55 protein-coding genes and 2 riboswitches (2 of these 57 cut by a window edge) are annotated in these 57,671 nt (G+C 40.6%); of the genes, 19 read left to right on the top strand and 36 right to left on the bottom strand.

Going from position 1 to position 57,671, the window contains the following annotated elements:
* The 5 genes from LZD48_RS09100 to LZD48_RS09080 all read left to right on the top strand — a co-directional run.
* On the top strand, positions 1–1,583 hold the 3' portion of the coding sequence (locus LZD48_RS09100) for a transglycosylase domain-containing protein (RefSeq protein WP_235762418.1). 1,381 nt of this gene lie to the left of the window's left edge; the window shows 1,583 of its 2,964 coding nt (coding positions 1,382–2,964); the start codon falls outside the window, past its left edge; it ends in the stop codon at positions 1,581–1,583.
* Between the two features lie 673 nt (positions 1,584–2,256).
* Entirely contained in the window at positions 2,257–2,907 is a 651-nt protein-coding gene (locus LZD48_RS09095; protein WP_235762417.1) for a GNAT family N-acetyltransferase, read from the top strand.
* Positions 2,908–2,910: 3 nt separating this feature from the next.
* Positions 2,911–3,561 carry an acetoin utilization AcuB family protein gene (locus LZD48_RS09090; RefSeq protein ID WP_235762416.1) on the top strand — a complete coding sequence of 217 codons (651 nt, stop codon included), beginning with the start codon at positions 2,911–2,913 and terminating at the stop codon, positions 3,559–3,561.
* A complete protein-coding gene (locus LZD48_RS09085; protein WP_235762415.1) occupies positions 3,558–4,730 on the top strand; it encodes an acetoin utilization protein AcuC in 1,173 nt (390 codons plus the stop codon). The genes LZD48_RS09090 and LZD48_RS09085 overlap by 4 nt, the downstream gene beginning before the upstream one ends.
* Before the next feature lie 172 nt (positions 4,731–4,902).
* On the top strand, positions 4,903–6,378 hold the full coding sequence (locus LZD48_RS09080) for a UDP-N-acetylmuramoyl-L-alanyl-D-glutamate--2,6-diaminopimelate ligase (RefSeq protein ID WP_235762414.1): 1,476 nt from the start codon (positions 4,903–4,905) through the stop codon (positions 6,376–6,378).
* 180 nt (positions 6,379–6,558) lie between these two features.
* On the opposite strand, the gene motS is transcribed toward LZD48_RS09080, so the two are convergent.
* From motS to LZD48_RS09060, 4 genes are all read right to left on the bottom strand, one after another.
* Positions 6,559–7,332: a flagellar motor protein MotS gene (gene motS, locus LZD48_RS09075; RefSeq protein ID WP_235762413.1), complete on the bottom strand. Its 774-nt coding sequence runs from the start codon at positions 7,330–7,332 to the stop codon at positions 6,559–6,561.
* Positions 7,322–8,167 carry a flagellar motor protein MotP gene (motP, locus tag LZD48_RS09070; RefSeq protein ID WP_235762412.1) on the bottom strand — a complete coding sequence of 282 codons (846 nt, stop codon included), beginning with the start codon at positions 8,165–8,167 and terminating at the stop codon, positions 7,322–7,324. The genes motS and motP overlap by 11 nt, the downstream gene beginning before the upstream one ends.
* 143 nt (positions 8,168–8,310) lie before the next feature.
* A complete protein-coding gene (ccpA, locus tag LZD48_RS09065; RefSeq protein WP_235762411.1) occupies positions 8,311–9,315 on the bottom strand; it encodes a catabolite control protein A in 1,005 nt (334 codons plus the stop codon).
* A gap of 368 nt (positions 9,316–9,683) precedes the next feature.
* Positions 9,684–10,757 (bottom strand): bifunctional 3-deoxy-7-phosphoheptulonate synthase/chorismate mutase, encoded by a 1,074-nt coding sequence (locus LZD48_RS09060; protein WP_235762410.1) that lies wholly within the window; start codon positions 10,755–10,757, stop codon positions 9,684–9,686.
* A 253-nt stretch (positions 10,758–11,010) separates the two neighbouring features.
* On the opposite strand from LZD48_RS09060, the gene pilM reads away from it, so the two are divergent.
* Positions 11,011–13,143 carry a pilus assembly protein PilM gene (pilM, locus tag LZD48_RS09055; protein ID WP_235762409.1) on the top strand — a complete coding sequence of 711 codons (2,133 nt, stop codon included), beginning with the start codon at positions 11,011–11,013 and terminating at the stop codon, positions 13,141–13,143.
* A gap of 96 nt (positions 13,144–13,239) precedes the next feature.
* On the opposite strand, the gene LZD48_RS09050 is transcribed toward pilM, so the two are convergent.
* From LZD48_RS09050 to LZD48_RS09015, 8 genes are all read right to left on the bottom strand, one after another.
* Positions 13,240–13,854, bottom strand: coding sequence for a YtxH domain-containing protein (locus tag LZD48_RS09050; RefSeq protein WP_235762408.1), 615 nt, complete (start codon positions 13,852–13,854; stop codon positions 13,240–13,242).
* Positions 13,855–13,884: 30 nt separating this feature from the next.
* Positions 13,885–14,298 carry a DUF948 domain-containing protein gene (locus tag LZD48_RS09045; RefSeq protein ID WP_235762407.1) on the bottom strand — a complete coding sequence of 138 codons (414 nt, stop codon included), beginning with the start codon at positions 14,296–14,298 and terminating at the stop codon, positions 13,885–13,887.
* Positions 14,299–14,627: 329 nt separating this feature from the next.
* The gene (murC, locus tag LZD48_RS09040) at positions 14,628–15,941 is read right to left on the bottom strand and encodes a UDP-N-acetylmuramate--L-alanine ligase (protein ID WP_235762406.1); all 1,314 of its coding nucleotides are present in this window, start codon (positions 15,939–15,941) and stop codon (positions 14,628–14,630) included.
* Between the two features lie 407 nt (positions 15,942–16,348).
* A complete protein-coding gene (locus LZD48_RS09035; protein WP_235762405.1) occupies positions 16,349–17,458 on the bottom strand; it encodes a nicotinate phosphoribosyltransferase in 1,110 nt (369 codons plus the stop codon).
* A gap of 65 nt (positions 17,459–17,523) precedes the next feature.
* Positions 17,524–19,806 (bottom strand): DNA translocase FtsK, encoded by a 2,283-nt coding sequence (locus LZD48_RS09030; protein WP_235762404.1) that lies wholly within the window; start codon positions 19,804–19,806, stop codon positions 17,524–17,526.
* Between the two features lie 736 nt (positions 19,807–20,542).
* The gene (gene ytpR, locus LZD48_RS09025; protein ID WP_235762403.1) at positions 20,543–21,145 is read right to left on the bottom strand and encodes a YtpR family tRNA-binding protein; all 603 of its coding nucleotides are present in this window, start codon (positions 21,143–21,145) and stop codon (positions 20,543–20,545) included.
* 16 nt (positions 21,146–21,161) lie between these two features.
* Entirely contained in the window at positions 21,162–21,965 is an 804-nt protein-coding gene (locus LZD48_RS09020; protein WP_235762402.1) for a DUF1444 domain-containing protein, read from the bottom strand.
* A 27-nt stretch (positions 21,966–21,992) separates the two neighbouring features.
* A complete protein-coding gene (locus LZD48_RS09015; protein ID WP_235762401.1) occupies positions 21,993–22,313 on the bottom strand; it encodes a thioredoxin family protein in 321 nt (106 codons plus the stop codon).
* Between the two features lie 285 nt (positions 22,314–22,598).
* Here LZD48_RS09015 and LZD48_RS09010 point away from each other — a divergent pair, with 285 nt between their 5' ends.
* On the top strand, positions 22,599–23,039 hold the full coding sequence (locus LZD48_RS09010) for a YtoQ family protein (protein ID WP_235762400.1): 441 nt from the start codon (positions 22,599–22,601) through the stop codon (positions 23,037–23,039).
* A gap of 36 nt (positions 23,040–23,075) precedes the next feature.
* Here LZD48_RS09010 and LZD48_RS09005 read toward each other — a convergent pair whose 3' ends face one another.
* Complete coding sequence (locus tag LZD48_RS09005; protein ID WP_235762399.1) at positions 23,076–23,582, bottom strand: DUF84 family protein; 507 nt, start codon at positions 23,580–23,582, stop codon at positions 23,076–23,078.
* 8 nt (positions 23,583–23,590) lie between these two features.
* Entirely contained in the window at positions 23,591–24,658 is a 1,068-nt protein-coding gene (locus LZD48_RS09000; RefSeq protein ID WP_235762398.1) for a M42 family metallopeptidase, read from the bottom strand.
* Positions 24,659–25,033: 375 nt separating this feature from the next.
* On the opposite strand from LZD48_RS09000, the gene LZD48_RS08995 reads away from it, so the two are divergent.
* Positions 25,034–25,348, top strand: coding sequence for a PepSY domain-containing protein (locus LZD48_RS08995; protein ID WP_235762397.1), 315 nt, complete (start codon positions 25,034–25,036; stop codon positions 25,346–25,348).
* Between the two features lie 36 nt (positions 25,349–25,384).
* On the opposite strand, the gene LZD48_RS08990 is transcribed toward LZD48_RS08995, so the two are convergent.
* Together LZD48_RS08990 and LZD48_RS08985 are read right to left on the bottom strand one after the other, a co-directional pair.
* Positions 25,385–26,230, bottom strand: a complete 846-nt coding sequence (locus tag LZD48_RS08990) for a YtnP family quorum-quenching lactonase (protein ID WP_235762396.1) — start codon at positions 26,228–26,230, stop codon at positions 25,385–25,387.
* 105 nt (positions 26,231–26,335) lie between these two features.
* Positions 26,336–27,265, bottom strand: coding sequence for a DUF4349 domain-containing protein (locus tag LZD48_RS08985; protein ID WP_235762395.1), 930 nt, complete (start codon positions 27,263–27,265; stop codon positions 26,336–26,338).
* Between the two features lie 232 nt (positions 27,266–27,497).
* On the opposite strand from LZD48_RS08985, the gene LZD48_RS08980 reads away from it, so the two are divergent.
* On the top strand, positions 27,498–27,683 hold the full coding sequence (locus LZD48_RS08980) for a hypothetical protein (RefSeq protein ID WP_235762394.1): 186 nt from the start codon (positions 27,498–27,500) through the stop codon (positions 27,681–27,683).
* Entirely contained in the window at positions 27,683–29,158 is a 1,476-nt protein-coding gene (locus LZD48_RS08975; protein ID WP_235762393.1) for a sodium:solute symporter family protein, read from the top strand. Before LZD48_RS08980 ends, LZD48_RS08975 begins: the two co-directional genes overlap by 1 nt.
* 43 nt (positions 29,159–29,201) lie before the next feature.
* On the opposite strand, the gene ybaK is transcribed toward LZD48_RS08975, so the two are convergent.
* From ybaK to LZD48_RS08955, 4 genes are all read right to left on the bottom strand, one after another.
* The gene (ybaK, locus tag LZD48_RS08970; protein WP_235762392.1) at positions 29,202–29,675 is read right to left on the bottom strand and encodes a Cys-tRNA(Pro) deacylase; all 474 of its coding nucleotides are present in this window, start codon (positions 29,673–29,675) and stop codon (positions 29,202–29,204) included.
* A 233-nt stretch (positions 29,676–29,908) separates the two neighbouring features.
* Positions 29,909–30,931, bottom strand: a complete 1,023-nt coding sequence (locus LZD48_RS08965; protein WP_235762391.1) for a proline dehydrogenase family protein — start codon at positions 30,929–30,931, stop codon at positions 29,909–29,911.
* A gap of 171 nt (positions 30,932–31,102) precedes the next feature.
* Complete coding sequence (locus LZD48_RS08960; protein WP_235762390.1) at positions 31,103–31,414, bottom strand: YuiB family protein; 312 nt, start codon at positions 31,412–31,414, stop codon at positions 31,103–31,105.
* Positions 31,415–31,775: 361 nt separating this feature from the next.
* Positions 31,776–32,996 (bottom strand): NAD(P)/FAD-dependent oxidoreductase, encoded by a 1,221-nt coding sequence (locus tag LZD48_RS08955; RefSeq protein WP_235762389.1) that lies wholly within the window; start codon positions 32,994–32,996, stop codon positions 31,776–31,778.
* 392 nt (positions 32,997–33,388) lie between these two features.
* On the opposite strand from LZD48_RS08955, the gene LZD48_RS08950 reads away from it, so the two are divergent.
* Positions 33,389–34,417 (top strand): NAD(P)/FAD-dependent oxidoreductase, encoded by a 1,029-nt coding sequence (locus LZD48_RS08950; RefSeq protein WP_438822753.1) that lies wholly within the window; start codon positions 33,389–33,391, stop codon positions 34,415–34,417.
* A 43-nt stretch (positions 34,418–34,460) separates the two neighbouring features.
* Here the strand turns inward: LZD48_RS08950 and LZD48_RS08945 are convergent, their stop codons facing one another.
* The 3 genes from LZD48_RS08945 to LZD48_RS08935 all read right to left on the bottom strand — a co-directional run bounded on the left by LZD48_RS08945 (position 34,461) and on the right by LZD48_RS08935 (position 35,940).
* The gene (locus LZD48_RS08945) at positions 34,461–35,153 is read right to left on the bottom strand and encodes a Crp/Fnr family transcriptional regulator (protein ID WP_235762387.1); all 693 of its coding nucleotides are present in this window, start codon (positions 35,151–35,153) and stop codon (positions 34,461–34,463) included.
* A 38-nt stretch (positions 35,154–35,191) separates the two neighbouring features.
* Entirely contained in the window at positions 35,192–35,548 is a 357-nt protein-coding gene (locus LZD48_RS08940; protein WP_235762386.1) for a HesB/IscA family protein, read from the bottom strand.
* 71 nt (positions 35,549–35,619) lie between these two features.
* Positions 35,620–35,940, bottom strand: coding sequence for a YuzD family protein (locus LZD48_RS08935; RefSeq protein WP_235762385.1), 321 nt, complete (start codon positions 35,938–35,940; stop codon positions 35,620–35,622).
* A 165-nt stretch (positions 35,941–36,105) separates the two neighbouring features.
* Between LZD48_RS08935 and LZD48_RS08930 the strand changes: the two genes are divergently transcribed.
* A complete protein-coding gene (locus tag LZD48_RS08930; protein WP_235762384.1) occupies positions 36,106–36,330 on the top strand; it encodes a NifU family protein in 225 nt (74 codons plus the stop codon).
* A 49-nt stretch (positions 36,331–36,379) separates the two neighbouring features.
* Here LZD48_RS08930 and LZD48_RS08925 read toward each other — a convergent pair whose 3' ends face one another.
* Entirely contained in the window at positions 36,380–37,351 is a 972-nt protein-coding gene (locus LZD48_RS08925; RefSeq protein WP_235762383.1) for a YutH/CotS family kinase-like spore coat protein, read from the bottom strand.
* 91 nt (positions 37,352–37,442) lie between these two features.
* On the opposite strand from LZD48_RS08925, the gene LZD48_RS08920 reads away from it, so the two are divergent.
* Complete coding sequence (locus LZD48_RS08920; RefSeq protein ID WP_235762382.1) at positions 37,443–37,955, top strand: phosphatidylglycerophosphatase A family protein; 513 nt, start codon at positions 37,443–37,445, stop codon at positions 37,953–37,955.
* 30 nt (positions 37,956–37,985) lie between these two features.
* On the opposite strand, the gene LZD48_RS08915 is transcribed toward LZD48_RS08920, so the two are convergent.
* Together LZD48_RS08915 and LZD48_RS08910 are read right to left on the bottom strand one after the other, a co-directional pair.
* Entirely contained in the window at positions 37,986–38,618 is a 633-nt protein-coding gene (locus LZD48_RS08915) for a helix-turn-helix transcriptional regulator (protein ID WP_235762381.1), read from the bottom strand.
* Positions 38,619–38,629: 11 nt separating this feature from the next.
* On the bottom strand, positions 38,630–39,070 hold the full coding sequence (locus LZD48_RS08910) for a DUF86 domain-containing protein (protein ID WP_235762380.1): 441 nt from the start codon (positions 39,068–39,070) through the stop codon (positions 38,630–38,632).
* Between the two features lie 716 nt (positions 39,071–39,786).
* Between LZD48_RS08910 and LZD48_RS08905 the strand changes: the two genes are divergently transcribed.
* Entirely contained in the window at positions 39,787–41,220 is a 1,434-nt protein-coding gene (locus tag LZD48_RS08905; protein ID WP_235762379.1) for an amidase, read from the top strand.
* Between the two features lie 60 nt (positions 41,221–41,280).
* Here the strand turns inward: LZD48_RS08905 and LZD48_RS08900 are convergent, their stop codons facing one another.
* Entirely contained in the window at positions 41,281–41,556 is a 276-nt protein-coding gene (locus LZD48_RS08900) for a YutD family protein (RefSeq protein WP_235762378.1), read from the bottom strand.
* A gap of 124 nt (positions 41,557–41,680) precedes the next feature.
* Here LZD48_RS08900 and LZD48_RS08895 point away from each other — a divergent pair, with 124 nt between their 5' ends.
* The gene (locus LZD48_RS08895; RefSeq protein ID WP_235762377.1) at positions 41,681–42,226 is read left to right on the top strand and encodes a YhcN/YlaJ family sporulation lipoprotein; all 546 of its coding nucleotides are present in this window, start codon (positions 41,681–41,683) and stop codon (positions 42,224–42,226) included.
* 5 nt (positions 42,227–42,231) lie between these two features.
* Positions 42,232–43,194: a M23 family metallopeptidase gene (locus LZD48_RS08890; protein ID WP_305082619.1), complete on the top strand. Its 963-nt coding sequence runs from the start codon at positions 42,232–42,234 to the stop codon at positions 43,192–43,194.
* A gap of 43 nt (positions 43,195–43,237) precedes the next feature.
* On the opposite strand, the gene LZD48_RS08885 is transcribed toward LZD48_RS08890, so the two are convergent.
* The 6 genes from LZD48_RS08885 to LZD48_RS08860 form a co-directional block, all read right to left on the bottom strand.
* A complete protein-coding gene (locus LZD48_RS08885; protein ID WP_235762376.1) occupies positions 43,238–43,345 on the bottom strand; it encodes a methionine/alanine import family NSS transporter small subunit in 108 nt (35 codons plus the stop codon).
* Positions 43,345–44,889: a sodium-dependent transporter gene (locus LZD48_RS08880; protein WP_235762375.1), complete on the bottom strand. Its 1,545-nt coding sequence runs from the start codon at positions 44,887–44,889 to the stop codon at positions 43,345–43,347. The genes LZD48_RS08885 and LZD48_RS08880 overlap by 1 nt, the downstream gene beginning before the upstream one ends.
* Before the next feature lie 219 nt (positions 44,890–45,108).
* On the bottom strand, positions 45,109–46,662 hold the full coding sequence (locus LZD48_RS08875; protein WP_235762374.1) for a Na+/H+ antiporter NhaC family protein: 1,554 nt from the start codon (positions 46,660–46,662) through the stop codon (positions 45,109–45,111).
* A gap of 134 nt (positions 46,663–46,796) precedes the next feature.
* Positions 46,797–46,972, bottom strand: a riboswitch (Lysine riboswitch).
* A gap of 42 nt (positions 46,973–47,014) precedes the next feature.
* On the bottom strand, positions 47,015–47,794 hold the full coding sequence (gene yunB / locus LZD48_RS08870) for a sporulation protein YunB (RefSeq protein WP_235762373.1): 780 nt from the start codon (positions 47,792–47,794) through the stop codon (positions 47,015–47,017).
* Positions 47,795–47,852: 58 nt separating this feature from the next.
* Positions 47,853–48,161, bottom strand: coding sequence for a YunC family protein (locus LZD48_RS08865; protein ID WP_156856698.1), 309 nt, complete (start codon positions 48,159–48,161; stop codon positions 47,853–47,855).
* Between the two features lie 69 nt (positions 48,162–48,230).
* Complete coding sequence (locus LZD48_RS08860) at positions 48,231–49,634, bottom strand: bifunctional metallophosphatase/5'-nucleotidase (RefSeq protein WP_235762372.1); 1,404 nt, start codon at positions 49,632–49,634, stop codon at positions 48,231–48,233.
* A 377-nt stretch (positions 49,635–50,011) separates the two neighbouring features.
* A riboswitch (SAM riboswitch) is annotated at positions 50,012–50,125 on the top strand.
* 75 nt (positions 50,126–50,200) lie between these two features.
* Here LZD48_RS08860 and LZD48_RS08855 point away from each other — a divergent pair.
* The 3 genes from LZD48_RS08855 to LZD48_RS08845 all read left to right on the top strand — a co-directional run bounded on the left by LZD48_RS08855 (position 50,201) and on the right by LZD48_RS08845 (position 53,192).
* Positions 50,201–51,322: a methionine biosynthesis PLP-dependent protein gene (locus tag LZD48_RS08855; protein WP_235762371.1), complete on the top strand. Its 1,122-nt coding sequence runs from the start codon at positions 50,201–50,203 to the stop codon at positions 51,320–51,322.
* 114 nt (positions 51,323–51,436) lie between these two features.
* Positions 51,437–51,931: a DUF3231 family protein gene (locus LZD48_RS08850; protein ID WP_235762370.1), complete on the top strand. Its 495-nt coding sequence runs from the start codon at positions 51,437–51,439 to the stop codon at positions 51,929–51,931.
* 46 nt (positions 51,932–51,977) lie between these two features.
* Positions 51,978–53,192, top strand: coding sequence for an MFS transporter (locus LZD48_RS08845; protein ID WP_235762487.1), 1,215 nt, complete (start codon positions 51,978–51,980; stop codon positions 53,190–53,192).
* A gap of 51 nt (positions 53,193–53,243) precedes the next feature.
* Here the strand turns inward: LZD48_RS08845 and LZD48_RS08840 are convergent, their stop codons facing one another.
* The 3 genes from LZD48_RS08840 to sufB all read right to left on the bottom strand — a co-directional run.
* Positions 53,244–53,954, bottom strand: coding sequence for a YqjF family protein (locus tag LZD48_RS08840; RefSeq protein WP_235762369.1), 711 nt, complete (start codon positions 53,952–53,954; stop codon positions 53,244–53,246).
* 88 nt (positions 53,955–54,042) lie between these two features.
* The gene (locus LZD48_RS08835) at positions 54,043–56,439 is read right to left on the bottom strand and encodes a YhgE/Pip domain-containing protein (protein WP_235762368.1); all 2,397 of its coding nucleotides are present in this window, start codon (positions 56,437–56,439) and stop codon (positions 54,043–54,045) included.
* 299 nt (positions 56,440–56,738) lie between these two features.
* Positions 56,739–57,671: the 3' portion of a Fe-S cluster assembly protein SufB gene (sufB, locus tag LZD48_RS08830; protein ID WP_235762367.1), read on the bottom strand. 465 nt of this gene lie beyond the right edge of the window; the window shows 933 of its 1,398 coding nt (coding positions 466–1,398); its start codon lies off the right edge, out of view; the stop codon is at positions 56,739–56,741.

Genomic DNA, 57,671 nt, shown 5'->3' with positions numbered 1-57,671 from the left:
ATGGTTCAGCAATGGAAGAAGGACAACTCCAACCTGGAACACCAATCGCCGATGTTTACTTGACGGTTCCCGATGGCGGGGGAAGGAAGGAAATCAAAAACATCGACCTGAGACATCATGGATTGCTCTCAGCACGGACAAACTTGGCTAAGTCGTATAATATACCGGCCGTAAAAGCTTATCTTCCATTGATTGATCTGAATCCTGTCGATAAATACTTAAGAAACATGGGTATTACAACGATTGAAGATGAAGAATATGCCAACGCCTCATTCGCACTTGGAGGCTTACAACACGGGATCTCAATTGAAGAGAACACGAACGCTTTCGCAACATTTGCCAATAACGGACAATTTGCCAACGCATATATGATTGAAAAAATAACGACAAAAGACGGCGATACGATCTATGAACATGAAGTGAAAACCAAAGAAGTATTCTCACCGCAAACGAGTTACTTATTAATTGATATGATGCGGGATGTTATTTCAGATGGTACTGCAGCCGGCTTACGTTCCAAGCTTAAATATAGTAATGTCGACTGGGCAGGGAAAACGGGAACATCCCAAAATACGGAGAACGTCCACTTTGTTGCGAGTAATCCGAACATCACTTTTGCAACATGGATGGGGTACCGAATCCCCGATGGACTGGAGCATTTAACCCACAGTGAGCGGAATCGTGATTACTGGACCGAATTCATTAATGCTGCAAGTGATGTTAATCCGGAACTTGTCGCTCCTGATCACGCTTTCCAGCAGCCTGATGGCATTGTCCAAAGAAGCTATTGTGCGATTTCAGGCTTGCTTCCAAGTGACTTATGTGAAAAAGCTGGACTCGTCAAGACAGACTTATTCAATGCAAAATTTGTCCCAACGGAAGTGGATAATAGTTTAATAACCGGGGATCAAATTATCGTGAATGGAAAGGCTGTTTCACCTGGACCAGATACACCTGGTGAATTTGCAAAAGGCGGCGGCCTCATGTTTAATCCAGAGTTTCTAAAAGAAAAAGGTTATGATAAAATCCCGGATATCACACAGCTTATTCCATTATATGAAGACCGAAGTAAATGGGAAAAAATTGGTTTTCCCAACACAAATACTTCAACGAACAGCATTAGTGATGACGGGAAAGCACCTGAACCACCGACATCAATCAAGAATTCCGGTAACCAGATTACATGGAACGCTTCACCGAGCAATGATGTTGTTGGCTACCGGATTTACCGGGCTGCAAAAGAAGGTGACAGCTTCTCACGAATTGGCAGTACGACTTCTACGAGCTTTAAATCCGGAAGCGGAGATGGGATCTACCACATTCGGGCAGTCGACTACTTCGGCCTAGAATCCAAAGCTTCGACTATCGTAACCATCGGTAAAGTCGAGGATGATAAAGAAAAGGATAAAGAGAAGGATAAAGAAAACGAAGAAACCTCAGAAGAAGAATCTAGAGAAACCGATGAAAAAGAAGAAAAAGCTAAAGACAAAGATGAAGCGGAAGAAGACAAACAAAAAGAGGATAATGAAGAGAAAGAAAAGAAAGAAGAGAATGAAGACGACAAGGAAACTAAAGACGAATAACAAGCAATATAAGCAAGACTTAAAATCAGGAGCTAGCAAACCCCTGATTTTTTCTTTTACACAAAACTATAAAATGAAATTGTTATGCATAACTAAAATTGCTAGCACTAGCCACGTCCGCTCTGCGCCCAGCAAAGCCCCAAATGAATTACATCTTGAATAAACTTCTACGAGTATGCTTCATGCGTCTGCGAGGAGTGTGTCTTCACCGAGTAATCTTGCAACACGACGAGCAACTAGCAAATTTTTTGGTGGAACGAGCAGTGCGCAGTCTCAAACTTCACACTCCTCCAATCGATAAAGAAGACTTATCCGCTCGGTCTTTGTGAGGCTTAGTTGCACTTATACCCTTGTGGTGAAAGTCAACATCGGCTCATAACTAAAGGAGGGCCGTTTAAATTCGGGCTAAAGCCCAACTCACGTCTACCCCTAAAGGGGCATGTTTCCTTTATCTCCCTTCCGGTAAAAAGGAGGTTCGATTAAGTTCACCCCTTCCTGGGGCAACATCGAACTACCTCCCATCCTGGGAGGCACAGTTTGTACGTTGCTAAACGGGCGCTTCCGCCTTTGTGCTTTCTATTTAATTCAAAATAAATATTCACAAAATACTAAAAAATAACCGAAAAGTGTTGTATACTAAATGTAAGCGCATTAATTATTAGGTGGTGAAGCCATGGAACATATAAAAACCTTTCATTCCATAACTTATGAAACGTCCAACGGGCCGATTACAATCGAGGGTCCCCTCTCATCCGACGAGTTAAAAAAGTATAATTTTCACGACAAATTAGTCGCCTTTCGACCTGCAAAAAAGCAATTTGAGGCTCTTCTTGAAATTGCTTCATTTGAAGAAGCAAGAATTATCGTCGCCCGAACAGAAGAAATGATCGTCGGTTATGTAACCTATCTTTACCCTGATCCACTTGAACGTTGGTCAACCTTTAAAATGAAAGAATTAATCGTATTAGGAGCAATCGAAATCATACCAGACTATCGCGGACAACGAGTAGCTTCTAACTTATTGAAACTATCCATGTTAGATGATTACATGGAAAATTATATTGTAATTTCTACCGAGTATTATTGGCACTGGGATCTTGAAGGTACGAAATTAAGCATCTGGGACTACCGGAAAGTAATGGAGAAAATGATGGCTTCCGGCGGGCTGACCCCTGCACCAACCGATGACCCGGAAATTATTTCCCACCCGGCCAACACTTTAATGGTCCGTGTCGGAAAAAATGTCCCGGAAACCACCGTTGAAGTGTTTGACAATTTACGTTTTCTATCAAGATACAATCAACGAATAAAAAGTGAGGGATGAATCATGTTAGTAGAAAGCATCATGAACACCGAAGTTATTACGCTCCCGCCTACTGCAACAATTGAGGAAGCACTCCGTTTATTAAAAGAAAATAAAATAAGACATATACCAATTGTTGATAAAGCTAACCAGGTAATTGGAATCGTTTCTGACCGGGATGTCCGTGACGCCATGCCTTCAAGCTTCCTTAAAGATGCCGACCGGCAAGAATTACAAAATGAAATTCAAACGATTATGACTTACCCGGTTGTGACCGTTCATCCACTGGATTTTGTGGAGGAAATCGCCCGGATTTTTTATGAAAAAGAATTTGCTTGTGTTCCTGTCGTACAAAATGACGAGCTTGTTGGAATGGTAACTGAAAAGCACATGCTGCATACCTTTATTCAACTTACTGGAACCCATGTACAAAGTTCCCAAATAGAAGTCAAAGTACCGCATCGACCAGGCATCCTTCCTGAAGTTGCGCAAATCATCGGTGACCATAATGTGAATATCGTTTCCATTCTTATTTATCCTTACGGGGATGATCCGGAATATAAAGTGCTCGTCTTCCGGGTTCAGACGATGAATCCAATGCCGATTATCCGGGGAATCAGGGAGGCTGGCTTTAAATTACTCTGGCCAAATAATATTATGGAGCCAAAAGTATGAGTGAACAAGTTAAATTCATATTTTCCGATGATCTTTTAACGTATCATTTTAATCCAGAGCATCCATTCAATCAAAAGCGAGTGTTGCTAACGAAGGAACTGCTGGACGCGGTTGAATTGATTCAAGCGGAGGATATTATTGCACCGCGTAAAGCGACCGAGGAGGAACTGGCTTTGTTTCATAGCCGTGAATATATTGATGCGGTTAAAAGAGCTGGAAAAGATAAACTCACAAAAGAACAAGGAATGGTTTTCGGACTCGGTACCGAGGATACTCCGATGTTTACCGATATGCATGACGCATCGAGTTATCTTGTTGGAGGGACACTCACGGCAGTTGACGCAGTATTGTCCGGGGAAGCTATTCACGCATTGAATCTTGGTGGAGGGCTCCATCATGGTTTTGAGCGACAAGCATCTGGATTTTGTATCTATAATGATGGTGCAGTTGCGATTAAATATATTCGGGAAAAATATAATCTGAAGGTGCTATACGTCGATACAGATGCACATCACGGGGACGGGGTCCAGTGGGCTTTTTACGACGATCCGTATGTCTGTACGTTTTCAATTCATGAAACTGGCCGTTATTTATTCCCAGGAACTGGTGACGTACGCGAACGTGGCATTAAAGCAGGACATGGGTATTCATTTAATTTGCCGATCGATGCATATACCCAGGATGAATCTTTCCTGCAGCTTTATGAAACTGCTTTCAAAGAAATAGTTGATTATTTTAAACCGGACGTCATTCTTACGCAAAATGGTGCAGACGCTCATACATTTGATCCACTCACCCATTTATGTACATCCATGGCAGTTTATGAAAAAATTCCGTTACTCGCCCATGAGCTCGCCCACGAATATTGTAGTGGCAAGTGGATTGCAACTGGTGGGGGCGGCTATGACATTTGGCGTACCGTCCCACGAGCGTGGGCACAGATTTGGAGTGTGATGAAGCGAGGCAAAGTAATGAATGGGGATCTTCCTTCAAGCTGGTTAAAGAAATGGGAAAAAGAGTCTCCTGTTCCCTTGCCAACGACATGGCATGACAGTAAAGAGGCTTTTCCTGAAATTCCGAGAAAGCTTGAAATTGAAGAAAAAAATTTAAAGCTGCTGGAAGCCATGTTGAAATACGCAACCCTTCCCAAACAAAATTTACAAGGATGAAATTAAAAATTTCTCGTGTATATGTGGTGGATTCACTGGATATACACGAGCTTTTTTAATGTCTCTCATTAGCCTTCCTGCATAGACATTCTTTTTTAGAAGAGCTATAATAAACAGGCAAACATTTTTAACAAGTGATTTACCTTGTCTTTCTAAGAAGGAGATGGACGGATTGTTACTAAAAGACATTATGGAAAATATGGATTATGAAGTCATTCAAGGAGATATAAATCAAGAAATTTCTATTCTTACATATGATTCTCGCGAAAACCAAGTTGATAGCCTTTTTATTTGTATAAAAGGCTTCACATTAGATGGCCATGATAAAGCACAAGAGGCTGTTAAGAATGGAGCGCGTGCAATTCTCGTAGAAAGGGAAATTCCTGTTTCTTCTGATGTTACCGTAATAAAAGTATCAAATACGAGAGATGGGATGGCAAAAGCCTCCGTTAATTTCTACCGGCATCCATCCGAAACATTAAACGTAATTGGAATTACCGGAACGAACGGAAAAACCTCCATCACCCATTTTCTGAAAGCGATTCTTGATAAAGCGAATAAGAAAACCGGAGTGATCGGAACGCTGGGAACGCTGATGAATGAAGAAATCATACCAACGAATAACACAACTCCTGAAGCGATTGACCTTCAGCGATTTCTAGACGATATGAAACGGACAGAACATGATTATTGTTTAATAGAAGTTTCTTCTCACTCCCTGCAACTGAAACGTTCTGCTTATACTTCCTTTACGACGGGGATTTTTACAAACCTAAGCCCAGATCATCTGGAATTACATAAAACAATGGATGACTATTTCCAAGCAAAAGCCGAACTATTTACAATGACACATGACTTTAATATCGTCAATGTCGATGATTTTTATGGACAAAAATTGGTACAACTATTAAATAATCCAGAAGTGAGAACAATTACCTATGGCATCCATGAAAAAGCTGATTTTTATGCGACAGATATTGATTATTCCTTTGAACAAACGTCTTTTACCGTGCATACGCCGAATGAGTCAGCACGTATTACGATTCATCTGCCCGGTGAAATATATGTATCCAATAGCTTAGCAGCCATTGCAGCAGCTTACTGTAACGGAATAAGCATAGAGGCGATTCAAACTGGCCTGGATACGGTGAAACATATTTCAGGCAGACTTGAGACGGTATATAAACAAGGAGATTTTCGAGTCGTTGTTGATTTTGCCCATACAGAGGATGCCTTACAGAAAGCGATCACTGTTCTTAGACCATTTGTAAAAGGGAAACTCATCCTCGTCTTCGGGGTTTATGCTGATATGAGTGAGAATGGAAGAGATAAACGTTATGGCATGGGGCGTGTCGCTGCCGAATACGCCGATTATTCCATTGTCACATTGGATAATCCGAAAAAGCATGATATCGCAACGATTATGAAGGAAACAACCGATGCACTTGACCGGAATAAAGGAAATTATATTGCAATCGAAGACCGAGCTGAAGCAATACAGCATGCGATTGAATCGAGTAATCCAGAGGACTGCGTTCTCCTTGCCGGCAAAGGACATGAAACAACACAAGTTATTGGCGATCAAGAGATTTACTTCTCGGAAAAAGAAATTGTCCAGGAAGCAATGAAAAATAAAATATTTAAATAAAGCTAATGAATTTCATAATACGTATTTAATGCTTCACCATCACCATATGTAGTTGAGTTGGTTCGTTCCCAACTACATACGGTGATGGGAAAGCCGACTTTGGTAATTATGAAATTCATTCAAGCAATAAAAAAAAGCAGAGAGAGATTTTCTTTCTGCTTTTTTGATTATGAAAATCGGTTATTCATCTTCATAGTCCGTATTTAAAATTGTAATCTCCACTCGCCGGTTCAGACTCATATTCTCTTCTGAATCATTCGGAGCAACTTGTCTTGTATCACCATAGCCAGCAATCGAAAAACGCGATTCTTCTAAATTAAATTCCTCAATCAAATACCGGACTACACTGCTTGCTCTCGCACCGGATAATTCCCAATTGGACGGATACCGGTATGTATTAATTGGTCTCGTGTCTGTATGACCTTCCACTTTAATATCATTCGGCATTTGTGAAAATAAGCTCCCAATTTCTTCAAGGAACGGTTTCCCCTCATCCAAGATAACCGCTTCTCCCATATTGAAAAAGATGCTATCTTGCAGCACGAGCAGGACACCACGTTCTGTAATTGCAGCTGTAATTTCATCATTTAACGCATGCTCATCCAAATATGCTTCAACACTTTCCACAAGTTCATTTAAAGACTCTTCTTCCTGTTGCTTGCTTATATAGGCATCCCGGCTGACGTTCACATCAATCGGGTCGTCCGATTCGTCCTTACCACTTTCCGCAATGTTATTACCTTCCTGCGGGTAACTGTTCGGGACAACGGATGGCAGGAAATCAAGCACTTCCCGGTTTTGAAATGATTCCGCCACTGCTTCAAATTTAATCTGATCAATTCGGGACATTGAAAATAATAGAATGAAAAACACAAGAATCAACGTTATCATATCCGAATAGGTAACGAGCCATTTTGCCGCACCCTTATCCGGTTTTCTTTGTCTACGCTTCATTTACCCGATCCTCCACAAACCCAGAACGCGCTGCTTCCTCTTCTTTTTCTTTCGCTTCTTGATACTTCTGCTTATCTGTATTAGAGATAAAGGCACTTAGCTTCTCTTCTAATATTCGTGGATTTTGACCAGACTGGACACCAATAATTCCTTCGATGATAATTTGTTTTAAGAAAGCTTCTTCTTCTGTTTTTGCTTCCAACTTACTTGCCATCGGGATGAACACGAGGTTGGCGAGAACTGTACCATATAAAGTCGTAATTAAGGCAATCGCCATCGCTGGACCTAATGTAGCTGGATCAGATAGCTGATTCAGCATCAATACAAGCCCGACAAGCGTTCCAATCATTCCCCAGGCCGGTGAATACTCCCCTGCTTTTTCAATGATTGTACGCCCTTTATAATGCCTTTCTTCCATTGCCGTAATTTCTGCATTCAAAATGTCAGTAATTACTTCCGGTTCAATTCCATCAACAGCAAGCATAATACCTTTTTTAATAAAAGGATCCTCTACTTCATCCAATTCATTCTCCAATGCCAGAATACCTTCTCTCCTGGCCCGCTCGGATAAACGAATGAACAGCTCGATCATTTCTGGCAAGCGATCTTCCGTTTTGACGAATGACTCTTTAATCACCCTACCAGTCAATTTAATCTGCTCTAACTTAAAACTGATTAAAAGGGATCCGACCACCCCGCCTAGTACAATGAAAATAGAAGGGACGTCTAGAAAAATTAAAATATTCCCAGTTTCCCCATTCGTACTGATTGCGAAAATAATCATCATAAATCCAACTGTAATGCCGATTGGAGTCAGTATGTCTTTTTTTGTCATCGTAATCTCTCCAAACTTCAAATATATACGTGAGTTGAAAGCAATACTGGCCCTTATACCGATGCTACTGACATTTTCAATCAGTGGATTGAATTTGAAGTCAGCAGCAACTTTGACCGATAGCTTCTCTTCTTATATCGGCATTAGTTGGATAATGTTGAATCTCTTTTTTCAAGTCGATGCGGAAGAACAACATTTTTATCCGTTACTTCTTCTTTATTCATATATTTCGTTAATAGACGCATTGCAACAGCTCCAATATCATACATTGGTTGAACAACTGTTGTTAAAGTCGGACGAACCATCTTCGCAAGTTTCGTATTATCAAATCCAAATACTTGAATGTCTTCCGGAACCTTATGTCCACGGTCTTGGAAACCATGAATGACACCGATTGCCACGTCATCACTTGTGACAAAAACACTGGAAGGCTTGCTTTCCAGTTCGAGGAGCTTCTCTGCTACAGCAAGTCCTTCATCATAGGATGCATCGATCGTGAATACAAGATCTTCATTGAATTCGATGTTTGCCTCTTTCACTGCACGAACGTAGCCTTCGTACTTCAAATCGTTGACAACCGTATCACGTAAGCTGCCCACAAACGCAGGCTGTTCGTTATTATTGTTATTGGTCAGCTCTTTCGTTGCTTCGTAAGCTGCTAATTCGTAATCGATGTTAACAGACGGGATTTCGTTGGACGAATCATACGTCGCCGCCAGTACAACAGGAGCGGAAGATGTTTTAAATTGTTGGATATGTTCGTCGGTAATATTACCGCCCATAAATAAAATTCCATCCACTTGTTTTTCAAGCATTGTATTAATGAGTAGTAATTCATTTTCTTTCTTAGAATCAGAGTTACTTAAAATAATATTATACTTGTACATCGTTGCGATATCCTCAATTCCTCTTGCAAGTTCCGAAAAGAAAATATTGGATATATCCGGAATAATCGCACCTACCGTCGTCGTTTTCTTACTTGCAAGGCCGCGGGCTACCGCATTTGGCCTATAGCCTAAGCGTTCAATTGTAGCAAGTACTTTTTTCCTTGTGGTAGGTTTAACATTCGGGTTTCCGTTTACAACACGGGAGACAGTCGCCATAGATACGTTCGCTTCTCTTGCGACATCATAAATCGTTACAGTCATCACATATACCTCCAGTATATTCGTTCTCTTTTTTCTATCATACTCTACCATGAAATATTTTTCAAAAATAACATGAAAATTTTCATGAAAACTTATATTATACCTATTTGAATGAATTTCATCATTACCAAAGTCGGCTATTCCATCACCATATGTAGTTGGGAACGAATCAACTCAACTACATATGGTGATGGTGAAGCATTAAATACGTATTATGAAATTCATTAATTTTACCCTAAAAAATAAGACATAACTATTATATCTCAAAGATAAACAGTTATGTCCTAATTAACTCATTACTTGCGAAATGATTGAGTAAAGATGTGTTCGATAGTGATTATTCCGCCTAACACCTGCGCCTTTATGTTTTATTTCAAACGATTTTCCAAATCTGTAATTTCTTCAAAGAATTTATCGAATGTTGGAATGTCCATTTGTTGTGCAGAGTCAGATAATGCTACTGCAGGGTCTGGATGGACTTCTGCCATAATTCCATCTGCTCCGATTGCAAGTGCTGCTTTTGCAGTTGGCAATAATAAATCTCTTCTACCTGTTGAGTGTGTAACGTCAACAAGAATTGGTAAGTGTGTTTCCTTTTTCAGAACAGGTACAGCCGAAATGTCGAGCGTATTTCGTGTCGCTGTTTCATATGTTCTAATTCCGCGTTCACATAGGATGATATTGGTATTCCCGCGAGAGATAATGTATTCTGCAGCATTAATGAATTCCTGGATTGTTGCGGATAAGCCACGCTTTAAGAGAACTGGCTTGTCCACTTCCCCTGCCGCTTTTAATAATTCAAAGTTCTGCATGTTTCTAGCACCGATTTGAATAACATCGATATATTCCACCGCTTCTTCAATATGAGCCGGATTAACAATTTCGCTAATCACTGCTAAATCATATTCGTCCGCGACACGTTTTAGGATTTGCAGTCCCTCAACTCCAAGTCCTTGGAAATCATATGGGGAAGTACGTGGTTTGAATGCTCCACCGCGGAGTAACTTCAAGCCCTTCGCTTTAACTGCTTCAGCTACTTGCGCTACTTGTTCATAACTTTCAACTGCACATGGTCCAAATACATAATTTGCAGAGCCATTCCCAATTTTCGCCCCATTAATTTCAACGATTGTATTTTCGGGTTGGTTTTTCCGGGATACGAGTAAGGCTTTTTGATTGTCATCTTGTTGAAGCTCTAGACCTGCTTTAAATATTTCTTTGAAAATATGTTCGATTGTTGCATTTTCAAACGGGCCGGTATTATGCTTTTTAATATTATCAAGCATTTCTCTTTCACGGACCGGATCAAATGTATGTGTACTTTGTTTCGATTTCACCTTGCCGATTTCCTGAACTAATTCTGCCCGACGGTTAATTAAGTCCAAAATCTCTAAGTTCACTTCATCTAATTGCTCTCTCAGCTGTTCCATTTGATTACTCATTCGTAAGCCCCCTGCACAGTTTTTAATAATTAGACACAATTATAGCTAAGAATCTGTTATTTGTCACTATTAATTTAATAAAAATAATATTATGTCGGACAATGTCAGATTTCCGTGGTATAAAACTTTATTTCGTTAGGGCAGTTTTACCCAAGACCTCCACTTCTTTATTTTATCCCGCTAAGAGGTCGGGGTACTACAGCCCGTTAATGTGTGGTAGATTAGTAGATAGAGATTGAAAGAGGTGAGCATCGTGGAAAACATAATTTTCGCATTAGACATAGGTACAAGGTCAGTTACCGGTGTATTAATCGATAGAGATAAGAATTCCATCCGGCTGATTGATCATTGCATGATAGAACACGAAGCACGCTCCATGCGGGACGGACAGATCCATGATGTCCCCGCAGTTGCGGCAACGATAAAAAAAGTAAAAGCTACACTCGAGACAAACTATGGTGCCCCTTTACATAAAGTATGTGTCGCAGCTGCCGGTCGGTCGTTAAAAACGATGGAAGCAAGTGCAACGATTGATTTAAGGAAATTTCCGATTAAAAACAATGAGGATGTGAAGCATCTTGAACTCGCTGCTCTCCAAGCTGCCCAAGAAAAATTGGGGTCAGAAAAGCATGCAGACAGCTATCAAAGCTATCATTGTGTTGGGTACTCCTTACTCTATTATAAATTAGACAAAGAACGGATCGGCTCGCTTATCGAACAAACCGGTAATGAAGCTAGCGCAGAAGTAATTGCTACTTTCTTACCTAAAGTAGTTGTTGAATCTTTACTTCAGGCAGTTCGAATGGCAAATCTGGAAGTAGAAGCGATGACGCTTGAACCGATTGCTGCCCTTCATGTCCTCATCCCGGAGTCCATGCGCCGCTTAAATGTTGTCCTAGTAGATATTGGTGCCGGTACAAGTGACATTGCAATAACCGAACAAGGAACAGTAGTCAGCTACGGAATGGTGCCGATTGCTGGAGATGAGATAACTGAAGCGCTCAGTGACTATTATTTACTCGACTTTCCAGAAGCGGAAAAAGTAAAAAGAAAAATCGTCTTGGAAAACGAAGCCGAAATAGAAGATATTCTCGGGTTCACTTCCACTCTTACTTATGATGCTTTCGTTGAAAATATAAAAAGTGAAATTGACCGGCTTGCAACTGTAATTGCTAATGAAATTAAAAGTTTGAACGGAAAAGCTCCTCGTGCTGTCATGTTAGTTGGCGGCGGAAGTCTTACGCCGACGATCGCCGAGAATATAGCAACACATCTTGATTTACCTGACAACCGAGTAGCAATCCGAGGGGTGGAAGCAATCCAGCAGCTCCAAGTGGATGATACATTATTTGAAGGACCAATTTTTGTCACACCTATCGGAATTGCAATCACTGCAAAAGAGCGTCCAGTGCAATATACAGAAGTTACGATTAACGATAGTATAGTCCGGCTCTTTGAAGTGAATGAATTGACGGTTGGTGACGCCTTTGTACAGGCAGGCATTGAGATCCATCGCTATTATGGAAAGCCTGGCATTGCTGCGATTATCAAGGTGAACGGGAAAGATGTTACGATTCCCGGCAGGTTCGGTGAGCCTCCAAGCATCCTCTTAAATGGCAGACCGGCTACAGTAGACACCTGTATCAAGCAGGATGACATAATGGAACTAAGAAAAGGACAAGACGGAGAACGTGCGACAATTACACTTGAGGAATTAATTGGGGAAACAAAAACGATAAGCGTAAAATTCAATGAAGAATATCACACGCTCGGTACAACATTTACTGTAAATGGCCAGCTTAAAACTGCTAGTTATCGCATTCTAGATAAAGACGAAATCCAGTGGACGAAACGAGAGCGTGTAAAAGACCTGCTAGAACATTCCAGTTACGATAAAGATATTAAATTAGCGTTTCCAATTTACGTCAACCGAAAGAGGCTGGATTTACCAATTGGAAAAACAACAATTCTTGTTAATGATAAGGAAGCATCCATGGAAACGATATTACACGATGATGATGAACTGAAACTTATTCCAGCTAGAACACCAATTGTAAGAGATATCTTTGAAGCTCTCGAAAAATCGGATTCCTATTCGATTCAAGTATTTTTCAATAAAGAACCTGTCACTCTTTATAAATCTGCCTATACAGTTTCAAATAAAGGACAGACATTACATAAAGAAAGTGAACTACATCCGCATATCCGTCTGACCATACAAGAAAAAGAAGTTTCCACCTTTGTTTTTCAGGACATATTTCGCTATGTTGCGTTAGATTTAACAAATGCGACTGGAAACTTCACCCTCTGTTGTAATAACGAAAAAGCTGGATTTGATACGCCTATTAACGACGGGGACGCCTTAGGAATTGTGTGGGATGATTGATTAAATTCGCCCCTCATGATTATAATTACGATTGTTCTCGGTTTATTTACATAAAAAGGCTACAGACGCTTATTTTAGTCTGTAGCCTTTTTATATTTATCTCGTTGTACCACTGCTGTTTTTATTGCTTTTCAATTCTTTATCACCAGTTTTAACTGCCTCGGCTGCTTTATCTGCATCTTCTTCTATTTTCTTACTGACATCTTTAGCTGTTTTTTCTACTTTTTTATCAGCTTTATTAGCAGCCTGCTCAACCTTTTTGTCTGTCTTTGCAGCAGCTTGTTTAACTGTTTCTTTTGCTTCGTTTAACTTTTCATCTGCCTCAGCTACCGTTTTCTCCGCTTGGTCAGCCACTTTCTCTGTTGCATCCTTTGTCTTCTCTGTAACTGCTTTCGTTACATCTTGGGCTTTATTTGCAGCAGTTTTCGTTAACTCTTTAGATTTCTTCGTTAATTCTGTGCCTGTATCCATTGCTTTTTGCTTGAATTCTGCGCCAGTTGTGTAGGCTTTATCTTTCCAGTTCGACCCCTTTTGGGCTGCAATATCTTTAAATTCTCCAGCACGGTTTCTTACTTGCTGAGCACCCCTATTCAAATCGTGTCGAGTTTCTCTTCCAGATTTAGGTGCAAACAGTAAAGCGGTTGATGCACCAATTACTGCCCCTAGTGCAACGCCAATTGCAAAATCTCTCGTATTATTGTTTTCTGCCATTGTTATTCCCTCCATAAAGTTGAAAATTAATTAATACTTACTTTCTTTTCTCTTCAGGACATATTCTAAAATAGATGCTCCCCATTTCACCGCTTGGTTCGTCTTTTCTTGATCTTCCTGCGATGCACGAGAAATACTATTCGTTAGTTGTTTTAACGAATGATCAAACTCCTTCATCGTCTCACCAACACCTTGTGCGCCATCAACTAAACCGTCAATTTTGCTGGATTTGAGTTCGACATCAGCAGCCAGCCGATTCGTCTTATTCAGGAGCTCGGTCGTTTCATCCGTTATTCCTTTTAATTGTGTTTCTAGTCCTTGTAATGTTGTCTTTGTTTCATTCAAAAATCCTTTTGTTACCTTTACGGTATGGATAATGTAAATCGTTAGTACCACAAGAGCTATAACTGCGATGATTATAGCAATGTAAAGCATGACTTCCATATTTTCAGCTCCTTTTAACAAATAATTGCTTTTGTTAGATAGATTAGCGGTACTTAATTACTTTATACCCTAACTATCCCTCATTAAACATCAACTTATAGAAACAGTATATAACGTAGTGAATGAAATTTCGAATGATACGGCGGGACAGAGAAGCGCAAAAGCACTCCAAAATAGGTGGTTATTTTCCTAGGACTGTGCTATAGCGCTTTAAATGGGAAGATAATGGACCATATAATTCCCTCCAGCTCTTCTAATAAGAAGATATGTAAAAAAAGTCTGCCCAAACGGCCTCCTACCTAAGGTTGCCTGGACAGACTTTCCATTCTCTACTTATTCAATACTTCTGGATGGGTTCCAGGCTTATAAGCTTCGATAAACTTTTGGATGTCTCCAGCACCCATAAAGATGAGCACACTGCCCTTATGTTTATTTAGAACCTCTGTATGGTCAATATCCAAAATTTCACAACCATCAATTAACGTTTGAAGATCATGGATTGTTAATTTACCGGCCTCTTCTCTGGCAGAGCCAAAGATTTCACATAAATAGACAGAGTCAGCACCTTCAAGACTATCGGCAAACTCCTGCAGAAATGTCTTTGTCCGTGTAAAAGTATGCGGCTGGAATATAGCTACAATTTCTTTATCCGGATATTTTTTCTGCGCTGATTCAATCGTTGCTTTAATTTCTCTTGGGTGATGAGCGTAATCATCAATAATAATTTGATCACCCACATGCTTTTCTGTAAAGCGCCGTTTCACTCCACGGAATGAACTCAAACTCTTTATTTCTTTAGCAGGGATACCTTCATAATGACACAATGTAATGACAGAGAGCGCATTTAAAATATGATGGTCTCCGTACATTGGAATCGTAAACGTATCATAATAATTGCTTCTGATAAAAACATCAAAAACAGTGCCTTCTTCTGATGTTTTAATGTTTCTTGCTTGGAAATCATTGCCTGGCTCCAATCCATAATACAGGACGGGAACATTAGCGGTAATTCGCTGCAAGTATTCATCATCACCACAAGCAATAATACCCTTCTTCACCCGATCTGCCATATCTTGGAAGGCAGAGAAGACATCATCTACACTTGTAAAGTAATCCGGATGATCGAAATCGATGTTCGTCATAATTGCATAATCTGGTTCATAACTCAGAAAGTGTCTGCGGTATTCACATGCTTCAAAAACAAAATATTCACTGTCCACGTGGCCTTTACCCGTTCCGTCCCCGATTAAATGGGAGATCGGAAAGGCTTCATTCAGCACATGGGCAAGCAAACCAGTCGTTGAAGTTTTCCCATGGGAGCCTGTAATTGCGATACTCCGGAACTTTTTCAGCCAACGCCCGAGGAAATCATGATATCGGTAAAATTCGCAGCCTAAACGTTTCGCTTCTTCTATTTCTTCATGGTTATCGGGGAATGCATTTCCCGCAATAATTGTATATTCCGCTTTAATATTATCTTTAGAAAAGGGGAGAATTGGAATGTTTTTTTCAAGTAAAGCTTCTTCAGTGAAAAAATGCTTTTCCACATCCGAACCTTGAACGGTCTCACCGGAGTCGTAGAGAATTTGTGCAAGTGCACTCATTCCAGTTCCCTTTATACCAATGAGATGGTAAGTTGTCATAAAAAGAACCTCCACATGTTCAAAAAAGGATTTGACTTACTGTTTGTGATAGATTATCACACAATAGCTTATTATAGCAAACAATCAAGGACATGAACATAATTCTTTCATCCCAACTTGTTTCTACAGAACGTTCAAAAAGGAGGATAAAAAGAACCGAGGTCGGCTAAAAACGCAACGTTCTGTTGCGCCGCCGACACGAACACGTCCTGTACGTCGAAGTTCGAGGCGGCGAGAGCTCCCCGCACCGGAATGTACGTTTTCAGGTACAGGAGGAGCGGAAAAGCGAGCCAACGAGCTTCCACAGGAAGTGGTGAGTTCTACGTTGTCCACAGGACGTGGACGGTCTTAGTAGAACCTCCCATTCACGAAGTGTCATTTTTACCGTACTTTTTGAACATACTCTTCTATACGATTTTATATTCCACCACTTCAAGCCGTGGATTCGGACGAAATCTACGTCCTTCCTTTGCTTCCGGTGAACCATTCAATAGGACGAGGTCCCCTGTGAATCCGATATTAAGCCGTAATAAGCTTCTTCCTACACCATACATATCAACTGGTACACCTGCTTCTTCAAAGTCTTTAATGCGTTCTTCGGTAAATCCGCCGGAAACCATGATTTTCACATGCTGGAATCCTTCATCATCAAGCGCCTTCCGTAAAGCAAATAATAACTCGGGATTAACTCCGCGTGGGTCGAATGTTCCAAGTAAATGATGATTTCTTAAGAAGTATTTATCCACCAATGTACGGGAAGTATCAAGACGAACAGAGCTCAATTGTTCACCAAAACGCTTTGCTACCTTCAAAGAATCTGTAATGACATCATTGTTATAGTCGACAAGAGCGGATAGTTCATCTCCAGGGAATACTTCATGATAGCTTTCAGCCGCTGCAACGACATCACCGCGGTACATCTGGATGAGTGCGTGTGGCATTGTTCCCATGCCTTCTTTCCCCCACCACTCATTCATCGCATGAGTTGCCTGAGCAGTAGAACCACCAATAAATGCTGCATATCCATCCCCTGCCTGGGTTGTATAATGGTCGTCCCTGTCCCCCATGAAGATGACAGGTTTTTGTTTATCAGTTATGCTCGCTGCTTTTACCACATTGTATACATTCGTTGCGACAGATGTTCTTCTTGCAAGTATTCCGTCAATCATTCCTTCTAAATAACCGAATTGCTGATAAGCACCTGATATCGTCAGGACCGTCTCATATGGACTGATGCGGTCTCCATCTTTCAGTGATTTGATTTCCAATGTCTCTGGATTGTCAGCGAATGTATGAAGTAAAGCAATTACCTCATCCGTACCGCAAAGTACAGCATCATCTTTTTGAAAAAACTGCATCGTTACATGATTATTAGGATTTTTTTCCTCAGCAATCTTTTTCGTTTTCAAAAAATATACAGCTGAGAACCAGCCTTCCCGGATACGTTCATCGAATTTAAATGTTTTATTTGTTAAACGGTCAATTTCACCTGCGAGCTTTTGATCAATTTCTTTCATCATTCTTCTCCTTATTATTTATCCTGTTTTCAATATCATATATAACTATCGCAATTGAAACAAATTTATTCACTTATTTGGGCAGCAGTTTCTGTTACGAGGACATCCCTTGGCTTACTTCCGTTTTGTCCGGAAATAATACCACGGGCCTCCAACGTATCAATGAGTCTTGCGGCCCGGTTATAACCGATTTTAAAATGACGCTGCAGCATGGACGTGCTCGCTGACTGTTGGTGGATAACAAATTGGATTGCTTCTTCAAGTAGCTCGTCCTCATCTTCTTCCAAATGGATTTGTTCCAGCAGCTGTTCCTGTTCGAATAAATATTCCGGTTCAGCGATCTCTCTTGCATAAGCCGTAACTCTCTCAATTTCTTCATCAGACACAAACGGGCCCTGGAGTCGAACGCTTTTGCCTGTTCCGTTTTCCATAAATAGCATATCACCTTTTCCTAAAAGCTTCTCCGCTCCGCTCACGTCAAGAATTGTACGGGAGTCCACTTGAGAAGAAACACTAAAGGCGATCCGCGTTGGGATATTTGCTTTAATGAGTCCAGTAATGACATCAACAGACGGTCTCTGGGTAGCTAATAAGAGATGAATCCCGCAAGCTCGTGCTTTTTGTGCGATTCTACTGATGGAATTTTCCACATCTTGCGGAGACATCATCATTAAATCAGCCAACTCATCAATAACGATGAGAATGTAAGGCATTTTTTCTTCGCTTCTGTTTTCACTATTCACTTTCCGGTTGAAGCGTTCAATGTCTCTGACGCCTTCTTCCACGAAACGTTCATAACGTTCTTCCATTTCATTAACCGCCCATTTTAAGCTCTGTGTCGCAGCTTTTACATCGGTTATAACAGGAGAAACGAGATGCGGAACACCATTATACGGTGCAAGCTCCACCATTTTCGGATCAATCAAGAGCAGCTTCACATCTTCGTGGCTCGCTTTGTATAAAACACTGATAAGAATTGTGTTGATGCACACACTTTTTCCGGATCCAGTTGCACCAGCAATCAGGCCATGGGGCATTTTTTGGATATTTGTTATTTTCGGCTTCCCTTCAATCGTTAGACCTAGTGCAGCAGTCAGCGGTGATTTACTCTCTTTAAACTCGTCGGTCTCTACAATCTCCTGCAATCCAACCATTTGTGCTGTTGGATTCGGCACTTCGATACCAACTGTATTTTTCCCCGGAATTGGTGCTTCAATCCGAATATCTCTTGCAGACATATTTAATTTTAAGTCATCACTTAAATTTCTAATTTTACTAACCTTCACACCAAGTTCCGGCTGTACTTCAAACCTTGTTACAGACGGTCCTTGTGTGGCGAGTACAACTTTAGCTGCAACATTAAAATGTTTCAGTGTCTGTTCAAGCAAATTTTGCTGATCCTGAATCCAAGGGTCATTTGCATAATCTTCTTCTTGCGGATCATTTAAGAGATGTAACGGAATGTGAATATCCTTTGGCGTTTCTTCCACCTCAACTTGCTCCATCACTGGTTGGACAGTCTCGTTTTCCGGCTGTCTCTCCCTTTCCCTTTCTAAACGTTTCTCAGGACGGCGCAACCCTCGTTCCCGCACCCTTTCATTTCGTTCCATTTTTGCTTTATCGAGCGGGGTCATCATAACGTTAAATGGTACTTCTCGTTTATTTCCTTGTTTTCTTTCATTGCTTGTTTTATTTTTTTCAGGTTGGGGCGCTTTTTTATGTACCAATTTATCTGTTGTTTCTTCCTGCGCCAGCTGCTGAATTGTTTTAATTTCTTCTGTTTTAGTTTTTTCTTCCTTCTGTTGGGGTTCCTCTGCTTCTACTGTTACCGCTGTTTCTTGTAATGCAGTTTTCTGTTCTGGTGCAATTTCCCTAATGGCGGATTCAATTGGTTTGCGCTCTTCTTCCTGTACTTCTAATTGTTCTTCTTTCTCTATCTTCTTCCGAGCATAAGCTGGTATGTTCTCTACTTCATCCGTCCTTTTTTGAAAACCATAGATTGGAGACGGTACTTCTGACGCCTGAAATGGTGGTGCATTTTCATCTTTATATACTTTCCTAGGGGCAGTGGATGCCGTTGTATTCCTGCTTTTTTCCGGTTTACGGACCGGCTCTTGCTTCCTGCGGGTATAAGCTGGTTTTTGTTTATCTTCATCTTTTTTCCGAGCTTCCCTTTGGTCTGGAATTACCGGAAAACGGAAAGGTCTGTTTTCTGGATACTGATAAGTCATTCTAGCTTTTAATTGCTGACGATTTTGATTTGGCTGATCAGGGTCTTCTATTTCGATTTCTTCTTCTACTTCAGTTACGAAAAAGTTTTTCATTTTATCTAACCAATGCTTTAACATTTCATTCACTCATTTCCTTTTCAATCCATATTGCTTCTCTATTTTACCAGTTTTTTAAGTATTGATGTAGTTTTATTAAAATTAATATTTAATCCCCCCGTTTCCTTAGCTTGTAACAGCTTAGCTGAGCTTCATTAAGCGTAAGTGTGTATTACTTTCATTCAGCGTAAGTATTTTGCGCATTCTCTAGACTGGAGTTCTAACCCCCGTTCAGTTGCCCGGTGGCCGGATGCGCATCCTTGGGCACTGCTAGAGCTCCTCGGGCTACCGCCCTGTGGGATCTCCAGACTCGTGCTATTCCCGCAGGAGTCACCGTCCACCGGGCAACTGAACTAGTAGGGATGATTATTATTAATCGCATATATTCCAGTGCAATATCACGATAAAAATTATATCTTTGGAATAATAAACAGTGATCTAAATTTGACCTTTCCTGGTAGCAGTCCAGACACCTCGAGACTCCTGCGGGAAGCCGGCTAAGAACGGTCACGTCCTGTGACCAACGCCGGCATTAGAACTTCCTGTTCGGAGGTAAGCCTGACGAAACCCCGCAGCGCGTTAGCGCGAGGAGGCTTGCCGGCCGCTCAGCAGGTGCGAGGGGTGTCTGGACTGCGGACCTCCAAAAGTGAGTTTCGGACACTTGCGCTAAATAAAAGCGGTGCGTCATCTCGTTTTATAATAAAAATTTGGTTAAATAAAAAACACACCCTATTGAAAAATAGTGTGTGCTTCTATTTTAAAAGTTAAATTCTTCGCCAATTTGATAACTGTCATCAAGTACATAAATTCCTTTTTCATCTGGTGCGTTTGGTAGTCCCAATTCTTTCTTGGAACAAATCATGCCATTCGACGGGACACCGCGCAGTTCAGATGGTTTGATACGGAGGCCGCTTGGCATTGTTGCTCCCACTTTGGCAACTACTACCTTTTGGCCTGCATCGACATTTGGTGCACCGCAAACAATTTGCAGTACTTCTTCCCCAACATTAACTTTACAAACACTCAGCTTATCAGCATTTTCATGTGGTCCCTTTTCCTCGACATAACCGACGACAAATTTCGGGCTTAGATCAAAATCAAGTTCATCATCCAAATTATTGTCTTTGAATAGATTTTTGATTTCCGCAAGTAATGCTTCCGTCAGCTTGATTGCACCTGTTTCGGCAAGTTCAAATTTATTCGAAGCATCGAATATGTTGTAACCGAGCACTTCCTGGTTTTCTCCAAGCACTCGAACAATGTCTCCCTTTGTTTCATACGTCCATTCATAGCGATTACCATCTTTAACTGGAATAAGGAGTACATCACCGATTCCGTTTGGATTATAAAATACGTTCATTCTCTTCGTCCTTTCTCTATTTCTCCGGGCGATTCTTCGCGAGGATAAAGATTGGTTCTAATTTTTTATCTTCGTAAATAAATGGTAACGATGTAATTGGGATACGTCCTTCTGAGAAGTATTTCATTGTAAGCTGGGCTAAAATATCATACCCGGTCTTATTCTGAATATCCGCAACAATTAATACATCCTGATGTGGAGTTGCAACGGCCATATCACCTTTCACATTGATCTTCATCTCTTCTAAGAATGCTTCATTCAATATTCTGGTGGCATCATAGCCATCTTGGGTCGCAATGAAATAGAAATCATTGCCTGCTACGTTATCAGCCTTATAGTCGGTTGAGAGCGAACGGGCATTAAACATCGCGATTTCTTCTAAATGCTGCCGCGTCCAGTCTGCCCCGTGAAGAAGATCCTCATCAATCAGCCGGTATGATTTCCCTTCATCAAGTGCATAAAATATTCTCGTTTCCGCGGTATGATCTTTAAACATCAGCTTTTTTTCGGCTTTTGTTTCAGTTGGGAAGGATGTCGAACGGATTACGGGATAAATATGCTTTTCCATTCCAGTCAATTCGACTTCTTCCCGCATCATCCGGAGCGCCTCCTCGATATGCTCGACCACTTCATCGATTACCGATTCACCACGCGTATTATATTTTACAATGATATTAGGAAGCGTCAAGGTTAAGCCTTGCTTTGTGTCCTTCCACTCGATTCGAAGTGTGTCTTCTTTCCGGTTGAATCTAAACTGATAATTTTCATTTGTGAGTCGTTCTTTCAATATATCCCGCATACGGGTACTTGTCATTTTCATCGATGGTTCCTCCTTACAAACTTATTGTCAAACTTTCGCAAAGCCATCGATAAACGAAATAATTTCTTCTTTTGTCTTCCGGTCTTTACTGACAAAACGACCTACTTCTACCCCTTTATTAAAGGCCAAAAAGCTAGGGATGCCGTAAATATCATTTTCTCCAGCAAGTTCCATAAATTCGTCTCGATTAATTTCAACAAAAGTATACTCTGGATATTTATCTTCTATTTCGGGTAGGATTGGTTCAATGACGCGACAGTCCGGACACCATCCTGCCGTAAAAAGAAAAATTGTTTTTTCGTTATTTTTAAGTTCGTTATATTCTTTTACAGATTGTAATGCTCTCATCTTCCATCATCTCCTTTTTTTCTATCATAGCTTTCCTTTCTATCTGTTTCAATTCACACGTCCTGAGTGAGTGAAATTAAACCCTTTCACGATAAAGTGAAACTTCAATCAGTAGAGGTTTTTTTCATCCCCCCACTGACTGTTAGTTGAATGAATCAGGGTGTCAGCGTCCGTTAGCTCCACTTAAACTTTCTCGGACGGACGGTTGCACCGAGATGAATTATTTGCAATTATTATTCTATTCGTTAGTATAAAAGTAGAATCGTATTTTTTGGAGGTGCTGAAATGGAACTTACAGTTTATTTAGCTGGTGAGATTCACTCAGACTGGCGGGAGCAATTAAAGACAAAAGCAGAGGAAAAGAATTTGCCTTTAAACTTTGTCGGGCCACAGACGAATCATGATCTTTCAGATGATATTGGCGAAAAAATTCTCGGAAAGCAACCAGATAATTATTACAGGGATGATGCCGCTTCTGCCGTGAATAATTTGAGAACGCAGGTACTCATGCAAAAGGCGGATGTTGTTATTGCCTTATTCGGTGAGAAATACAGGCAGTGGAATACCGCAATGGACGCCTCAGCTGCGATTACATTGAACAAACCAACAATCTTAGTTCGGCCGGAAGAATTTATTCACCCGCTGAAAGAATTATCCAACAAAGCAACTATCACCGTTGAAACAATTGATCAAGCTTTAGAAGTTTTAGCGTATATTTATGAATAAAAACGAAGGAGTGCCAAGCTAAGCACTCCTTCGTTTTTATATTTTAGACCAGTACTCCAGTTGCCCGCGGAGAATTTGAGTAACGTGGGTGAACATAGTGCTCCTGTCAATTTGATCGTTCGTAAAAATACCGATTGCACCTTCATTTGATCGGATGTTTTCTTTTTGTGCATACTCTTCCATGATGTCCCCTAATTCTTTCCCTTGCTTCAACTCTGGTAAAAAAGCACTCGGTAATGCGATCCGGGCGCCAGCTGCGGTGTAAATCTCATCATGTGAAACGGCAAGCGCTCCCCAGTTCGTCAGGTAGAGCGAACCGTTAAGAAGCATAACGCCACCTTCCAGTCCGACCCCAATATCTGTTTCTCTTAAGTTAAACGCGGCGATTGCCCGATTGATTGCACCTTGTCTTGTTTCCTCATCTGTTTTTGGCTGCGGTGAAACACCGGAAGGAACACTGATTCCCTCGACAGTATATTCCTTAAACACAGCTTCACAGGCATGGATTTTCGTTGGATTTTTAGAACCAATTCTTACTTTCATTACATCCCTCAACTGTTGTTTTTAATCGTATCAATGGTCGTCTGATCACTTGATTTTACAAGTTTAATGAGCAGTTCTTTCGCTGCTGCATAATCATCTATATGGACAATGGATGCTGACGTATGAATATATCGTGAGCATATTCCAATGACCGCACTTGGCACCCCATTATTCGATAGATGGATTCTTCCGGCATCTGTTCCGCCTTGAGAAACAAAGTATTGATACGGGATATTATTCGATTCTGCGGTATCAAGTACAAACTCCCGCATACCGCGATGCGTCACCATCGTACGGTCAAATATCCGCACTAATGCACCTTTTCCAAGCTGGCCAAAGGCTTTTTTATCGCCTGATGCATCATTAGCTGGTGACGCGTCAAGGACATAAGCGATATCTGGCTGAATCATATTCGCTGCAACTTGCGCCCCGCGAAGCCCAACTTCTTCCTGGACAGTTGCTCCAGAATATAATGTATTCGGCAATGACTCATCCTTTAATTCTTTTAACAATTCAATGGATAGACCGCAGCCATAACGGTTATCCCAAGCTTTAGCAAGAACTTTCTTCTCATTCGCCATCGGTTGGAATGGTGTAACTGGAACAATCGAGTCTCCTGGTTTCACACCGATTCCGAACGCATCTTCCCGGTCATCTGCCCCGATGTCAATGAGCATATTTTTAATTTCCATCGGTTTCTTCCGCTGTGCTTCCGTTAATAAATGGGGAGGAATGGATGAAATCACACCGATCACTGGACCATTTTCCGTCATCACTTGAACGCGCTGAGCGAGCATCACTTGATTCCACCAACCACCTAGCGGCTGAAAACGGATCATTCCATTGTCCGTAATTTGTGTAACCATGAAGCCAACCTCATCCATATGTCCTGCAATCATAATGCGGGGCCCGTTTCCTTTTTTCACACCGAAGACACCGCCGAGGTTATCTTGGACAACTTCATCCGAATATTTCTCTAATTCTTTCTTCATAAAAGCCCGGACAGCATGTTCATTCCCAGGCGCTCCCTGGAGTTCGGTCAAATTTTTAAAAAGATCTAAGGTTTCCTGATTCATGTTAAAACCCCTTTATATATATTCTATTTTCTCTATGCTCTTGTTAGTATAACGGATAATGGAAGCTACTTTCCACTATCCCGTTGTTGTTAAGATGGAGTTTTATAAAGTGAAACTTCATTAAGAGGAAGTATTCTTATCTCCCCCGCTGCATGTTAGGGGAACGAACCTTAGGTGTTAACTCACATTTCTTCCCACCTAAGCTTTCTCGAAGACCCTAAAGTTTTGAGGTTAGAGTTTTTTACGGACGATTACACTGGGGTAAATAAACTAAGAATAGTCATGACTTCAGTCGCGAGATGAAATTTCCAAGTAAGTAAGATATACTTTATAGTAGAATTATTGTTATTTCATTTAAATGAGAGGTGGAACAAATTGAAAAAAAGAAACCTTATACTCGCAGCAAGTCTCGGTATCGCGGCAGGTTATCTGCTGAAGAGCCAATTGGACACAAAGCAGAAAATAACACCGGAGAAAGCTTTGAGCAATGCAAAAGAAGCTTTTAAACGAAACGGGCCAATTAGTGGTTCATGGATTTACATGAAACCTGAAGAAGTGGAGAAAAATGGTCTGGTGTACGAAGCTTACCGTGGAGGAATTACGAGAAATATTGATGGGGAAAGTAAACAGTATGAATTTTATGTTGACTTGGAGACGGGCGGAATTATCGCATCAACTGAAACCGCTTAAAAGATAAGCGCTTCTCAACTGAAGCGCTTATCTTTGTCATTCTCTTATCCTCTTAACCTCCTGAATCCGTTCGCCTTCTTTATTAAAACGAATCGCACGGTAATAGGCATCATGATAAAATGTGAACCACGCCTGCCTATTATAACCATATTCCATCCACTCCTGTTTCTCATGGACAGATGTGACTGGATAATCATCATAAGCAAGTGCCCAAAGCTTGTTTTCATGGGCATTCGTCGGCATCAAATCTGCCATATGAATAAAACAATCTTCTCCGTCTTCAAATACAATAATGGCATGCCCTTCACTATGGCCGCCAGTATGAATCATCCGTAATCCTTCTGCTATTTCCAGTTCATCTGCGAAGGTTTCAACTTGATGTTCTATCGATCGCCAGTTTATTTCCCAATACGTATTGACGGAACGAATATTAGGATGGCGCATTTCTTCCCACTCGATTGCAGTCGTGTAAATAACCGCATTGGAAAAAATCGTTTCATAGCCTTCTTTCCCTTGTTTTGACAAGCCGCTCGCATGGTCAAAATGTAAATGTGTCATTAATACTGCATCAATTTCAGTTGGTTTCAATCCTAATTCATGTAATGATTCCTCGAGAAAAGAAAGCTCCTTTGCACCAAAGTTACGAATTTGTTTTGCTGTTAGTTTATCTGTACCGATTCCTGAATCAATCAGATAATTTTTGCCATCTAACTGAAGTAAAATTGGGTCTGTCCGGAGTTCAATTAAGTTCTTCTCATCTGTCGGATATTTCCTTGACCATAAAGCTTTCGGCACAACACCAAACATGGCGCCACCATCCAAATGATTGACACCACCACGTAACCAAGTCAATGCCGCCCTGCCAATTTGTAATTTCTCCATCTTCTTCCTCCTCTTTAACTCACTTGCTAATAGTTTATCACGCATTAACGGTCTGTAATACCCCTCCTCTCAACATGAGGGAAGCAAAATATTGGGACATTGGGGTCAGACACCAGGTCCCGATGACTTGTTTTTCTTTTGCTTTCTCCAGATAAAGAAACTGATCAGCATAAGTGCACCAACAGTGATTAATATTGGGAGGTTGCCGATGAGAAATATGGTTAATGCAGAAAAGGCGCTGATAAGAAAATTAATGCTTTTCATAAATTGTTGCTTCGTCTCACCCCATGTGTTCAAATCACCGTCATTGACACTTGAAAGGGTTACATGGCGTTCCTGGATTGAAATGGTTACTGTTGAAAAGTCCGTTTTGTCTTGAAGATAATTCATCCTGCCGACAATCATTTCAACCTCCTCTTGTACTATTGCTAAATCATTCGATATTTTTAATAAGTCCTCTGTTTTCTCTGCACCATCTAAAAATTCCAGTAATCTTTCCTCGACTTGTTCTTTCGATTTCAAGCGGGACTCCAAATCGACGAATTCCTCGGTAACATCTTCACCGGAAACATAGTGATCCAGCACCTTTGTACTCCCCTCTTCAATCACATCGAGAAATGTATGAAAATCTTCTTGCGGTATCCGAACTGTCATCTGACCGCCCTTCAAATCTTCCACCTGTTCGTTATAAAGCGTCGACTCAAGCACATAACCGCCAATCTTTTTAGCTTCCTTTTGAATTACATTGGAAAAGACTTCAAAATCATCTGTTTCCACACTTATATCTGCTGTATAAATGACCTTGCGATTTGCTTCAACCGTAGCCAGTCCATCATCATTTCCTGCGCTCTCCGTTTCTACATCTTGAGCCTCCTCCTTATTCGCTTCAGAAAATTGTTGCTCGCTCTCTTCCATTCCATAACTTTCTGTCTCGTTCGCAATATCGGCCATTTCCTCGGCGGAATTATCTGCCCCATTACTCGTACAAGCTGCCAGTAAAAAACTGAACATCAATATAATTAAATACTTACTCACTTGAACTTGACCCCCTTTTAATCCTTCTTACTGCATTGGACGTCAATCGCGGACGAAAGTTTCTTAATTGAAAGATTTTTTATGTAGCCTTCTTAATTACAATCTGGTATGATAGATTTTGTAATTTTACATTGAAAATATGGAATTCTCGTTAAGACATGTGATTTCTTTCACAATAATATGGTTCGTTTACTTCGAGCTAATCTCATAAAATAGAGGAGGAATAGCATTCATGAAAAGGAATGAAAAGGTTTATGCCGTCATAATTACAAGCTTGATACTAAGTGCATTTGTTGTACCGTACACATTGCTTACGAATGTCGAAAGATGGTATGGCAGCTTTTTATTTTGGACGGTACTTACTGTTATTGTAATTGGCATCAATTATTTATTAATTAAGGAATGGGGCGGAGAATAATGAATTCATCGTACGTTTGGTGGGCAGTTGCCATCTATATTATTGTTTCTTTAATCATCGCCTTCTTATCGCGCCCGGGTAAACAAAATAATATGGTTAGTTATTTTCTTGGAGATAGAAAACTCGGCGGAATTGTATCTGCACTTAGCTACAGTGCGACAACTTATAGTGCCTTCATGCTTGTTGGATTAGCCGGGCTTACATATAGTGGCGGAGTTGGTGCGCTCGGGTTTGAATTGATTTATCTGATGGGAGTTTCGCTGATCGCCTTTTTTGGGCCGCGTTTTTGGGTTGTCGGAAAAAAATATGGCTACGTCACTCCCTCTGAAATGCTTGGTGACCGCTATCAGGACAAAAGAGTGGCGATCATTGTCGCGATAACGAGTTGTCTCTTTCTCATCCCTTATAGCGCCGTCCAGCTAACTGGTGTTGGCTACCTGCTTTCCGGTCTTACGAATAATGAAATCACGTTTTCAACCGGTGTGTTGATTGCAACGATTATGGCTATTTTATTTTCTTATATTGCGGGAATTCGCTCCGTTGCTTGGACAGACTCCTTACAGGCAGTATTCATGATCATCACATCAATCATTGTCGTTCTTGTTCTTATCAATGGATTAGGCGGATTCAATGGTTTTTTCCAGACGCTTGAGACAGAACATCCAGCTTCATTAGCGGTGCCTGGTAATGGATTTTTTAATATTTTTACATTTATTGGCATGACCTTGCCATGGATGTTTTTCAGCCTTTCCAACCCACAGGTTAGCCAACGGTTATTTATGCCGTCATCTTTGAAAAACTTAAAAATTATGATACTCGGCTTTATGGTCTTCGGGCTCGTTTATACACTTGTTGCAATTTTTTGGGGCTTCTCGGCAACCATTATGTTTCCGAACTTAGATAACGTTGACATGGCAACACCTTTAATTCTCTCTAGCGACCTTGTACCACCGATTCTTGGGGTTATTGTGATGGTAGGAATTATGGCAGCAGCTATCTCAACGATTGATTCCATTTTACTCACCCTGGCTTCGGTATTTGCGAAGGATGTGTATGGGAATCTCAGAGAACGGCCATCTGACCGGATGCAGCTGCAAATTGGTAAATTTGTCATTCCTGTAATTGCGATTATTGCTTATCTATTTGCCGAAATGGAACTAAGTATTATCGTACTCCTCTCGGTCGCTTCTTCTGCTGGTCTTATCATTGCGGTGCCTGCTATATTTGGAACGTTTTTCTGGAAACGAGGTACAGCTGCTGGAGTATTAGCGAGTGTGGGCATTACGGGGGGCATTGTCATTCTTTTAGAAGCATTTCAGTGGAAGCCGCTCGGACTCGCCTCAGGTGTGTGGGGAATTCTCTTATCCACTCTCATCTTCATCGGTGTCAGCTTAGCTACAAAAGCACCGGAAGAAAAAGCTGAAGAATTCTTAACTACTGTAAAAATTGCATTACAAAAGGAACGCAAGAAATGAAAATAAGGTCCTCCACACAGCTGGGGACCTTATTTTTGCCAGGCTACTCTGCTCGTAGATCAGCATACGTTGCTTCTGTCATTGTTCTTAGGTCTTCTGGCGAGAGTTCGACTTGAGAACCGCGTTTTCCTGCCGAAATGACGAGATATTCCAAACCTTTAGCTTCGGAATCAATGTATGTCGGATAGCTTTTCTTCATGCCAATCGGCGAGCAACCACCCCGGATATACCCTGTCGTCTTCTCTAAATCTTTCATCGGCAACATGTCAATCTTTTTATTGCCACTTACTTTGGCGAGTTTTTTCAAGTTCAGCTCATCTTGTGCGCTAATCACGACAACGACTGGGCCCGTTTTATCCCCGACTGTTACGAGTGTTTTAAACACCTTCTCGAGTGGAATATTCGTTTGACTTGCAGCAGTTTCCGCATCGAGGCTATCTTCCTTCCAAGCATACTCATGAATCTGATAAGCAACCTTTTCCTTATCAAGCAAACGATGAACATTCGTCTTTTTCATCCAATCACTCTTTATTCGTTTTTCTACTAGTTTAGCACATTCAAGCTAGAAATAATCAAAAAAAACGGGAAGATCATCGTCTATCCCATTCTGCTTTTTTTAATGAATCATTTAACTGCCTAGCTACTGTTACTACTTCGTCAAATTCCGCTTCAACTTCAGAATCATGCTTATATATTATTCGGCTTACTACAATCGCAGCAATCTTTGTTAAGATAGATTCCGGGAGTATTTCATAATTGTTTCAATTTTTTGTTTTTTCGACTCCTTCTGCCTACAAAAAATGCAAGTGCTGCAACTCCGGCTGCCCCTGCCATGACCGCCCCTGTCTTCAATCTGTTATTCTCCGTATAGAGAGTATCTTTAAGCACAAGATTAATATTTTGCGGACGTTCTGCTAGCCGGCGCATGAAATACCCATACCAATCATCGCCAAACGGAATATACGTACAGAAATGATAACCTTCTTCAGCTAATGCATATTGCATCTCGACACGGAAGCCATAAAGCATCTGGAATTCAAATTTGCGTTTATCAATTTGATGAGCTTCTACATATTTTTTTACCTGATTGATTAGATGATGATCATGGGTTGCAATCGATGTAAATGCTTCCCCCTGCAATCTTTCTTTCACCGTTTCCATGAAATTCGCATCAATTTCTTCTTTAGACTGATAAGCCACATCTCCAGATTCTTTATACGCTCCCTTTACGATCCGTAATCGAACATTTTCAAGATCCTTCAAGTCATCAAGTGTACGGTATAAATAGGTTTGTAACACGGTTCCGATATTTTCATACTCTTTATGAAGTGCTGTTACAATATTAAGTGTCGGCTGGTAATGAATATACTTCTCCATATCGACATTTACGAAAATATTGTATTCATTTGCTTTAACAAGGATCTCCCGCATGTTGTCCATACAAAAATCTTGATCGATATCAAGGCCAATTTGAGTTAACTTTACTGTTATATGACCATCCAGCTTCTTCTCGTGAATATATTCAACGACTTGAAGAATCTGATTTTTAGCTGCTTCAGCTTCTGACCTGTCAGATACGAATTCCCCTAAGTTATCAAGTGCTACAGAAATGCCGCGCTCGTTTAATTCTTTTACTCTTTCAGCAGCACGGGGCAAATCCGTCCCAGCTACAAATTTCTCTGCACCAAGCCGCAACCCCCATCTTTTTGCATTGTTATTCAGAAATTGATTGTTTGATAAAGCAATGAAAAAATCTCGAGTTAAGTTCGCCAATGTACATTTCTCCTTTGTATGTCATTCCTAGTATGCAGGGTGAGTCCTTTATTTGAAAGCGTTTTAATTAAAGGGTAAATTTTTTGGAAATGCTATTATCCTTATTATAGCAAAAATAAAATCCACAGCCCAATATAAAATGACTGTGGTTTTTAATGTTGCGTATCATTTTTAAAACATCCGATACCCGCTTCTTCTTAAAATACGAATCGTAAAGCCAGAAGCAATTGTACCTAGAAAACCGGCACCCATAATGACATAGTCAGCTAATTTCAAAGCCGCAAGCGTATCTCCCAATAGTTTAAAAGATTCCGCCGTGTTCGTAAAGTAATCAAAAGTAGAAATGCCATCTATCATCATTATTGCAACAATTGGATATAGAATTGACATGAGCCAAGTTCTTCTTAAAAGCATATTTAAAATAAAAGCGATACCAAAGAAAATGACAAAATATAACATAATGGAAACTACTAGCTGTATCAATGATGTGACTCCCTTCGCTTCGTTAACTAACACCCACGCTTATTTTATAATAAATAAAACAAAGGCGCAAGCGCCCGTTTAGCGACGTACAAACTGTGCCTCCCAGGATGGGAGGTAGTTCGATGTTGCCCCAGGAAGGGGCGAACTTAATCGAACCTCCTTTTTACCGGAAGGGAGATAAAGGAAACTCAGGCGAAGAGAGTGAGTTGATGTTAACTTTCACCGCAAGGGTATAAGGGCGACTAAGCCTCACAAAGACCAAACGGCTAAGTCTTCTTTATCGATTGGAGGAGTGTAAAGTTTGATAGTCGCTGGGCGCTGGAGCCAGACGATGAAAAAGCAAAGACATATAGCCTCTGCTTTACGTATGGAAGATATTAAATCTGCCCTTTTTCATCAAGAGATAGATTCCACCTAATTGCAGCAGATATCGGTTTAACGAGAGTTTCTTCATAAAAGTCGCTTTCCAGCCAAAATGCTTCTTCCCATTTAATGATACAGCCACCCCATCCGAGGAACCGAGCGAAGCAATGATTGCCTTTTTTTCAGATTGAAAGTGCTGTAATGCTTCTTCATTAATCTGTGCCTTAATATTCCGTGCTGCAACTACAGCAGAAGCAATTGCTGTCTCCGCATTTGCAGGGCATGGTCTTCCTGTCTCCGCATTGGTAATTAGGGCACAGTCTCCTAAGACATAGACATTCTCATACCCTGGGACACGTAAATCTCTGCTTACTTCTACTTTGCCGTTTACCGTTGGGATGCTCGAATGTTCAAGGAGAGAATTGCCACGAACGCCAGCTGTCCAGACAATTGTTTTTGCCGGTATTTCGATCTGTTTTCCTTCTTTTTCATACATGACCCGATCATGCTTCGACTCGACAATTCTAGCGTCTGTAATAAATTCCACACCTCGGGATTCAAGAGAATTCATCGCATAGTTTACAAATTCTTGTTCACATCCTGGTAGAATAGTAGATTCACATTCTACCATAATGATACGGACCTGCGTTCGGTCCACATCATATTCACCACCGAGTTCAGGTATTCGGTCGGCAAGTTCACCTGCATATTCGATTCCAGTGAAGCCTCCTCCAGCAATAACAATATTAATTCGTGCCGCATTCTTTTCTACCTCATTTGCATACTTAGCGAAATTATATTCCAAATGCTCTCTTAATACTCTGGCGTTATTTAAATTTCCAATTGGAAAAACATGTTCATTTAAATCCGGATTTGTGATTGCTTCCGCTTCAAATCCTAGACCAATAACAAGGATATCATACGAGATCTCCTGATTCAGAAGTTTTACTTTTTTATTCTTTTCATCAATCATCGTCACTTCATCGATTACAAAGTTAATTTTTTCTTGATTAATGATATCGCGGATTGGAATCATCGTTCGTTCCGGCTTTAGAGATCCTGCTGCCGTTTCATGAAGCCATGTCGTTTGATAATGATAATCATGTTTGTTCACGAGCGTTATATTCGCTTCATTCTGGTGCAATATTTTCTGTAATTTAGTTGCAGTTGTGAGACCACTATAGCCTGCTCCTAAAATTACAATATGTGGTTTATACATCTTTTAAAACACTCCATTAGCCTTAGATTTGCTCAATTATTTTGCATGTTTCCCGTTATTAAGTTGGCTATTTTTGTTTATCCCGGTGTAACCGTCCGTAGAACTCCCGCCTCAAAACTTTAGGGTCTTCGAGAAAGTTTAGATGGGAAGAAACGTGAGCTAACAGCTAAGTTCCATTCAACTAACAATCAGTTAGAGATAAAAAACCCCACTGATTGAAGTTTCCCTTTATGTGAATCACATCATAAGATTATAACATAATTGTAATGAAAATAAAATATAATGTTACACGATTGTTACAAAGCGTCTATCAACCGCTAAATGTGATACGTTTTTTCCTTGATAATGAGCTAGATAGTTACGATTCGATTGCGATTTATGGTAGGATAAGAATGTTGATAATTTTAGTACAGAGAGAGGGAATACTGTTGTCTGAAGAACTTTATGATATAACGATAATAGGTGCCGGACCAGCAGGGTTATTCACTGCTTTTTACGGAGGCATGCGTCAAGCGAAGGTAAAGATTATTGAAAGTTTACCGCAAATCGGTGGACAGCTTGCAGCCCTTTATCCGGAGAAATATATATATGATGTTGCTGGATTCCCAAAGATTAAGGCAGTTGATCTCATCGATAATTTAGAAAAACAGGCGAAGTTCTTTAATCCTACAATCGTACTCGATCAGCAAATCGAAACGATGGAACGGCTCGAAGATGAAAGTATAAAGCTCGTCAGCAAGAATGGGGACGTCCATTATACGAAGACGATGATTATTACCGCTGGCAACGGAGCATTTACTCCGAGGCGTCTAAATATCGATAATAGTGAGGACTTTGAAGGTATTAATTTACATTACCATGTTCCCGATATGAATCATTTTAAAGATAAAAATGTCGTTATCCTTGGTGGCGGAGATTCTGCTCTCGATTGGAGCCTAATGCTAGAAAAAATTGCAAAAAGTGTAACGCTTGTCCACCGCAGAGATCAATTCCGTGCTCACGAGGCAAGTGTGGAACAGCTGAAAAATTCTGCTGTTGAAGTCATTACACCATATGCAGCCGAAGGGATAACAGCCGCTGAACGAATCGATTCACTAACACTGCAGGAAGTACGTGGTGAAAGTAACATTACGTTGGATGTGGATGAGGTCATTTGTAACTATGGGTTCATTTCTTCTCTTGGGCCAATTAAAGACTGGGGACTGGAAATCGAAAAGAATAGTATTGTCGTCAATACGAAAATGGAAACAAACATCCCTGGTGTATATGCAGCTGGTGATGTGACGACCTATGATGGTAAAGTTAAATTGATTGTAACCGGTTTTGGTGAAGGACCTACGGCTGTTAACAATGCGATGCGCTATATGGATCCAAAAGCCCGCGTTCAACCAAGACACTCGACTGATATGGCCATTTTTTAAACAATAACGGAGCCCAATTTCTAAACAAAGCGGGCCCCGTTTTTTATGCTGGTGCAATTACTAGCTTCAGTGCTTCCAGATTCATTATTTTAATTTTTCGGTGGCCATCTTGCTCAATCCATTTATTTGTCTGGAAGGTAGATAACCGTCTGCTGACCGTTTCTTGCGTAGTCCCTAAATAAGATGCGAGGTCCTTTTTACTCATCGGAAGAACGATGTCCAGTTGCTGGTTCTTTTCTGCAAGCTCGACTAAATACGTAGCAATTCGCATTTCAACATCTTTCGAACTTAACTCTCCAATAAGCTTCTCCGTCTGATCTAGACGCTCACTGAACTGCTCTAATATTTTCAATGCAATCGATGGATGTTCTTTCATTAAGAGTTGCATTTCATCACGGTGAATGGCGCATATTTCCGATTTCTCTATTGCTTCTGCATAGCTATCCATTTCCTTCTTCGTAAAAATCGCCATTTCTCCCATGAACTCACCAGGTTCCAAGATACGTAATAACTGCTCTTTACCAGATTCAAAGATTTGATAAATCTTTACTCTGCCCTGGTGAACGATGTACAAGTAATCTAATGGGTCACCGTCATGAATAATGATTTCCCCTTTCCGATAATTCCTATGGGTACTTCGTTCGGCAATTTTTACCATTTCATCATACGTTAAATGGTTGAAGAACGGAACTTTCGCGACGCAGAGTCTGCTCGTATCTATATTTTCTTCTGTCATCTGCCTTCACCTGCTTCTTAGTCATTCAAGGTCCATGCTTAACACTTCTCAACTGGACCATCATACTCTTTCGGCCGGAAAGATGAACCACAGCCACAGGAGAGCACAGCGTTCGGATTATCGATACTGAATCCTCCACCCATTAGATTCTCTTTGAAGTCAATCTTCGTTCCTTCAATAATAGGGATATCTTGGCTGAACAAGACGACTGGAATTCCATTTATTTCTTTCACAACATCTAATTCTTCATTGATTTCTTCATCAAAGCCTAAGGAATAGGAAAGACCACTGCAGCCTCCACCTTGCACACCAAAACGAAGGCGTACCCCTTCCTCTTCATCCTGCATCATTTCTTTAATTTGAACACTTGCCCTATCCGTTAATACGATAGACATATGTTTTTCCTCCTTTGGCATCGCTTTCCCTTTATTATACAAATGAAAAATAAGTTTATCAATCGTTCTGTTTATCCCATTAGGCCTTTTTCTTCCAATGATTGATAAATTGTTTTCAAACGTGGAATCCCTTCCGCCACCAAGTCTTCGTTTACAAATACAATGGGCCAGAACAAATCCTCTTCAATAATTTGCTGCACAAAGTCCTGGTGTTTCTTTTCTGTCTGTGGTTCATTAATATCCACATATTCATATGTTATCGCATCCGTTTCGTATTTCCGGCCTATTGCAGCTTGCAGCCACTCATACGTATCTATTGAACCTGGTGCTCCTACACAACTAGCACAAATTTGTTCAGCTCCGTAGATCGTGATTTTAATTTTTTCCCTCATTGGCCTGCCTCCTTCTCCTTTTGATTTATATAAAAGAGTTTCTTTCATTTTACAAAATAGGAAAGCAAAGGTACAATATAATTAACCGATAGGAAATTTTAGTTTCATCAATAGAATTACCTGCAAATCCGTTTTATACTAGAATTCGAAAGGGGGATGTGATTCATGCATGAGCAAGTACAAGAAGTTTTAAACAAATTACGTCCATTTTTACTCCGTGACGGTGGAGATGTTGAATTAATAGATGTGGATGAGGACGGTATTGTCCTGCTCCGTTTAATGGGTGCTTGTGGCAACTGCCCGAGTTCTACTATTACATTAAAAGCTGGGATCGAACGCGCTTTAATGGCTGAAGTTCCAGGCGTTAGAGAAATTGAACAAGTATTCTAATCAGGCAGCGAGTTATAGCTGCCTCTATTCTTTTTATGTTCCCATATTATCATGAAAGCCAGTCTACCTCAACAAGCTCAAATGCTCCTTTATCGATTTCCATCTTTTTGTAAAAATTGTTTAACCGCTTTTCATATCTTTCCTGCAACCTAATCATCTGGTGCAACGCAGCTTCGCCTCTTTGTATATCCCCTCCGCTCATCAACTGCTCCACCGTATCAAAGAAATGAATTGGAAATAGTAAACGTGCGTAAATTAGCCTCCAGCTAAATACAGACAGCGGTCTAATGGTCTGGTAATCTCTAATAAACGCATGTATAAAACTGTCTGATTGCCCGCTTAAAAAACAATTACGGATAAATTCAGCTATATCTCTTGCTGGATGGTCAAAGCCGAGCTCATCCGGCCAAATTACTTCACGTTCAACTTGATTATTGAACCGAAGAAAAGCAATCGTTCCCTGATCGACTTCTGTATAACGCGTTTCATTTTCTTCTGTTTCCCTCAGGTATTGAATCGCATTTTCACTCATACCTATAATATAGGGTAAACAATCAAAAATACGAGGCTGTGCCGTCTCCTCTTCCATGAGCTGAAAAGTTCGTTCTTCAAATAAATTCAGCTTATCTATCCAGAGCGTTTTCCATTCTCCATAACTGGAAATTGTTTGAGGCTCATAATAATAATCAGACCCTACCTCATGAAATAATGCCAGGCTTCTGCCCAAGCTTGCTTTTTCCATATTCCGGTCCGCCACTTGGTAAATTAAGTACGAATTTGTTTGATATTCTGTAAACCATTCATCTTTCATATTTTTAACAGGAAGTGCAATATGCCGGTAACCATTCTCCATTAAATAGTAAGCGAGTACCGCTTGTTCCATCTGAATCATTTCGAGATTCCGGGATTCCATGTTAAAATAAACGAAACCATCTGCAAGAAATCCAGTTCTTCCATCAATCACCATCTTTTCTTCCGGATGTACTTGATAATAATCAGTTAAAAGGTCACGAAAAGACAAGTTAAGTTCCCCCTCTTCAAAGAAATGGATATACTAAGACTATATGAATGAGAAGAACTTAATTTAACTACTATTTGAAAAAGGTGATAAAATGAGTAAACATGTAAAGTTAAGCGATTTGGAAAAAAAAGCAAGACAGCTTCTTGAAGAACGCGGGGTAAAACTTGATGATATTGCGGAACTTGTTTATTATTTACAATCAAGTTACCATAACGAATTAACAATGGATGAATGCCGTTTCAATGTAAATCGTGTGCTTTCTAAACGCGAAGTGCAAAATGCTGTCATTACCGGTATTCAACTGGATGTTCTAGCAGAGAAAAAACTGTTGGACGAACCATTACTCGAAACAATCGTTACAGACGAAAGCCTATATGGCATTGACGAAATTATTGCCCTTTCGATTGTAAACGTTTATGGTTCAATCGGTCTTACAAATTATGGTTATATCGATAAACAAAAACCAGGAATTTTGAAAGAGCTGAATGACAAATCATCTGGAAACGTCCACACCTTCCTCGATGACATTGTCGGTGCAGTCGCGGCTGCAGCATCAAGCAGACTCGCCCATTCTACTGTCGACCCAGAGGATTTAGTGGACTGATTTACTTCATAAAAAAAGATGATTGTTTGATCAATCATCTTTTTTTGGTGCTTTTATCACCCATCTGCAAATATGCGATCCAGTTGTTATATACTCTTCCGGCACGACGTTACTTTCATGGAATAACCGATTATACATTATCTTTTCATTAGAACAGACTTGCTGGTATGCTTTTGCGATATTAACAATCGGGCAGTTATAATTCGTTAATATATAATCTCCATCCGACGTTTTTTCTACCTCTATCATGTATCCGACGTTATTCTGCGCCTCGACGAGATGATGCACTTTTTCATCAAAATCCTTTCCATCAAGCTTCGTAAGTAACTCGTCCTCTTCCCTTTCCATCCGTTTATCTAACAATGCTGTTACCAATTCTGGACCTTGGAGTTCCTCGAGATCGTGCAATAATTCAACTGGTAATTGTTCATATTGATTCGGAAACTGACCATGTCCCTTTTCCGTGAGTTCATATGTGTAAAAAGGGCGGCCAATTTTTTGCTTATGCTTTCTTTTCTTAATCAGCTCTTCGCTTTCAAGTTCATGAAGATGTTTACGCACGGCAGGTTCTGAGATTGTAAAAAACGCCATCAATTCATCCATCGTGACTGCTTTGTTCTTTTTTAAAATCAAGATAAGCCTTTCCTTCGTCGTCTTTTTCATCTCCATCACCTTTACTTATCTTTTAAAAAAGCATTTGCGACGCCAAGTTCGTTCTTCAAATACGTTTGAATATAAGAGCTGAAGTCTTTAAGTACAGGTAGACTGCTCGTAATCGTTTCATCCATCTTCGTCCCGTCTACTTTCACATAATCCGTAACAAGATTTTTTCGCAACGAAATAAATTCCTTATAAGCTGTTTCTTGCTCTGCAGGAATTACTTTTTCATCGATAAGGATATCAATGATGTCTTCATAACTTCCCGGATCACGCATGATAAACCCGTCAATCATCATATTCCCAACATCAAGTAAGGATTCGATTAAAACATGAACAATTCGCTCTTTGCCAAGCATCTCGATTCGTGATTCAAATACTTCATTCTCTAAAAGTTCAAGCAAATGTTCCATATATGTTAAATTTTCTTCTATCTTTCTCCGATCAACAAAATACATGAAATGTACCCCCAATATCCATCTTCCACTCCAATCATACCACATAAAGTATGATTTTGGAGAAAATACATGCTATAGTTAATGTAATACACTAAACTTTCGTACCTAAAAACCAAAACAGATCAACCTTATAATCCTTTCATTCAGTGTAAGTGTCCAAACCCGAAACTCTCTTCTAGGATCCGCAGTCCAGACACCTCTCGCACCTGCTAAGCGGCCGGCAAGCCTCCTCGCGATGAGCACTAAGGGGTCTCGCCAGGTTTACCTCCAAACAGGACGTTCTAATGCCGGCGTTGGTCACAGGACCTGACCGTTCTTAGCCGGCCTCCCGCAGGAGTCTCGAGGTGTCTGAACTGCTACCAGGAAAGGCCATATTTGGATCACTGTTTAATGGGCTGGAAAGATATTATCCTTATTGTAGCGGAATAATTTCTATTTAAAATAATCATCTATACCAGTTCAGTTGCCCGGTGGACGGTGACTCCTGCGGGAACAGCACGAGCCTGGAGACCCCTTAGTGCTCAGCCCGAGGAGCTCTAGCCGTGCCCAAGGGTGCGCATCCGTCCACCGGACAACTGAACGGCGGTTAGAGATTCTACCAAGAGAACGTGCAAAACACTTACGCTGAATGAAAGTGAATTTACTTGAACTTACAAAGATATATTAGCTATTGTAAATTGCGGAAGTTGTGTGATACATATCTGACAGAGGGGGAATTGAAAATATCTACTGCGATATTGGATTTAGATGCAACTGCACTTGCTGAGATGTTGAAAATCGGAACATTAACAAGCGAGGAAGTTGTAACAACCTACATCAATCATATCAAAAAAGTAAACCCTCCAATTAACGCATTAGTAGAAGATCGCTTCGAGGAAGCAACAATTGAGGCAAAACAGTTTGACGAAGCAAAAGTCAAGGGTAAAAGATTGAATGGAAAGCTTGCTGGTGTACCAATTAGTGTAAAGGAAGCATTTCATGTTGCCAATATGAAAACGACCGGCGGCCTTGAACATCGTCAAGATTTGATTGCCAGGGATGATGCGAAGGCGATTGAGAAACTGCGCAAGGAAGGTGCCATTATTTTAGGAAAAACGAATACCCCTGCCCTTTCTTATTGCCAAGAAACGGATAATAAGCTCTATGGGCAAACAAATAACCCTTGGGATATCAACCGGACGGCTGGGGGTTCCAGCGGTGGTGAGGGGGCTTTGCTTGCTGCTGGTGGGGCAGCAGTAGGAATAGGCTCTGACATTGGTGGATCGATTCGTTTTCCATCACACTTCAATGGTGTCGTCGGTTTTAAACCTGGTATGCACCAAACCACTTCTGATGGGCATTATCCGGAAACTGCTCACCCATTACAGCAACGAATGTTTGGAATCGGGCCGATGGGCAAGTCGGTAAGGGATATGGAGCTGATGAATCAGATTCTTACAGGTACAAGTTCGAAAGTAGTCTTTTTAAACGAATACAAAGTAGAAATCCTATTCGAACAAATCAACTATCCATTATCGGAAAGCACAAAACGCATCATTCGGGGTATTGAGGATTTCCTCCTGCAGCTCATTCATACAAAACGAGGTGTGCCGCCTTTATTTGAAGAAAGTGCCCAGCTTTGGCAGGAAATGATGTCCATCGATGGAAGTGCCGCCATTGAAAGGGAGGCCTTTAGCAATGATCGCTCCCCGCTCATCCGCTCCTACTTAAAGGAACGATTGACGAACCGGACGAATGTGCATCCTTATCTTTCTTGGGCAATACTCGGTTCGAAAATGTTCAAACCATCAAAAAAACGGACTCGAGAAATAAATGAACTCATTACCCGTGGCGACAAATGGCTAAGCGATTATTTAACCAACCGGCTGCTCATCTTTCCCGTCTACCATACTGGTGCACCGCTACATGGCCAAGTATTTAAAGAGATTTTCTCCATTCGCAAAACCTTTTTAGAATATATGCCATATGTAGCTTATGCAAATGTATGGGGACTACCATCCCTTACATTGCCTGTTGGAAAAGATGAAAACGATATGCCTGTCAGCATTCAAATCTTGAGTGCGGTTGGAAACGAAGCTGCTATCTTCCGCCTCGGCTCCATTATTGAGAAGAAATTCCATGGTTATACACGTTGTAGAAGATTTGATTAAATGAATGGAATAAGAGTATATTGCCGACTCCTTTCTAAGTGACAGAAAGGAGTGTTTCGGTTATTTCGTAACCTTTTTCAAAACAAAATAGGCACAACCAAAATTACAATGTTCCAATAAGTAATCCTGAACCGTACTAAATTTGGAATCAACCGGGGCTTTTGCGTTCCGGTCATGATAAAATCCCTTCATCCGCAGCTGTTCATATCCCCAATCTCCGACGATATAATCATACTTTCCTAAAATATCCGCGTACCTGTCCCGAATTGCATCCTCTTGAAATCCTTCTTTAAAATTTTCTATCAGTTCATAATGCTTACCATTTAGTTCAAACACTTGCTACACCCCCTATTTGCCTTCCATTAGTTTACCATATGGCTAACAGAAGTGAAATATTTGTATGTATGTTTTCTCTCCATTAAACCAAACTAAAACACAAATGGAAATAAGGAGAGAAACCATGAAAAAACTCATTCTAATCCATATGCTACTCGGGATTGTACTATATGTTGCTAGTTGCGGGCAGACGGAGAACACAAATGAACAACTCGATATACTTAATCCAACAAATCGGGAAGAATCGGTGAATGAAGAACGGCGCGCCAAGTTGGGTTACGTCAGGTATACAAAAGAAGAACTTGCCGTAAATGAAGATAACAGTGAATTCACGATGGACCGGGAACAAATGGCAAATATAATTACAAGAACCATCATTAAATCCGGTAATTTCAATGAAGTAGCTTCACTAGTAACCGACCGGGAAATTGTCATCGCATACGATAAACATGATGATCTCAATGAAAATGAAGCTACAGAAATTGCTAAAAAAACTGCTCGCTCCCTACTGCCAAGCTTCTATAAAATATATACGACAGATGAACCAGCTCATATGGATGTTATCCACAGCCTGCATTTAGAACAAACAAATAATCAAAGTGATCTCCAAGTAATCGAACAGATCATTCAAGGACTAGAAGATGATAACGATGAACGAGATGGGAGGTGACATGCTTGTTCTCTAAACAACTGGCCATATATGGTTTCAGCTTCATCTTATTTTATCTGAGTGCGATATTCGTTCAGGCAGAAGAAACCTCCATTTATACAGAACGGATGGCTCTTTTTAAAAAAACCGAAGCACTCACGCAAATCCCTTGGTATTATCTAGCCGCCGTTGATAATTACGAACGGAATAAAAAAACAGCCAGTGAAGATGAACTGCTTATTTCAATAACATTTGATGAAGAGGTTTGGTATGGAATTGGAAATTACCCCCAAAATCCAAGTTCTGATATCATTCACTTATTCGGTGGTATCGGATTGGACGGGGATGGAGATGGCTTAGCAAGTCAAGATCAAGCAGAAGATCTCCTTTATACACTGGCAAGCTTTTTGCAACAAGAGGGACCAACACGGGATGATATTAAGATTGGTCTATGGAAGCTTTATGAACGTGATTTATCGGTTAAATCCATCATGAATACAGCCAAAGTTTTTAAAAACTTTAATGAAATAAATTTAGCTAATCGGGATTTTCCAGTCGATACCAATTATAATTACAGTTACCGGAACACATGGGGTGATAGACGCGGGTACGGTGGGCTAAGAATACATGAAGGTACAGATATTTTCGCGGATTATGGTACACCAATAAAGTCTACAACATACGGTGTTGTGGAAATGAAAGGCTGGAACCGCTTTGGCGGCTGGCGAATTGGGATCCGCGATATTTATAATATTTACCATTACTACGCTCACATGAGCGGGTTTGACGACTCCATTGAAATTGGAACGGTAGTCCAACCTGGGGATATACTTGGCAGTGTAGGTTCTAGCGGATACGGTCCTCCCGGAACATCCGGCAAGTTCCCACCCCATTTACATTACGGAATGTATAAAGACGACGGCTATAAAGAGTGGTCCTTTGATCCTTATCCTTATTTAAGAAGATGGGAACAGATGGCGAAAGACTAAAGAGGTTGGGGCACGAGCAAATGCTCTCCCAGCCTCTTTAGAATTAATTCGTTTTTTCCTTATTGCGGAATGCATTCCAGATACTCGCTGCTAGTCCTCCCCATAGGATGGTAATTCCAATAATCATTACAATAATCGCTGAAGCACTCATTATTTTGCCTCCCTATCATCAAAGTAGTTCTCATCGTTATTGATTTCAGTGTTTCCCTTCCACTTTGCCAAAGACAGAAGGATTCCAATTACTAGCGCTGCGGCCGCAACAACCCAGCCTCCAAAGAATATGAACGTATCCGTATATCCTTCATAATTTCCGCTCGGGTTATCAAAAAGTCTCATCAGATTTTGTTTAAATAAACCATACATCATATATCCCATTACAACTGGCGTAATCATCGTTAAACTAATCGTCCACCACGAACCGAGCCGGATATCTGATATTGGGTCGGCATGGTCTTTCAATGTTTTCAACTTCCGCAAAATCCATGCAATCAGGACAACTTCCACTAAGCCTAGTAAAGCTACACCGAATTGATTAATGAAGTAATCTACAACGTCGAGGAAGTATAAGCCGCCTTGAGAAGCGAAGAGCAGTGAAATAATCGCTGCTAGCCCTCCACCGAATAGAACAGCTTTTTTACGTGAAAAATTAAATTTATCCACCATTCCTGCAACATAGGTTTCGGTAATCGATAAGAGTGAGGTTAACCCTGCTAAAGTTAAAGAAATAAAAAACAAGAGGCCAAATAGTTCGTTCATGGCTGGAAATTCATTAATGATCGCTGGAAAAGCAACAAACGCAAGGCCAACTCCACCATCAATAACCTCGTCAATCGATACACCAGCCTGGGTAGCCATAAATCCGAGGATACCAAATACACCAATCCCAGCTAATAATTCAAATCCGGAGTTCCCAAACCCAACAATAAATGCATTATTTGTGATGTCAGCTCTTTTAGACAAATAACTAGAATAAGTGATCATAATGGCAAATGCGATGGATAAACTAAAGAAAATTTGTCCGTAAGCTGCGATCCAGACATCCGGAGAAAAGAATTGACTAAAATCAGGTTTAAAAAATGCATCCAATCCGCTTAAAGCTCCTGGCAGCGTGACGGCACGGACAACAATGATAAGAAATACAATAACAAGTGCTGGAATGAAAATTCGATTCGCCAACTCAATACCTTTACTGACTCCACGATATAACAAGAATAAGACAAGCGCCCAAACAATAAGAAGCGGAAATAATACACTTGGAACCATACTCCCTATTTGACCAGGAGTTTCAGCAAGCTTTAAATATTCACCAAATAAGAATCCTCCTGTATCATCCCCCCAGGCTAGAGATAATGAGAAATAGGAGTAAGAGATTGCCCAAGCGATGATGACAGAATAATAAGTTGAAATAATAAATGCAACAAGCACGCCCCACCAACCGATAAACTCTGCTTTCTTATTCATTCTCCGGAACGTTAACGGAGCTGAACCACGGTAGCGATGACCCATCGTGAATTCCATAATGAGAATTGGAATACCCGCAGTTAACAGAGCAAATAAATAAGGGATAAAAAATGCACCACCACCGTTTTCATATGCAACTGCCGGAAACCTCCAAATATTCCCCAAACCAATCGCCGATCCAACTGCAGCTAAAATAAAACCAGCCCTTGTTCCCCATTGTGAACGTGTTTCCATTTTTTTACCCTCCCTTATCCCCGCAAAATGTAATCATGAACATTTCGCGGTTATATTTTTAGTTTTTTCAGATATTTTATAATTTTATTATACTCCCGTCCCATCTCCTTTGTCAAAAAGTATTTTATACACTTATACATATTACGATTGCTATGGTTTTAGACATCTCGACAACAAATAAGCGTATCCTTTATCACTTGAAAAAGGATACGCTTTTTATTAAGCTTCTCTAATTGAATTCTTGCGGTGGATAATCAAGCCAATTAATACAATTGCTCCTAATGTAACGATTAATGGCAGAACGACCATATCGAGTAAACCCATGAGCAGGAATCCTAATACCGATACACCAGCAGCAAGTAATGCATACGGCAGCTGCGTTAAAACGTGATCAATATGATTTGCTCCAGCTCCAGTCGCAGACAAAATCGTTGTGTCCGATATCGGTGAACAATGGTCTCCGAACACAGCACCAGCTAGCACGGATCCAAGTGTCGGCAGGAGTAAAGCAGGATCAATAACCATCACAACTTCTGCACCAATCGCAAGCATAATCGTAAATGTTCCCCAAGAAGTACCTGTTGCCAGTGCCATTAAGCCAGAAATAATAAAGAATAACACAGGAAGGAACATGGAATTAACATTCGCACCGTGAAGCAGCTCTGCTAAATAAGTCCCCGTTTCAAGGGATGAAATGATTGAGCCGATCATCCATGCGAGAATTAAAATATAGATCGCTGGAAGCATCGATTTCATTCCTTGAATAAAGATATTTCCAATATTCACTTTTGGAGCTTCATGCATCAAATGTAAAACAAGTGCGAGCAAAACAGCTATTGCCCCTCCAATAATGAGAGACAGATTCACATTCGTATTCGCAAACATGGAAAGAAGTGTCACACTGCCCTCTGTTGCGATTGCCCCGGTAATTAACATGGCTGATACAGTCGCTACAACAAGCACAACAATAGGTAATACCAGATGATACACCTTCCCTTTTGGATGAGCCTCAATTGTATCACCTAAGTCACCAGGGACCTTGCTATTATTTGGATCAATCAATTCGCCTGATTTCATGGCGCGCTTTTCATGTACACGCATCTGTCCAATGTCCATTTTTAAATAGGCTACAAGGAAAACGAGTAAGATTGCTGACAATGCATATAAGTTCATCGGAATTATTTTGATAAATGCTTCCATCGGCTGAATACCCGTGATACCATTTGTCGCAAAAATGGAGCCTAACAAACCAATAATAAATGCACCCCAACTTGAAATCGGCGACAGCACAGTCATTGGCGCAGCGGTCGAGTCAATCAAATAGGCTAATTTCGCACGGGATATATTTTGCCGGTCCGTTACTGGTCTTGCGATCTGTCCAACTGCTAAACTCGCAAAGTAATCATCAATAAATATAATAACACCGAGAATTCCGGTCATAATCTTTGCACCTGCACGAGTCTTCACTCGTTTTAACATCCATTCTCCAAAAGCCCGGCTACCACCTGAGCCTTGAAGGAAGGCTGTCATTATTCCTAAAAGCAATAGGAATCCAAGCAAGTATAGATTATCAATATTAAGAGCACCTTCATCAACAAATATTTCATAGAATACGAGCCATACTTCCTGCAAGGAGTCTATAATGTTAAATTCATGTATGAAAAAGGCTCCTAATACAATTCCTACTCCTAAAGAAAGCAAAATTCGTTTTGTCACAATTACTAACACTAACATAACAAGTGCAGGAATCAGAGAATAAAAAGTACCTACCATATCGTTTTACCTCCATTAAATAAATTTCGCAGCATAGAGTACAAATTGAACGAATGGAAGGCACATATTTTACATAAAAAAACAATGACAGAAAATAACCATCATTGTTCTTCCACAATATACGTTATCCTCCTTCGATCAGTAGTTCTCCATGCAATACAACAGCATGACAGTATGCCCCTTATTCAAAGACATACCAGCAAATAATAAGTTGACGCTTATTACGCTTCGGCAAACAATCCTTTCACTAACAATCATCGTTGTCATTCTCCTGTTGGCTACTCATATTACTTGCACCTCTACCTCACCGATCAAAAAGGCGACTATTCAGTTCTGAAACTACTATACTAGATTATTCCGCGTTCTGCAAGTCACGACCTATCTCATCCCTTGGAACAGCAATCGATGGTCCGCTATTTCCTCCATAAAAATCTGGTACATCCCCGAGTATCGCCCCCCCATCAATATAAATTTCGGCAGTTACCGTTGTCACATCGGAAGTAAACGGGATAATAACTTGCACATCTGCTTCTACTGTCAAATAAAAAGAAATCCATACCCCATTAATCCCGAATTCTGTTTGTTCCCTTGTAATATCCGTTCGTACTGTTCCAATCACTTCCAAGTTAATTGGTATTCTCGGCCCGAGATTAGCTAAAACGGTGTTCCCGGTAACTTGCCCTAAAGGGATTTCCACTAAGGTAGGATCATCCAAAATGCGATCTGTCGCCCCTTCCTCAAACTCGAAAGGTTCCTCGTCCTCATGAAATATCGGATCTCCTCGATTTAAACGGTGAAAATATTCCTCCACCCGATTGGTCGCATTTCGATTTATTTCACCAATTGCCGCTGCATCCGGGGAATAGGCGGCAACATTTCCATTATTATCATATGTAATATTTGCTATATCAGAAAAGTCATAGTCCTCCGTGAAACTAACTGCACGATTAATCGCCCGGGTGGCGAACTCATTCGTCTTTTCCGTTGCAATCTCCATCAATGTCGGCTTAATTCCTTTATCAATGACCATGATGCTGACAAGAATGGATATTGCAAAGATAATCACCGTGAGCAGCAAAATAATTTGCGTTGGAGGTGAGCCAAATTTTCTAGGGATACGTCTCTTTCGCATGTAAAAACCCCCTCACATCATGCGTATGCATCAATATGAGGGGTTAGACTTGCTAATCTTATGAGATGAGAAGGAGAGCTTCTCTTCCTGTCATTCCTTCTCTCCAGCCGTATTCTTTTGAAGCATCTGTAATTTTTTCGAGTGGAGCAGCAAGTAATTGATCAATCGTCCGCACGCCTATTGCTCTCCCAGCAATCACTTCTCTTTCTCGCAGCTTCGGAATCTCATTAAAAATATCCACATCCAGCGCAGCACACATAATATAGCCGACTTCGTTTGAAACCGTGAGTAATGTCGTCTTTGGCAGTTCGACACTTACTGCTGTGAACTGCATTCCTTCAATTTCAATTGGATTAACCGTGATCATCTCCGGAGGCCTCCTTTAGTTACATAATAAAGTATGCAAAAGAAGGCTCCCCTGTCACTGGCATCAATTTCACGCTTGCGGTGTCTTATTCTTAAGCGTATCAAGTAGTAAATCCCGCAAAAACTCAGGTAAGAAATACTGTTTCATTTCAGACTTAGCAATTTCCGGGAGCAATCGCCCGAAAGTAAATGTATCAGCAGTAGCGATGCGATATGTTTTCTCTTTCTCCACGGCTGAGCCATCCTGAAACATAACCCCGGTCACCGCCTCTCTCCCGTTCGCTCTTATCGTTGTTGAAATGGATAAGCCAGAGAAAAGCATTCTGCCAATCACTTTCCCCCTGAAACCGAACCCTTTCAATTGAATCTCCATAAAATCTTTCTGCAAGGAAGCGCGGATCACTTCAATTAACTCATCTCCCCGTAGATGTACGACGACCGGATTGATTGGATGCGGGCAAATCCGATGGATATCACCATAAGTTACCATTCCTTTCGGTAATCCATCCAGTAATAACCCTGCATTTAATAAGGAAGCATCAGCGTCTGTCCATTTGCGGACCGTTTCCGTTAAGTCTTGCATCATTGGCACATCATGAAACCAATCCGTTTCAAATCCCTCTTCTAAATAGACTACCTCTTCCTCCAACACATTACCCGCTTTTGCAGCGAGTTCATCAAGCAATATACTCGTATCCTCATTTTCGGAATAACTGGAAACATCTGTTGTATAAGCCTCTTTATGTGTAAGCTCTCTTTTATCATGATCATAAGTTAAAATCACTTCGCCAACGTACATGCAATGCTTTCCGGCTGCAGTTAAAAGACTGTTGTTCACGTACTCACCCGTCCGTAACAAATGATGGGTATGCCCACCAATGATAACATCGATATCCGGAAACTTCCGCGCTATTGCCTCATCTTCACTAAGTCCTAAATGGGATAGAAGGATAATAATATCTGTTTTTTGCTTTAGAGAATCCAGTTGTTTTTCCAATTCTTCAAATGGTGAAGTTAAATGCCAACCAAGCAGTTGATAAAAAGCATTAAACGGGGCAGTTAATCCAATCAGTCCAATTCGCACCCCCGATTCAGTCCGAAGAACCTGCGTATCATGCAACCAATCTGGAGGATGCTCTTCTTTATGTTTCAAATTCGCACAAACTACTTGAAAGTCCGCTTCATCATATAAATGATATAAGTCGTCATGAGAAAGTGTTATTCCTTCGTTATTCCCGAGTGTAACGGCATCATAGCCGACTTCATTCAAAAGCTCCACATTCGCCTTCCCCATAGAAGCTTCTGATATAGGATGAACTCGGTCCATATGGTCACCGATATCAACTAGAAAGTGGGCATCTCCTCGGGTTTGACGACTGCTCTTCATATCTTTTAAATAGCCAGCCGTCCGCGGCCATTGATTGAAATTACTATGCAGATCATTTGTATAGTAAAAGTATATTTTTTCCTTCATAAATCTTGCTCCTTAACCTAATCCTTCCATAATCATGCAAATAGGGTAAATACAGTCACTAAACTAATAACATAACACATTAATGAATTTCATAATACGTATTTAATGCTTCACCATCACCATATGTAGTTGGGTTGATTCGTTCCCAACTACATATGGTGATGGAAAAGCCGACTTTGGTAATTATGAAATTCATTCACATACTAAAAAATATCCTTACCATTTGTTTAGCTTTTTTATTTTCCTATAACTATATCAGCGATTTACCGGGTTGCAAACTATTTTGCATGCATTCTGTCATTATTTTTTACTTTTCTTGCATTTACCAACGATTTGTACTAAGATGTATTCAATCCATAACAATTGTATAGCATTATTTCTTATCAAGAGAGGCGGAGGGATTTGGCCCGTTGAAGTCTCAGCAACCAGCTTAAACACATGAGCATGGTGCTAATTCCAATTGACGGTTCTTGCCGTCTTGAAGATGAGAAGAGTGTACTTGTGTAGATTCCGAGGCCTTCTTCTTAGAGAAGGCCTCTTTTTATTATGAAGAATAGGGTGATAAAATGACAAAGCAAAAGATTGAAAGCCGTTTAGTTCAATTAGGAAATCGTTCAGATGAAAGAACAGGAGCAGTAAGTACACCAATTTACTTATCGACTGCTTATGAACATCAAGGGCTCGGAGAATCAACGGGATTTGATTATAGCAGGACGAAAAATCCGACAAGGCAAATTCTTGAAGATGGCATTGCTGATTTAGAAAATGGTCATGCAGGTTTTGCCTGCAGCTCTGGTATGGCTGCAATTCAACTAGTCCTCTCCTTGTTTAACTCTGGGGATTCCTTAGTGTTTTCAGCAGATGTTTATGGTGGGACGTACCGTTTGTTAAAGCAATATGAGGAAAGATACAATATAAAAGCAAGCTATTCTGATTTCACATCGACCGATGCTATTGAAGCGCTGATTACAAAAGATACGAAAGCTATTTTCATTGAGACTCCCACAAACCCATTAATGCAGGTAATTGATATTCCAACATATGCCGAACTCGCTGAAAAGCATGGGCTGCTATTTATTGTTGATAATACATTTTTAACACCATATCTGCAGCAGCCATTGGAACTCGGTGCTGATATAGTCATTCATAGTGCAACGAAATATATTGGTGGACATAATGATGTATTGGCAGGGTTAGTCGTTGCGAAAGATGAAAATGTTTCTGAATTACTTGAAACGAACCATAATGCTGCTGGTGGAGTGCTTTCTCCTGCTGACTCTTATTTAGTTGTTAGGGGGCTAAAGACACTCGGAATCCGAATGGATCGTCATGAGAAAAACGCAAAAAAAATTGTAGAATATCTAGAGAGGAATGATACTGTTCGGAATGTTTTATACCCAGGTATTGGTGGGATGCTTTCCTTCCGGTTACATGATGCGAATTTAATCAACCCCTTCCTGCAAAACTTGCGGTTGATTACGTTTGCGGAAAGTTTAGGAGGAGTGGAAAGCTTCATTACATATCCAACAACACAAACACATGCCGACATGCCGCTTGAAGACCGGCTCAAGCGCGGGGTAGACGATCGCCTCCTGCGCTTTTCAGTTGGCATTGAACATGTCGACGATCTCATCAGCGATCTTGAGCAAGTATTTCGCAAAATTAATCGTAACCCTATAACGAATTGAAATGCATCAAAAGTTGGGACATGACCCTTTATATAGGGTGTGTCCCTTCTTTATTTTCTTGGATAATATTCGCTGAATGGAGAGAAACTATGCAGGATAGAAAGGAGGATTATAATGACTGCACGAAATAAAGCGAATGAACCGTTCCATTCAGGAGAAGTGTATCATTTATGGAATTATTTATATCATACAAAGCATCTCCTCGTTACAATGCAAGTGCTAATCAACCATACAGGAGATCATGATTTAAAAACATATGGTGAAGACTTGGTGGAAAGCTGCCTTATTCAAGAAGAACAGCAAGTTGAGGGAATATTAAAAGAGGCTGGTATCCGCTTGCCACCCGCACCACCGGACAGGCCGAATGTAGAGGTGGAAGATATTCCTGCTGGAGCAAGATTTAATGATCCGGAAATTTTCACATTTATTCATAAGGAACTGATGTCTTTAAGGTCTAATAGCAGTTATCTGATAAGCATCGCTATAAACGAAGACATTCGTTCTATGTTCAGTGATTTCCATGGTCAACAAGAGGAATACGAACAAAAAATACTGGATATTGCAAAGGAAAAAGGATGGCTCGTCCTTCCACCAATTAATATCAAATAGAGTACGCGCAAGGAGTGCACAAACGTTGAGAAAAACGAATAAAGGAATGACAATACTAGCCGTCGGGTCTGTTCCGCTCATGATGACACTTGGAAATTCCATGCTAATCCCCGTTTTACCGGAAATGAAGTCTTCACTCGGCTTATCGCAACTCCAAGTAAGCTTAATAATTACTGTATTTTCAATTGCCGCAGCAATAATGATTCCGATTGTCGGTTATCTGTCTGACCGTTATTCTCGGAAAATCATTATGTTACCATCCCTTATCCTTTTTGCCTGTGGTGCTTTACTTGCTGGTATTGGGGCTGCCCTGTTTGATTCCTATGCTTGGATTCTCGTCGGCCGGGGCATACAGGGCATCGGGGCAGCTGGCTGTGCACCGATAGCAATGGCTTTGATCGGTGATTTATTTAGTGGAGGAGAGCGTAGTCGGGTTCTTGGAATTTTTGAAGCGTCCAACGGGCTAGGTAAAGTGTTATCTCCCATTTTTGGTTCACTGCTCGCTTTAATCGTCTGGCACGCTGTATTCTTCGTTTTCCCAGTTCTAAGCTTGATCGCAGCAGTTTTAGTTTGGATTTTTGTAAAAGAAAAGAAAAATCGGCAGGCACCTCCCCCGTTTCGCAAATATGCTCGGGGACTTCTCAGTGTGTTTAAATTGGAAGGCAGATGGCTCCTTACTGCCTACCTTGCAGGTGGAACTTGCTTGTTTACGCTGTTTGGGATTCTTTTTTACTTATCAGATGTATTAGAGACCACCTATCATATTGATGGCTTGTTAAAAGGACTTATCCTGGCAATTCCCCTTCTCGTAATGGTGAGTACGTCTTATTTAACAGGGAGCAAGATAGGCAGCAATCTCGTGCGAATGAAACGATTTTCAATCATTGGCCTCCTTTTTATGACGATATCTTACAGTTCGCTGATTTGGCTTACAAGCCTTGTCCCATTCCTATTTGGTCTTGCTTTAAGCAGTGTGGGGGCAGGACTAACCTTACCCTGTATGAACAGTCTCATTACCGGGGCAGTCGGAAAAGAACGGAGAGGGTTCGTTTCCTCGTTATATGGTTCTGTACGTTTTGTTGGTGTCGCTCTTGGGCCACCAATATTCACTCGATTAATGGAATGGTCAAGAACCGGCATGTTCACAACAATTGCTGCCTTCACTTTTCTCGTTGCTTTACTCATTCTTTTTCTCATTCACGTAAAAGGAAAAGACGGGAAGATAGAGCCGAAAAAAGCATTTCGCTATACGTATGTATAATTCTATACGAAGCACTGCCCCCTTTCTCCAGCAATCTAAAGGGGGCATTTTTTATATTTCTTCCACTTTCTTTACTTGATAAGTATATACCTTTTTCTGCTTTGCATAATGAAAGACTGGACGGTGAGCTGTCACCTGCTTTAGAAAATCTGGCAACATCGCTTGTTTGGAAAAAATGGCTTCTGCATCATACAATTCCCATGGTTCATGATTGATAGTTCCTCTATATAACGAACCATCTCGCTCCGTCCAAAAAATATATCTTTCCACAAGCCAGTAAGCAAGACTTCCAGTGTCTGGCTTATACTTCTGGGAAACTGACCGGTACTTTCCAGTAAAACCGATGTGTGGCTTCCCTTTGCTCTTCGTTTCAAAATAAATCCATCCATGTCTTCTGCTCATACGAATAGTTGCATATCGGTACGGTGCTGATAAAAGCCGTCCACCAAGAACGGTCAGCAACTGATTCGTATCAAGGCTGAAAAAATAAACTCCCGTCTCTCCATTTCTTCTTACATATGTCCGCACATTCAATTCCAATGAAGAATGAAGCAAGGGAAGCGGCGGAGTAAAAGGAAGACGCATATGTTTGATCTTAAAAGGGATAATTGAAATCCAAGCTTCCCCATCATACGTGTCCAGCTCTAATCCATTCGGAATTTGCCCACGCAACTCTTCTTGCGGGACTGGTATATGCATAAAAAGCAGATGATTCCATGTTTGGGTCATTATCCAAGTGTTCGTTCGTAAGTCGTGAATCATATCCACCTCCGATTGAATATACTTGTTATTCCTATTCTGTCCAACCATAAGAAAAACCTGTCATCAGAAATAATGACAGGTAGAGATTTTATAATATAACTTTACTTTCTCGTGCTTCCTCTAAGAACTTATCGCTTCGTTTATTAATAATTTCTTTTAGTTTTATCCCGATAAATAAGAAAACAGCAATATAGCCAACGAGCCAAGCAATATGCATGAGTGTCACAGACCAAACGATTCCGCCAGTTGCCTCCCTAAGCAAACCTAATCCATGTGTGAATGGCATAAATTGATGGATCTTTTGGAAAAAATTCGGTGTCGTCTGGATTGGGAACGTACCGCCAGATGCCCCCAGTTGCATAACAAGTAAAATAATCGCAATTACTTTTCCAGTATTCCCAAAGACAGACACAAGCGTATAAATAATAACGATAAATGCTGTACTAATGAGAATAGCAAATATGACAAATAGTAATTTGTGTAATACATATGTTTTTAGTAAGAACATATTTCCGCACGTAACTACTAACGCTTGTACGATACCAATGGACCAGAATGTTAAAAATCTGCCGAAATAGGCTTCATAACTTTTATATTTATGCTTATTCGGTATATCGACAATTAAGGAAGAAACGAGAATTAATCCACCGACCCAAAGGGCTAACGCCGTAAAGAATGGCGCCATTGCTGAACCATAATTTGGAATTGGAAATAGTTCGTGTTCCTCTAAAACAATTGGATCTGCGAAAAATTCGCTTTCTGCGTTAGGATCATTACGTAAAAAGTTAATCAGTTCCGCGATATCGCCTTTACTTTCTAATTCTCTCGTTTTTTTCGCTAAATCCAGTATTTTATCTTTTGCTTCCGGGAAAGCAGTATGGATTTTATCAAGTTCTTTTTTACCAGTATCAATTCCTGCATCGATCTTCGTTAAGATTTCTTCTACTCTCGGGAAGTAAGAAACGACTTTCTCTATTTTTTTATCCGCTTCGTCGATTGCGTTACGAGCAGTACTCATTTCTTTCGTGTACGTCGGCATTAAATCATTATCGATAAATATTAGTAAATCGCTAATGGTTGCATTGATTCGTTTCGATTGTTCATCAATATAGGCTAATACATCGGCTAACTTCGCTTTTCCCGCCTCAGCCTCAGCAACTTTTGCCAGGACTTCTACTTTGAATTGCCTTAGATCTTCTTCATAGCTCGCAACCTTCTCGGCTCCATCAAGGAAAATGCCATTAGCGATAGACTCTTCCACTTGTTTACTTGCCTCGATTGCATGCTGTATTGCTTCTTGTCTCGCTTCTATAATTTCAACCATTGCTTTTAATTGTTCTAATGATTTTTCATCATCAATAGGTGTATCCTCGCCATAGTCTTCTGCATTTTCAATCATATCAATCGTAGCCAGCAGATCTTGTTTCGTTCTTTCCAGCTGTTCATCATCTTCTTCCAATTGAGCAATTAGATTCGAAATCCGCTCGCTGTCAGTTGCTTCTTCATCAGCATTTTCCAGTGCTTCTTCCAATACGTGTAGGACTTCAGTTGCTTGATCGATTTTTGCTGTGCTATTCTCTATTTTTGTAACAACATCATCAAAAGAATCCTCTTTTTCGGATATTTGATTAATTATCTCCGGGACTTCATTGATTACTGTTTGGGCTGTTGCTAAATCATTTTTAACAATGGGAACATACTCATTTACATACTGATCGGTTTCATTCAGAATCTCTTTAGCTCTTTCACTAAGTGCTTGAACTTCTACACTAACTTCTTCTGCTTTTTTAATTCCCTCATGCGCTTTCTCACTCGCATCTTCCGCTTTGTCTAAATCCTCTTCTGCAACTCCTAAGAGCCGCTCAATTTCAGGCATGTCTTCTTCTAACTGATAGATGGCATCTCTTAAACGTTCAATGTTTTCTTTATTCGCTTCGAGCTCAATCCCTGCATCATTGAAGGCGTTAAAAATCGCTTCATTGGCAACTTTAATAAATCCTTGATGGACACTTTCCACAATGCCGGTTGCCCCAGCATTTGTAACTTTCGGTGCTATAGCATTCACTTTCTCATTAATATAATAATCCAAGATCGGCTTTTCCGGTTCATCATCCAGAACACTCGTTAATTTCTCTGAAAAATTAGCCGGAATGATAATGGAAGCATAATAATCGCCCTTTTCTAGACCTTCTGCAGCTTCCTCCTCAGCAACGAAATGCCAGCCCAGCTGATTATTGTCCTGTAAGGAGGTGATAACCTCATCACCGACATTAATCGGCTTGCCCTCTACTTCTGCACCAACGTCCAAGTTCACAACTGCTACCGCAACGTTCTCTGTGTTGGCATATGGATCCCAAGAAGGTAAAATGTTGAACCACGCATACATGGAAGGTAAAATCATTAAAGCTACAATCACGACGATTGCAGCACGTTTCTTCCGTATGTTATTTATATCGGTCTTAAAAATTTCCCATATATTTTTCATTACTCTTACCTCATTCTAATAGTGTATTTCTTTGAATTGTCTCCACCATTCTAAAATACACTATTTACGTGAAAAACTCCACAATCTTAGCGGGCACATAAAGTGAAACTCCATTTAGTAGGGAAGCCTTATCTCCATCACTGAATGTTGGCTGAATGGAATCGGGGATTTACGGACTGTATATCCCAACCTTCATATGTTGGACTTCCCTCCTAATTTAGACTAGGGGTATTACAGGCCCCATTAAAGCATGATAAAAAACCCGCCACATGTCCGTGACGGGTAACTTTTATTAATAATTAACCTATAGAGCCTTCCATTTCGAATTTGATCAGTCTGTTCATTTCAACAGCATATTCCATTGGAAGTTCTTTTGTAAATGGCTCGATGAAGCCCATAACAATCATTTCTGTTGCTTCGAATTCATCTAAGCCACGACTCATAAGATAGAATAACTGTTCTTCGGAAACTTTGGATACTTTCGCTTCGTGCTCAAGTGAGATATTATCATTTAGAATCTCATTGTATGGAATTGTGTCTGAAGTAGACTCATTATCCATAATCAATGTATCACACTCAATGTTCGCACGTGCCCCGTCCGCTTTACGTCCAAAGTGAACAAGTCCAAGATAAGAAACTTTACCACCGTTACGAGAGATGGATTTAGATACAATCGTTGAAGATGTATTCGGTGCTAAGTGATGCATTTTCGCACCAGCATGCTGTAATTGTCCTTTACCAGCAAGCGCAATCGATAATGTATTACCTCTTGCTCCTTCACCTTTCAAAAGAATAGAAGGATATTTCATCGTCAATTTCGAACCTAAGTTACCATCAATCCATTCCATTGTTCCGTTTGCATCTACGGTTGCACGTTTCGTTACAAGGTTGTAGACATTGCTGGACCAGTTCTGGATTGTAGTGTAACGGCAATAAGCGTCTTTCTTAACAATAATCTCAACTACTGCACTGTGTAAGGATGCTGATGTATAAGTTGGTGCTGTACAGCCTTCAACATAGTGAACAGATGCATCTTCATCTACAATGATCAGTGTACGCTCGAACTGCCCCATGTTTTCCGTGTTGATACGGAAATATGCTTGTAATGGGGTTGAGCTTTTTACTCCTTTTGGAACATAAATGAAGGAACCGCCTGACCATACTGCAGAGTTCAGAGCGGAGAACTTGTTATCAGAGTATGGTACTACTGTACCAAAATACTCTTTGAATAA

Source organism: Oceanobacillus alkalisoli (assembly GCF_021556485.1).
GTDB classification, from domain to species: Bacteria; Bacillota; Bacilli; order Bacillales; family Amphibacillaceae; genus Oceanobacillus; species Oceanobacillus alkalisoli.
This window is presented reverse-complemented; position numbering and strand designations above follow the sequence as displayed.

What these genes read in the sequence shown, in the direction of transcription:
- LZD48_RS09020 (WP_235762402.1), bottom strand. Translation starts at nt 21,965, where the DNA reads ATGAAAATGACAAGTACCCGTATGCGGGATATATTGAAAGAACGACTC.
- ccpA (WP_235762411.1), bottom strand. Translation starts at nt 9,315, where the DNA reads ATGACTGTAACGATTTATGATGTCGCAAGAGAAGCGAACGTATCTATG.
- ybaK (WP_235762392.1), bottom strand. Translation starts at nt 29,675, where the DNA reads ATGAAAAAGACGAATGTTCATCGTTTGCTTGATAAGGAAAAGGTTGCT.
- LZD48_RS08920 (WP_235762382.1), top strand. Translation starts at nt 37,443, where the DNA reads ATGAGTAAACATGTAAAGTTAAGCGATTTGGAAAAAAAAGCAAGACAG.
- murC (WP_235762406.1), bottom strand. Translation starts at nt 15,941, where the DNA reads ATGACAACTTACCATCTCATTGGTATAAAGGGAACTGGAATGAGTGCA.
- LZD48_RS09090 (WP_235762416.1), top strand. Translation starts at nt 2,911, where the DNA reads ATGTTAGTAGAAAGCATCATGAACACCGAAGTTATTACGCTCCCGCCT.
- LZD48_RS08840 (WP_235762369.1), bottom strand. Translation starts at nt 53,954, where the DNA reads ATGATTCACGACTTACGAACGAACACTTGGATAATGACCCAAACATGG.
- LZD48_RS09030 (WP_235762404.1), bottom strand. Translation starts at nt 19,806, where the DNA reads ATGTTAAAGCATTGGTTAGATAAAATGAAAAACTTTTTCGTAACTGAA.
- LZD48_RS08940 (WP_235762386.1), bottom strand. Translation starts at nt 35,548, where the DNA reads ATGTCTATCGTATTAACGGATAGGGCAAGTGTTCAAATTAAAGAAATG.
- LZD48_RS08845 (WP_235762487.1), top strand. Translation starts at nt 51,978, where the DNA reads ATGACAATACTAGCCGTCGGGTCTGTTCCGCTCATGATGACACTTGGA.
- LZD48_RS09035 (WP_235762405.1), bottom strand. Translation starts at nt 17,458, where the DNA reads ATGAAAGAAATTGATCAAAAGCTCGCAGGTGAAATTGACCGTTTAACA.
- LZD48_RS08835 (WP_235762368.1), bottom strand. Translation starts at nt 56,439, where the DNA reads ATGAAAAATATATGGGAAATTTTTAAGACCGATATAAATAACATACGG.
- LZD48_RS09095 (WP_235762417.1), top strand. Translation starts at nt 2,257, where the DNA reads ATGGAACATATAAAAACCTTTCATTCCATAACTTATGAAACGTCCAAC.
- LZD48_RS09045 (WP_235762407.1), bottom strand. Translation starts at nt 14,298, where the DNA reads ATGGAAGTCATGCTTTACATTGCTATAATCATCGCAGTTATAGCTCTT.
- LZD48_RS08930 (WP_235762384.1), top strand. Translation starts at nt 36,106, where the DNA reads ATGCATGAGCAAGTACAAGAAGTTTTAAACAAATTACGTCCATTTTTA.
- LZD48_RS09005 (WP_235762399.1), bottom strand. Translation starts at nt 23,582, where the DNA reads ATGAAAGTAAGAATTGGTTCTAAAAATCCAACGAAAATCCATGCCTGT.
- LZD48_RS08875 (WP_235762374.1), bottom strand. Translation starts at nt 46,662, where the DNA reads ATGGTAGGTACTTTTTATTCTCTGATTCCTGCACTTGTTATGTTAGTG.
- LZD48_RS09050 (WP_235762408.1), bottom strand. Translation starts at nt 13,854, where the DNA reads ATGGCAGAAAACAATAATACGAGAGATTTTGCAATTGGCGTTGCACTA.
- LZD48_RS08935 (WP_235762385.1), bottom strand. Translation starts at nt 35,940, where the DNA reads ATGAGGGAAAAAATTAAAATCACGATCTACGGAGCTGAACAAATTTGT.
- LZD48_RS09010 (WP_235762400.1), top strand. Translation starts at nt 22,599, where the DNA reads ATGGAACTTACAGTTTATTTAGCTGGTGAGATTCACTCAGACTGGCGG.
- LZD48_RS09015 (WP_235762401.1), bottom strand. Translation starts at nt 22,313, where the DNA reads ATGAGAGCATTACAATCTGTAAAAGAATATAACGAACTTAAAAATAAC.
- yunB (WP_235762373.1), bottom strand. Translation starts at nt 47,794, where the DNA reads ATGCGAAAGAGACGTATCCCTAGAAAATTTGGCTCACCTCCAACGCAA.
- motS (WP_235762413.1), bottom strand. Translation starts at nt 7,332, where the DNA reads ATGAAGCGTAGACAAAGAAAACCGGATAAGGGTGCGGCAAAATGGCTC.
- LZD48_RS08990 (WP_235762396.1), bottom strand. Translation starts at nt 26,230, where the DNA reads ATGGAGAAATTACAAATTGGCAGGGCGGCATTGACTTGGTTACGTGGT.
- motP (WP_235762412.1), bottom strand. Translation starts at nt 8,167, where the DNA reads ATGACAAAAAAAGACATACTGACTCCAATCGGCATTACAGTTGGATTT.
- LZD48_RS08955 (WP_235762389.1), bottom strand. Translation starts at nt 32,996, where the DNA reads ATGTATAAACCACATATTGTAATTTTAGGAGCAGGCTATAGTGGTCTC.
- LZD48_RS08855 (WP_235762371.1), top strand. Translation starts at nt 50,201, where the DNA reads ATGACAAAGCAAAAGATTGAAAGCCGTTTAGTTCAATTAGGAAATCGT.
- LZD48_RS08945 (WP_235762387.1), bottom strand. Translation starts at nt 35,153, where the DNA reads ATGACAGAAGAAAATATAGATACGAGCAGACTCTGCGTCGCGAAAGTT.
- LZD48_RS08915 (WP_235762381.1), bottom strand. Translation starts at nt 38,618, where the DNA reads ATGAAAAAGACGACGAAGGAAAGGCTTATCTTGATTTTAAAAAAGAAC.
- LZD48_RS08975 (WP_235762393.1), top strand. Translation starts at nt 27,683, where the DNA reads ATGAATTCATCGTACGTTTGGTGGGCAGTTGCCATCTATATTATTGTT.
- LZD48_RS08980 (WP_235762394.1), top strand. Translation starts at nt 27,498, where the DNA reads ATGAAAAGGAATGAAAAGGTTTATGCCGTCATAATTACAAGCTTGATA.
- LZD48_RS08895 (WP_235762377.1), top strand. Translation starts at nt 41,681, where the DNA reads ATGAAAAAACTCATTCTAATCCATATGCTACTCGGGATTGTACTATAT.
- LZD48_RS08880 (WP_235762375.1), bottom strand. Translation starts at nt 44,889, where the DNA reads ATGGAAACACGTTCACAATGGGGAACAAGGGCTGGTTTTATTTTAGCT.
- LZD48_RS09085 (WP_235762415.1), top strand. Translation starts at nt 3,558, where the DNA reads ATGAGTGAACAAGTTAAATTCATATTTTCCGATGATCTTTTAACGTAT.
- LZD48_RS08860 (WP_235762372.1), bottom strand. Translation starts at nt 49,634, where the DNA reads ATGAAGGAAAAAATATACTTTTACTATACAAATGATCTGCATAGTAAT.
- LZD48_RS09000 (WP_235762398.1), bottom strand. Translation starts at nt 24,658, where the DNA reads ATGAATCAGGAAACCTTAGATCTTTTTAAAAATTTGACCGAACTCCAG.
- LZD48_RS08950 (WP_438822753.1), top strand. Translation starts at nt 33,389, where the DNA reads ATGTTGATAATTTTAGTACAGAGAGAGGGAATACTGTTGTCTGAAGAA.
- LZD48_RS08865 (WP_156856698.1), bottom strand. Translation starts at nt 48,161, where the DNA reads ATGATCACGGTTAATCCAATTGAAATTGAAGGAATGCAGTTCACAGCA.
- LZD48_RS08850 (WP_235762370.1), top strand. Translation starts at nt 51,437, where the DNA reads ATGACTGCACGAAATAAAGCGAATGAACCGTTCCATTCAGGAGAAGTG.
- LZD48_RS08885 (WP_235762376.1), bottom strand. Translation starts at nt 43,345, where the DNA reads ATGAGTGCTTCAGCGATTATTGTAATGATTATTGGAATTACCATCCTA.
- ytpR (WP_235762403.1), bottom strand. Translation starts at nt 21,145, where the DNA reads ATGAACGTATTTTATAATCCAAACGGAATCGGTGATGTACTCCTTATT.
- LZD48_RS08910 (WP_235762380.1), bottom strand. Translation starts at nt 39,070, where the DNA reads ATGTATTTTGTTGATCGGAGAAAGATAGAAGAAAATTTAACATATATG.
- LZD48_RS09060 (WP_235762410.1), bottom strand. Translation starts at nt 10,757, where the DNA reads ATGAGTAATCAAATGGAACAGCTGAGAGAGCAATTAGATGAAGTGAAC.